We start from the raw sequence: 57,671 nt of genomic DNA on the forward strand, positions 1-57,671 counted from the left end.
AGTCTGACGGTGCCGCCCCGTGGGGCGGCACCGCGGCTTTAAGGCCTGATTGCGTGTCTCAGTCGCGCTCGTAGAACGCCTGGTTCTCGCTGAGCCAGTTCTCGTCGCGGGTCCAGGCATAGTCGCCGCGATCAAAGGTCGGCGCGTTCTCGAGCTGCTCCTCCGTCAGGTCGACGAAGACGACGTCGCGGTCCGTCGAGATGCGCGCCTGGTCGAGCGGGATGGCCGAAGCGTTCTCGCCGATGCCCAGGAAGCCGCCATAGGACACGACGAGGAACGACTGTCCGCCCGACGTATCGAGAACGACATCGTCCACCTCGCCGATCGAGTCGCCGGCGGCGCCGCGGACGTCCGTGCCAATCAGTTCGTCCATGCGGAGCTGACCCTCGAGCTCGCTCACGCGGACCGCGGCCTCACGCTGCTGCTGAAGGCGCTCGTCATAGCCGAGAGCGGTCGCGCCGCCGGCCGTGCCCGTCACTCCGGTGCCGACGGCACCCGGCTGCGCCGTGCCCATCGTGCCGGTGGTCGTCGCGGCCATGTCCCGGTAGCTCTCGGGATCATTCACGATCTCCTGCATTGCCTCCGCGACCCGCTGGCACGCCTCCGTCTGGCCGTACTGCTCGAGGCGCCACGCGGTGTCGCGCATCATGCGCAGGTCGCGCATCATCGAGCCCGTGTAGCCGGCGCGTGCCTCCGGGTCCTCGAGGACCTGCCGTTCGAAGTCCTGCTGGATCACCTGGCAATCCCCGGTCTGCCCCTGCTGGACCGTCGCCTGCTGCTGCCCGGCTGCGCTTCCGGAGGTCTGACCCTGCTGGGCCATCGCCGGTGCCGAGAGGCCAAGCGCCACGAGCCCGAGTGCGGTCGTCTTCAGAAGCGTGTTCATGTCGTTCCTCCTGCAGTCTATGCCGGCGCTCCGTGTCGCGCCGTGTGATGTCTGAAAAATAAATTGAAAGTCGATTTGTTCCGACGCCGGGATGCGTGCTTATCGTCTTCTTCTTCGGGCGCTGGTAAAGTCGGGAGGCTTATGAAGAATATCTGTATATATCGGGCATGAAACCGAATGTACGCGATATGACGGGAACATAACCATCCACTCCGGCCGCTTTCCGTGCCGGGGGCAGGGGGATTAGGGCCTGGACAACGGATCTGCGGCGAGGGCGCGGTCGCGACCGAGACGAATCCTCGGCGGTCCGCCCCCTGGATCTCAGTCCTCGTTTGAGGCCGCGCAATGTTCGGCGCCCCCGAGCATCTGGCCCCGGCGCCAGGCGGCTGGCGGCAGCCCGAAGGCGCGCTTGAAGGCGCGGTTGAAGGCGGCTTCCGACTCGTAGCCTGCGCCGAAGGCGACCTGGGCGACGGTGTCGTGGGAACTCTCCAGTTGCTGCGCCGCCATCCGTAGTCGCCAGCCCGTCAGGTAGTGCATCGGGCCCTCGCCAAGCACCCGTGTGAAGCGGTCGACGAAGGCGGAGCGCGAGAGGGCGACTTCGCGGGCGAGCTCCTCCGACGTCCAGCGCCTGGTCGGCTGCGCGTGCATGATCATGAGGGCGCGGCCGACCACCGGGTCGCGCAAGCCGGCGAGCCAGCCGCGGTCGCTCCGTGGCAGCGCTGCGAGATAGTTGCGCACCGCCTCGACGAAGAGGAGCTCCGCCAGGCGGGCGAGCCGGGCCGGATCTGCATGGCCGGAGGCGAGCTGTTGCGTCGCGAAGCGCAGCGAACTCTCGATCCACCCGCCGAGCGCTGCCTCGACGTTCAGGACGAGCACGTCTGGAAGCATGTCGCAGATTGGCAGTCGCGGCGCGTTCGTCCCGAGGAACCCGCAGAGGATGAGTGTCTGTGCGCCGCCGCCGCCATGCACGATGCGGGCGAGGCCCCCGCTCTCGTCGGGCTGGACGAGCGGGTCGGCGCTGACGGGTTTCACGCCCTCGCCGCTGCCCAGGACATGCGGCGTGTTGCGTGGAAGGATGATGATCTCTCCGGCTGCGGCCGGCAGGGTCTGCTCTCCCGCCGTCACGAGCAGCCGCCCGTCGATCACGTAGTGGTACGCGATCATGTTCGCCGGCTGCGGCATGAACGGCCTGCAGTCCTCCGGCGTCACGTGGGAGAGGATGCACCAGGGCGAGGTGAACTCCGCCTCGAGGAAGATCCCGCCCCTCAGCTCCATCGCGCGGAAGAGATCGATCAGCGGATCCACGCCTGTCCCCTCAACTGGCGGATCGGTCAAGTGATCCGGTCTCGCGGTCATTACGGCCCGAAGAACGATGCGGCATACGTCGCGGCCTCGACACACATGCCGCTGCGTCAGCATCCTACCACCTTTCCCCGGTGCAGGCGCGGCTTGACGAACCCCTGGAACCTGAAGGGAAACGAGATGACCAGCTTTCGACATGCACTGCCGCAACTGCGCGGCGAGCCTTTCCTCACCGACGGCGGGATCGAGACGAGCCTCATCTTCCACCACGGCCTCGATCTGCCGCTCTTCGCCTCCTACGTCCTTCTCGACGCCGAAGAGGGGCGGGCGGCGCTGAAGGCTTACTACCGGGACTACCTGAAGCTCTCCACGGCCCGCGGCGTCGGCTTCCTACTCGAGAGCCCGACCTGGCGCTGCTCGACCGGCTGGGGCGCCCGGCTCGGCCATGACGGGGAGGCCGTCGCGGCCTTCAATCGCGACGCCGTGCGCCTGATGGAGGAACTGCGGGACGAGACGGCGTCCCCCGCGCCCATCGTCATCTCCGGCAATATCGGGCCGCGCGGCGACGGCTACGCGGTCGAGCAGCGGCTCACCGAGGACGAGGCGGAGCGCTACCACAGCCACCAGATCCGCACCTTCGCCGACACGGCCGCGGACATGGTCACGGCGGTGACGATGACGCATACGGAGGAGGCGATCGGCATCGTCCGTGCCGCGGGCGCAGTGGACATGCCGGTGGCGATCGCCTTCACCACCGAGACCGACGGGCGGCTTCCATCCGGCGAGACGCTGGCCGAGGCGATCGAGGCGGTCGACCATGCGACCGGCTCGGCGGCCGCCTACTACATGATCAACTGCGCGCACCCCGACCACTTCGCCGACGCGTTGGAAGGGGGCGACTGGCGCGCACGCATCCGCGGCGTCCGTGCGAACGCGTCCCGCAAGAGCCATGCCGAGCTCGACGAGTCCGACACGCTCGATCCCGGCGATCCCGAGGAGCTGGCGCGGGACTACGTGCGGCTGAGGCGCATGCTTCCCAACCTCTCGATCTTCGGCGGCTGCTGCGGCACCGACCACCGGCATATCGAGCGGATCGGCGACGCCTGCCTCGCGGCGGCCTGACGAGTACGGTGGGCACGAGGGAGCCGGCAGGGGCCTGCGGCGCGGGCAGCGTTCGCTCGATGCCCGTGCCGGCCGTCGCGGCGGAATCGGGGCGCCGACTGATCCTCATCGAGACGTTCCTGAGGGCGGGCCCGCGAGGATGCCCGCCCTCAGCGTGCAGGCGGTGGGGAGCCTGTCCAGGAGAGGGATTGACATCCCCTTTAATTCGCATATTCTCGAAATATGGAAAGAACGGTGTCCTCTCGCCTCGCCACGCTTGGCCATCCCCAGCGGCTGGCGATCTTTCGGCTGCTCATGCGGCGTTATCCCGACCGGGTGCCGGCGGGTGAGCTCGCCGAGGCGCTCGAGCTCAAGGCCAGCACGCTGTCGGCCTATCTGTCGGCGCTGATGCAGGCGAACCTGGTGACCCAGGAGAGGGTGGGGACCTCTCTGCGCTACTCCGTCGACATGGCGGAGACGCGACAAACCTTCGACTACCTGCTGCTCGATTGCTGCCGGGGGCGGCCCGAGGTGTGCCTGCCCGTCTCGCTTCCATCCTCGCCGGGAACCGCCGCCATGTCAGACCGCAAGTACAAGGTGCTCTTCATCTGCACCGGCAATTCCGCCCGCTCGATCTTCGCGGAGGCGATCCTCCGCAAGGAGGGGGGCGACCGGTTCGAGGCGTTCTCCGCCGGCACCAGGCCAAACTCCGAGCTGAACCCGTTCGCGCTCGAGGTGCTCGCGCAGAACGGCCACGACATCTCGCTGCTGCGGTCGAAGAACGTGGCGGAGTTCCAGGGGCCGGATGGGCCGGTGTTCGACTTCGTCTTCACCGTCTGCAATCAGGCCGCCAACGAGGACTGCCCCGCCTGGGGCGGACAGCCCGTCAGCGCCCATTGGGGCATGCCCGACCCGGTGAAGGCCGAGGGCACCGACGCGGAGAAGAGCCTCGCCTTCCAGCAAACCTACGGAGCGCTCAGGAACCGCATCAGGGCGTTCGCGGCGCTCCCCATCGCCTCGCTCGACCGAATCGCGCTCCAGAAGCAGGTCGACGCGATCGGCAGCGCGGACGCCGGAGCGCCGGCATGACCGTCTACGCGCTGAACGGTCTCGGCCGGATGGGCAAGCTCGCGCTGAAACCGCTTCTGGCGCGCGGCGCGGAGCTCGCCTGGATCAACGACGCGGTGGGGGATCCGGCGATGCACGCGCATCTCCTGGAGTTCGACACCGTGCACGGCAGGTGGGCCGCGGATTTCCGGCACGACGAGCGGAGCCTGACGGTCGACGGCACGAGGCTGCCCTTCGTCGGCGCGAAGGAGATCTCCGCCCTGCCGCTCGACGGCGTCGACGTGGTGATCGACTGCACCGGCGTCTTCAAGTCGGAGGCGAAGCTCGCCCCCTATTTCGAGGCGGGCGTGAAGAAGGTCGTCGTCTCCGCGCCGGTGAAGGACGGGGGCGCGGCGAACATCGTCTACGGCGTGAATGACGGCATCTACGACCCGGCGCGGCATCGCATCGTCACCGCCGCGTCCTGCACGACGAACTGCCTCGCGCCGGTGGTGAAGGTGCTGCACGAGGCGATCGGCATACGCCACGGCTCGATCACCACGATCCACGACGTCACGAACACCCAGACGATCGTCGATCGGCCCTCGAAGGACCTGCGGCGCGCCCGGTCGGCGCTCAACTCGCTCATCCCGACGACGACGGGAAGCGCCACCGCGATCTCGCTGATCTACCCTGAGCTGAAGGGCCGGCTGAACGGGCACGCGGTCCGCGTGCCGCTGCTCAACGCCTCGCTCACCGACTGCGTCTTCGAGGTCGAGCGCGCGACGACGGTGGAAGAGGTGAACGCCCTCTTCAAGGCCGCTGCCGAAGGCCCGCTGCGGGGCATCCTCGGCTACGAGGAGCGGCCGCTCGTTTCCGCCGACTACACCGACGACACCCGATCGGCGATCGTCGACGCGCCGTCGACCATGGTGGTCGACGGCACGCAGGTGAAGGTCTATGCCTGGTACGACAACGAGGTGGGCTACGCCCATCGCCTGGTCGACGTGGCCATGATGGTTGGAGGCTCGCTGTGAGCGCGACGACCCGCCCGCAGGGCCTCTCGGCCTATGTCGCCGTCACCGCCGCCTACTGGGCCTTCATGCTGACGGACGGGGCGCTGCGGATGCTGGTGCTCCTGCATTTCCACACGCTCGGCTTCACGCCGATTCAGCTCGCCTATCTCTTCGTGCTCTACGAGATCGCCGGCATGGTCACGAACCTGTCGGCGGGGTGGATCGCCGCGCGCTTCGGCCTCACCTCGACGCTCTATGCCGGTCTCGGTCTCCAGGTTGCAGCGCTGATCGCCCTGTCCCAACTCGATCCGGCCTGGGGGCTCGGCCTGTCCGTCGCCTTCGTGATGGCCGTGCAGGGGGCGAGCGGCGTCGCGAAGGACCTCGCGAAGATGTCCTCGAAGTCGGCGGTGAAGCTCCTCGCGCCGAAGGAGAGCGGCGGGCTCTTCCGCTGGGTCGCGCTCCTGACCGGCTCCAAGAACGCCGTGAAGGGGCTCGGTTTCCTCCTCGGCGCGGCGCTTCTCGCCACCGCCGGCTTCGTGTGGGCGGTCCTGGCGATGGCGGCGGTGCTGGCCGCCATTCTCGTGGCCGTCCTTGTCGCGATGCCGGCCGGCCTCCCCAAGGGTCGCAAGGGCGCGAAATTCTCCGAGGTCTTCTCGAAGTCGGCGAACGTCAACTGGCTCTCGGCCGCGCGCGTCTTCCTGTTCGGCGCGCGCGACGTGTGGTTCGTGGTCGGCATCCCGATCTACTTCTACGCCGTGCTGTCGGACGGCACGGAGGAGGGCAACCGTGCGGCCTTCTTCCTGATCGGCACCTTCATGGCCGTGTGGATCATTCTCTACGGGGCGGTGCAGGCCGCCGCGCCGCGGCTCCTCGACGCGCCCGCCAGATCGGAGGGCCAGCTCGTCGGCGCGGCCCGTGGCTGGGCGGTGTGGCTCTTCCTCGTGCCGGCGGTCCTGACCGCCGCCGCCCTCGCTTCGCCCGAGCCGCAGCCCTGGCTGACGGCGACGCTCGTCGCGGGGCTCCTCGTCTTCGGCGCCGTCTTCGCCATCAACTCCTCCCTCCATTCCTACCTGATCCTCGCCTTCACGAAGGCCGAGCGGGTGACGATGGATGTCGGCTTCTACTACATGGCGAATGCGGGCGGCCGCCTGATCGGCACCGTCCTCTCGGGCGTGACCTACCAGGTGGGCGGGCTCGCGCTGACGCTCGGAACCGCAGCCGCGATGGTCGCGCTCAGTGCGGTTGCGGCGGGCAGGCTTCGCGCGGACAATCCGGGCGTGACGCCCGCCTGAGCAGTGACGTGGAGATCCCGCCGCGCCGAGGCTCGAGGGGCGCCGGAGCTCCAGCGGAACGCGGGGCCGCCGGCCCCGTTCTGAGAGGATCGTCAACGACCCTCGAGGAGAGGCACCTTGCAGCCCTGGGCGAAGATCGCGCTTTCGGCGCTCCTGACGGGAACGGTCGCAAGCCTCGTCACCACCGCGGCGCTCGCGGGGCTCGCCCGGCGCGAGGGCAGGTCGGCCGTGCAGCCGACCCACGCGACGAGCCACTGGCTGCACGGCGAGGGGGCCGGTCATGTGGAGGAGATCGATCTCGCCCACACCGGGCTCGGCTTCGCGACCCACCATGCTTCCGCGGGCTTCTGGGCGCTGCCGTTCGAGGCGTGGCTCGCGACGCGGCCGCCGCGCTCCACGGCGGAACTCCTGCGCGACGCGACGGTCATGGCCGGCATCGCCGCAGTGGTCGACTATCGCCTCGTTCCGAAACGCCTCACGCCGGGCTGGGAGGAGGTCCTGTCGCCGCGTTCGATCGCGGCGGTCTACGGCACCCTGGCGCTCGCCCTGGCGGCAGGCGCCACGATCAACCAGCGCCTCGCGGAAGATCGCCCGCCCGGCACGCGCCGATAGCCCTCCCGGGCGCGTCGGTCCGTTCCGTGGGGCCGGACTCTAATCACTTCTGGAGGAAAAACTCAGTGGCTGCCGCAGATCGACAGGCGGAAATACGTTCGCGTCTCACAGGACCTCAGAGGATCGACCCATGACCGTCGTGCTCGCCACCGTGTGCCAAGATGGAGTCGTTCTCGGGTCGGACTCGCAGATCACAGACAAGGGGCGCGGTATGACATATCCCGCCGAGAAGCTGCACCCTTTGGGCGAATTGGCGGCCTGGGGCGGCAGTGGCGCGCGGTCGGTGCTGTTCGACGTCGAACGGTGCTTTGGCGAGAACAGCGCGGCCATTCTGGAGGCCCCCGACATCGGACGCGCGTTGCAGGAACAGATCCTCCCAATCCTGCGTCATCACTACGACACGTTCATCTCCGACGTGCCGGGCGACGAAGGCGGCGGGACGCCGTCGGCCTACGTGATGGCCGCCGGATGGCGAGACGGCGAGCCGTGGATCGTAGAGATAACGCCTTCTGGAATGATCGGGCACTACGCCGATATCGGTTTCCATGCGATCGGCAGCGGCGCCGCCATGGCTCAGCAGGCCGGCTCGCTGCTGTCCCACTTTCACTTGACCGCGCGGTCGCTGCGCTTCGGTTGCGCGGCCGTCCTGCGGGTCCTGGAAGCGCTCGACCTCACCTCTGCCAGCGTCGGTCGGCCATTCAGCCTGTGTCGTATTGACAAGGATGGTGCGCACCACCTCAGCGAGAAAGAGATTGAGCAGGTGAGCAAGGACGTGCGTCGATGGGAGGCGGCCGAACAGGCCGCCATTGCTGACATATTCGATTGAGAAGATTTGCGAGCGCTAGCTAGCCCTGGTTGCGGTATCCGAGGTGGGGCCGCTCGGTGTTGTAGCGGACGAGCCAGCGGCCAAGGTCCTTCTCGAGATGGAACAGAGGAATGGCACTGACGCAGAGCCTGATTGGCGCCGCGTCAGTGCAGACGGCTTCACACCGTCATTTCTCTTTCCGGACGCCCTTGAACGGTTTCCCGTCCTTCTTGCCGTCCATTAAGCGCCCCGAGCCGGAATCGCGCTTCGTCCAGGCCTTGGTCGTCGGATTGAACGTCTGAGGACCGGTTCTTCACGGCACAATTTCGGTGGCCGTCACCGGCAGGCGGATTGGTTGCCGTCTTTTGGCTCCCTTGGTTGGTGCCAAGGCTTCCGCTCGACTCCCGAATCCTGGAAAGGCCGTGACGCGACTCGTGGACAAGGCTTCGGTCTTGTTCGCCGCCCGCCAGTACCTTGGCTGGTGCTTCGCGGGTGAAGGCCGGGGCTCTGCTCCGGCCTTTTTCGCTTGCCCCTTCGACTCAGGCGAGTTGCCAGTTCGTTCTCCTAAACCTTCCCGGACGCCGAAGTCGGCGCCCGGGAGACGTGTGACTGATGCGGGAGCCTCAAAACGACCCTCGCATCAAGTCGGCATAACTAGCTGCACCCGGACGTCGCGCCGCAGGTGTCGCATTTCAGGCAGGTGCCGTTGCGCACCATCGTGAAGTTGCCGCACTCGCCGCAGCTTTCGCCCTCGTAGCCCTTCATCCGGGCCATCGCCCGCTGGGCGTCCTTGGAGTGGCCGGCAGAGACGGTGGCCGTCTGCTCGTAGGAGACCTCGACCTCCTCCTCGATCTCCGCCTCGCGCTCGATCTCCGGCACCGTCTTCAGCGCCGTCGCGCCGGAGGAGGCGTAGTCCTGCGCGCGGGCCTGCAGCTTCGTCACCGAGCCGCCGTCGGCGCGCTTGCCGCCCTGGTCCTTGGAACTGAGGACGACGAGCTTCTCCGCCACGCGGCCGCGCACGAGGCCGGATGAGACGAACTGCACCGCCGGCGCCTTGCCCTCGTGCTCGCCGGCACCCATCGCCGTCGCGCCGGTGTCGCCCGGATCGACATGGCCGAGGTCGTGGCGTGCGAGGTAGGAGACGGCGAGCTCGCGGAAGATGTAGTCGAGGATCGAGGTCGCGTTCTTGATGGAGTCGTTGCCCTGCACGAAGCCCGCCGGCTCGAAGCGGGTGAAGGTGAAGGCGTCGACGAACTCCTCGAGCGGCACGCCGTACTGCAGGCCGAGCGACACCGCGATGGCGAAGTTGTTCATCAGCGACCGGAAGGCGGCGCCCTCCTTGTGCATGTCGATGAAGATCTCGCCGAGCCGGCCGTCCTGGTACTCGCCGGTCTTGAGGTAGACCTTGTGGCCGCCGACGATGGCCTTCTGCGTGTAGCCCTTGCGGCGGTTCGGCAGCTTCTCGCGGTCGCGGATCGCCTTCTCGACGATGCGCTCGACGATCCGCTCGGCGCGCGCCTGCGCCGGCTGCGTCATCGCGAGCTCCGCGGCGACCTCCTCCTCGTCCTCCTCCTCGTCGGCAATCAGCGAGGAGGCGAGGGGCTGCGACAGCTTGGAGCCGTCGCGGTAGAGCGCGTTCGCCTTGAGGCCGAGCTTCCATGACAGGAGGTAGGCGTCCTTGCAGTCCTCCACCGTGGCGGAGTTCGGCATGTTGACGGTCTTCGAGATCGCCCCGGAGATGAAGGGCTGCGCCGCCGCCATCATGCGGATGTGGCTCTCGACGGAGAGGTAGCGCTTGCCGAGGCGGCCGCAGGCATTGGCGCAGTCGAAGACCGGGAGATGCTCGTCCCTCAGGCCCGGCGCGCCCTCGAGCGTCATGGCGCCGCAGCAGAACGTGTTCGCGGCTTCGATCTCGCGCCGGCTGAACCCGAGCTCCGACAGAAGATCGAAGCTCGGGTCCGCCATTGCGTCCGCCGCGACCCCCAGGGTCCCCTGGACAAAGTCCTCGCCGAGCGTCCACTTGTTGAAGGCGAACTTGATGTCGAACGCGGTCTTCAGCGCCGACTCGACGGCCTGGATCTTCTCGACCGTAAAGCCCTTCGCCTTCAATGTCTCGTGGTTGATCGAAGGCGCGTCCTTCAGCGTGCCGTTACCCACAGCATAATTCACGATCTCGAGGATCTGCTCCTCGCCGTAGCCGAGCACCCGCAGCGCCTCCGGCACGGCGCGGTTGATGATGCGGAAATAGCCGCCGCCGGCGAGCTTCTTGAATTTCACGAGCGCGAAGTCCGGCTCGATGCCGGTCGTGTCGCAGTCCATCACGAGGCCGATCGTGCCGGTCGGCGCGATCACCGAGACCTGCGCGTTGCGATAGCCGTGCTTTTCGCCCGCCTCGAGCGCCCGGTCCCAGGCGCGCATGGCCGCTTCCGTCAGCGGCGCGTCCGGGCAGGAATCGTGGACCAGCGGCACGGGCGGCGTGTTCAGCCCCTCGTAGCCCTCGGCCAGCCCGTGCGCGGCGCGTCGATGGTTGCGGATCACCCGCAGCATGTGCTCGCGGTTCTCCTGGAAGCGCGGGAACGCGCCGAGCGAGGCCGCCATCTCCGCGGACGTGGCGTAGGAGACGCCGGTCATCACCGCGGTGATCGCGCCGGCGATCGCGCGGCCGGCCTCGGAGTCGTAGGGGATGCCCGACGACATGAGCAGGCCGCCGATATTCGCGTAGCCGAGGCCGAGCGTGCGGAACTCGTAGGAGAGCTTCGCGATCTCGGCCGAAGGGAACTGCGCCATCAGCACGGAGATCTCGAGCACCACCGTCCACAGCCGGACCGAATGCTCGAAGGCGGCCACGTCGAACGTGCCGTCGCTCCGGCGGAACTGCAGGAGGTTCAGCGAGGCGAGGTTGCAGGCCGTGTCGTCGAGGAACATGTACTCCGAGCATGGATTGGAGGCCCGGATCTCGCCCGACGCGGGGCAGGTGTGCCAGTCGTTGATCGTCGTGTGGTACTGGATGCCCGGGTCCGCGCAGGCCCAGGCGGCGAAGCCGACCCGGTCCCACAGGTCGCGCGCGTCGAGCGTCTTCGCCGTCTCGCCCGTCGTCCGCCAGGTCAGCCGCCACTCGCCGCCGTCCTCGACCGCGCGCAGGAACTCGTCCGTCACGCGGACGGAGTTGTTCGAGTTCTGGCCGGAGACGGTCAGGTAGGCCTCGTCGTCCCAGTCGGTGTTGAAGATCGGGAAGTCGATGTCGGTGAAGCCCTGCCGCGCGAACTGGATCACGCGCTTCACGTAGTTCTCGGGCACCTGCGCCTTCTTCGCCGCCCTCACCTCGCGCTTCAGCGCGGGGTTGCGGGCCGGCTCGAAGCAGTCGTCGCCCGAGCCCTGGCAGTTGACGCAGGCCTTCATGACGGCCTTCAGGTGCCTCGCGACGAGCCGCGAGCCGGCGACGAGGGCCGCGACCTTCTGCTCCTCGCGCACCTTCCAGTCGATGTAGTTCTCGATGTCGGGATGGTCGATGTCGACGACGACCATCTTCGCCGCGCGCCTCGTCGTGCCGCCCGACTTGATCGCGCCCGCCGCGCGGTCGCCGATCTTCAGGAACGACATGAGCCCCGACGACTTGCCGCCGCCGGAGAGCTTCTCGCCCTCGCCGCGCAGGCGCGAGAAGTTCGAGCCGGTGCCCGAGCCGTACTTGAACAGCCGCGCCTCGCGCACCCAGAGATCCATGATGCCGCCCTCGTTGACGAGGTCGTCGCCGATCGACTGGATGAAGCAGGCGTGCGGCTGCGGGTGCTCGTAGGCGCTCTCGGAGCGCTTCAGCTCGCCCGTCAGGTGGTCGACGTAGAAATGCCCCTGGCTCGGCCCGTCGATCCCGTAGGCCCAGTGCAGGCCGGTGTTGAACCATTGCGGGCTGTTCGGCGCGCATTTCTGCGTGGCGAGCATGTGGGCGAGCTCGTCGCGGAAGGCGCGCGCGTCCTCCTCGGTGTCGAAATAGCCGCCCTTCCAGCCCCAGTAGGTCCAGGCGCCGGCCAGCCGGTCGAACACCTGGCGGGAATCGGTCTCCGGCCCGTAGCGCTCGTCCTTCGGAAGCTCCGCCAGCGCCGCTTCGTCGGGCGCCGACCGCCAGAGCCACGAGGGGACGGTCGGCTCCTCGACGCGCTTCAGCCGCGCCGCGACGCCGGCCTTGCGGAAGTACTTCTGGGCGAGCACGTCGGCTGCGACCTGCGACCACGACGCGGGAACGAGGATGTCCGCCAGCCGGAAGACGACGGAGCCGTCCGGGTTGCGGATCTCGCTCGTCGTCCTGCGGAACTCGAGCCCCTCGTAGGGAGACTGGCGCTCGGAAGTGAATTGACGTTCGATCTGCATCGTTCAGAAGGCCCCTGATCAAGCCGTGTCGCCGCGACGTCCGGACCGCCGCGGCCGGAGTCGGATCATCGAAAAAAATCCCGGGCGAGCCCGCCGACATGCCGTTGTCCCGCCGGACACGCGCCGCCGTCCCGCTGCCCCTTGAACCGCCCGCCGCCCTGAAGGCCATCGAACGGCGGTTCCAGCCCCCGGTTCGCTCCCCTTGATTGCATCAACGGTAGGGGAGACTCGGCGAAACCGTCAAGCACTTGTGTGAGGGTTGTGTCTCGCACCCAATATATAGGGTAACTGTGTCGTTAATTCCGGGGATAAGCCGATTCCTGCTGCCGTGTCAGAGGGTTCGATGAACGTGTTCCGATCAATTGTCCGGATCGGCGAAAACGGGGGGTAAGCCGGATTCGCTAGTCTCCTCCACCAGGTAGACGACCACCCTGGAGCCGGTCCTCATGTCGATGAACACGTTCTCTGCCGATCGTGCGGACTTCAGTCAGCTCGATGTCGTGGTCGTCCAGGAGAGCCGGCACGGGCAGATGTTCGTCCGAAGCCTGCTCGCAGCGCTGAAGGTCGGTCGAATCAGGGGCTACGACACGGCCGACGGGGCCCTGCGCGAGATGCGGCTCGATCCGCCGACGCTCGTCATCACCGACTGGGAGATGCGGGCGCGCAGCGGCTACTGGCTCCTGCGGCACATGCGGAGGGCCGATATGGAGCCGCTGTGTTTCGTGCCGGCGCTCGTGCTGACGCCCGAGATCAGCTGGTCGATGCTCGACGTGGCCCTCGAGACAGGGGTCAACTCCGTGCTCCTGAAGCCGATCTCCGCGACCGTCCTTCGCACGCGCCTGCACATGCTGTCCTCGAAGAGCCACCGCTTCGTCCAGCGCGACGGCGCCTACGTGCCGGAAGCCTCGCAGCACGTCCTCGAGGAGCGCATGCGGGCCCACGAGTCGGCCGATACGCGCGCCTATCGCCAGAAGCTGCGGGCGTTCCTGGAAAGCGCCGTACGGGACGACGATCTGGTGCTCGATCAGCTGGCGCGCCGGGGGCAGCCGGAGGTATTGGACGACGGGGTCGCGTGGAAAGGCTGGCACGTCGCCTGAGCGGACTGGACAGCCCGGGGGCGAGCGGCCATATTCGCCGCCGAAAAGAACGGGCTGCAGATGCGCGACCTCCTACTTCAGATCTTCACCTGGTGGAACGGCCAGACGCTCGGCACGCGTTTCCACACCTGGCGTATGGGCGAATTCGTCGGCGAGGACGAAAACGGCAACCGCTACTACCGCCAGCGCAACGGAAAGCCGGATCCGGCTCTCGGGATAGAGCGGCGCTGGGTCATCTATAACGGCCTCGCCGAGGCCAGCAAGATTCCGCCCGGATGGTATGGCTGGATGCACCACACCACCGACGTGCCCCCGACCGAGGCGAAGGTGCCGGCGCGCGACTGGTATCAGCCGCACCGCCCGAACTACACCGGCACGCCGGTAGCCTATCGCCCGAAGGGCAGCACCCTGACGCCGGAATCGCGTCCGCGCGTGACGGGTGACTACGACGCCTGGTCTCCCGGCGACTGAAGCGGCTCGACCGCAGCGGAAGAGGCCCGGCCGCTGCGACATCACGAGGTCGACGCATTCCTGCGCCACGGAAGAAGCCGTCAGACGATTTTCGACGAGGATGCGCGTGAAGAGATCCCTGGTCCTCGCTGCCGGCGCGGCGCTGCTTCTGTCCGCGGGCTCCGCGGCTGCCAACAAGATCCAGAATCCGGTCGCCGAGTTCACCGGCCTCGACAAGATCACCGGCCGCATCATCACCTTCGACGTGCTGATCGACGAGACGGTGCAGTTCGGCGCGCTGCAGGTCACGCCTCGCGTCTGCTACTCCCGTCCCCAGTCCGAGGCGCCGCGGACCGACGCTTTCGTCGAGGTGGACGAGGTGACGCTCGACAGCAAGATCCAGCGCATCTTCACGGGGTGGATGTTCGCCGACAGCCCCGGCCTCAACGCCGTCGAGCACCCCGTCTACGACGTCTGGCTGACCAACTGTAAGAGCGAGTCCGACGAGGTCGACGTCGGCAGCCGGTAGAAGTCGGCCGGCGTGGCCACGGCCTTGTCGAGCAGCCGCTGATAGGCGCCGCGGGAGATCTCGACGGCACCCAGGCTCTGAAGGTGCTCGGTAACGAACTGCGTGTCGAGGAGCGTGAAGCCGCCGAAGCGGAGGCGCGCGACGAGGTGGACGAGGGCGATCTTGCTCGCGTCCGTCACCCGGTGGAACATGCTCTCGCCGAAGAACGCGCCTCCGAGCCGCACGCCGTAGAGGCCGCCGACAAGCGCGTCGCCCTCCCACACTTCCACGCTGTGCGCGTGTCCCATCTCGTGAAGGGCGGTGTAGAGGCGGCGGATCTCCGCATTGATCCACGTTTTCCGGCGGCCGGGAGCCGGCTCGGCGCAGCCTTCCATGACACCGGCGAAGTCGGTGTCGATGCGGACCTGAAGTGGCGTGCGCCTGATCGTGCGGGCGAGCCTGCGGGACAGGTGCAGGCGGTCGAGCGGCAGGATGCCGCGCTCCCGTGGCTCGATCCAGTGCAGGTACGGATCGTCGGCGCTCTCCGCCATCGGGAAGATCCCGCAGGCATACGCCTTGAGCAGGACCTCGGGTGTGACGGCGAAGAGCTGGTCGTCTGGCGTGGTCATCTCGTGAAACGCGGGGGTCAGCCGCGCTCCGCTCCGCTCAGGAACTCCTCGAGCCAGTGGATGTCGTAGTCGCCGTTGATGATGTCGGCCTGGTCGAGCAGGCGCGAGAAGAGGGGAATCGTGGTGTCGATTCCATCGACGACGAACTCGCCCAGGGCCCGCCGCAGGCGCATCAGGCATTCCGTGCGCGTCTTGCCGTGGACGATCAGCTTCCCGATCAGGCTGTCGTAATAGGGAGGGATCCTGTAGCCCTGAAAAACGGCCGAATCGACCCTGACACCGAGGCCGCCGGGAGAGTGGTAATGCTGGATGACGCCGGGTGACGGTCGGAATGTCTCGGGATGCTCGGCGTTGATGCGGCACTCGATGGCGTGGCCGTCGAACGTGATCTCGTCCTGCGTCACCGAGAGTCCCGAGCCCGACGCGACGCGGATCTGCTCGTTCACGAGGTCGATGCCCGTCACCATCTCCGTGACCGGGTGCTCGACCTGCAGGCGGGTGTTCATCTCGATGAAGAAGAACTCGTTGTTCTCGTAGAGGAACTCGATCGTGCCCGCGCCGGCATAACCGAGCTCCGCGATCGCGGCGGATGCTCGTTCGCCTATCGCCTTCCGTTCGGACGCGTTGAGCGCGGGGGAGAGGGCCTCTTCCCAGACCTTCTGGTGACGGCGCTGCAGCGAGCAGTCGCGCTCGCCCAGATGAACCGCCTTGCCCTTGCCGTCGCCCATCACCTGGATCTCGATGTGGCGAGGGCGGTCGAGATACTTCTCGATGTAGAGCGCGTCGTCGCCGAAGGCCGCCTTCGCCTCCGCGCGCGCGGTGGACAGTGCCGATTCGAGGTCGTCGGGCGTGCGCGCGACCTTCATGCCGCGGCCGCCCCCGCCTGCCGCCGCCTTGACGAGGACGGGATAGCCGATGTCCCCGGCGATCCTCCTGGCTTCCTCGTCACCGCGCACCGCTCCCTCGGAGCCGGGCACGACGGGCAGGCCGAGCCGTGCGGCCGTCCGCTTCGCCTCGATCTTGTCGCCCATCGTCCGGATGTGCTCGGGCGTCGGGCCGATGAAGGTGATGTTGTGCGCGCGGAGGATCTCCGCGAAGCGGGCGTTCTCGGAGAGGAAGCCGTAGCCGGGATGGACGGCGTCGGCGCCGGTGATCTCGCACGCCGAGAGCAGCGAGGGAATGTTGAGGTAGCTGTCGCGGGCCGGGGGCGGGCCCACGCACACGCTCTCGTCCGCGAGGCGCACATGCATGGCATCCGCGTCGGCGGTCGAGTGAACCGCGACGGTGGAGATGCCGAGCTCCTTGCAGGCGCGCAGCACCCGCAGCGCGATCTCGCCCCGGTTGGCGATGAGGATTTTCTCGAACATCGCGCTACTCGATCACGAGGAGCGGCTCGCCGAACTCCACTGGCTGCCCGTCCTGGACCATGATCTGGGTGACCGTGCCCGCCCGCGGGGCGGCGATGTGGTTCATCGTCTTCATCGCCTCGACGATGAGGATGGACTGGCCCTCGCGCACGACGCTGCCGACCTCGACGAAGGCTCTCGCCCCGGGTTCTGGCGCGCGATAGGCGGTGCCGACCATCGGCGACGTGACGGTGCCTGCCGGGAGCCCGCCTTCCGCGCTCGCCGCCGGTGGCGGTGCACTCGGCTGGGGTGCGGGCTGCGGCGCTGGGCTCGCAACGCCGTGATGCATCGTCCCGGTGATCTGCCGCGCCACGCGCACCCGCAGTCCGTCCTGCTCGATCTCGATTTCCGAGAGTTCGGTCTCCGAGAGCAGCTCCGCGAGTTCCCTGATCAGGCTCTTGTCGATGTCGCGATTCGGCTTTGCCATTATTCTTCCCTGGAGACGGCGAGGGGGCCGGCGCTCATTGCCGTCGGGGCCTCAGACCCTGCCCTGCATCGATCGGCGGATCAGCCTCGCGAGGCGCTCCGCCAGCCGGTCGTCTTCCGCTGACGAACGTCCGGCTGCTGCCCAAAACGTCCGCCTGCGGCGAATGTTCGAGCCGAGGGAGCGGATTGTCGCTTGCCCGCGTACTCTTGCTCCGATGCAGAGCAGTGGCGTCCTGCCTACAGACAGCAGCCGCAATGTTCAACCCAATTGCGGCGGCGTGGGCGCTGAAGCGGTCGTTCGGAGGGGAGGAGCCGGGCCTCAGCCTCCGCCGCGCAGTTGGTCGATCTCCTCGGCCAGTTCCTCGCGTGGCACCGCACCCATGAAGACCCGGTCGCCGACGACGTAGGAGGGCGTGCCGCGCAAGCCCAGCGCATCGCCGAGCCGGAAGTTCTCCTGCAACGCCGCGGTCACCTCGTCGGCGCCCATACGCGCCTCTATCTCGTCTGCATCTATCCCGAGCCCCTCGGCGACTTCCAGTGCCTCGCCTTTGCCGACACGCCCCCGGTGCGCGAGCAGCGTGCGGTGGAACTCGAAGTACTTGTCGGGTGCCACCTGTCGGACGGAGAGGGCCACACGCGCGGCGTCGGCCGAGTCCTCGCCCAGCACGGGCCATTCCTTGAACACCACGCGCAGCTGATCGTCCTTCTCGATGAGGTCGACCACTTCCGGCAGCATGCGCTTGCAATAGCCGCAGTTGTAGTCGAAGAACTCGACGAGCGTGGCGTCGCCGTCGGGGTTGCCGGCCACCACGTCGAAGGTCGCACTCGTCAACGCCTCGCGATTGGCGTCGACAGCCTGGCTCTGAGCGTCGGCCTGGGCCGCTTCCCGCTTCGCCTCGAGTGCTGTGATCACCTCCTCGAGAACCTCCGGATTGTCGAGAAGGTACTGGCGGACGGCAGGCCCGATGACGTCCGGGTTCTCGCCGAGATACCGCTCGATCGCCGGCCCGATCTCCTGAGCGGTCTGCGCTTCGGCGCTCGGTCCGGGAAGCATCAGGAGAGCGCCGGTCAGCGCGATGGCGGGGGCGAGAGGTCGGAACATCGGGTGACTCCGGAAGGACAGGGCGGCCGTTCGTTCGGCTGGGCCTGCGTTTATCACGATCAGCGCTCCTTCATGGTCAAAATGTCGCCAGCCCTCAGCCAGCCGGGCGAGCCGGACGGGAGGCCCTGCCGGGCGCGCTGGGCGAACCGCTTCGCGAGCTCCGCGTTGCCGGACGCCGCGTGCGCCTGCGCCGTCGCGAGGTCCGCGTGCGGGATGTCCCCCTTCCGGCCGTAGGCCAGGGCGAGCTGCCTGAAGCCTTCCGCATAGTGAGGTTCCTCGCGTGTGCCCTCTCGCAGCAGCGCGATGGCCTCGTCAAGCCGTCCCGGCTGGGCGGTGGCGACGAGCGCGCGGCCGAGCTGGATCCTGATGAGCTGGGCCGCTGGGGCCAGGGAGAGGGCACGGCGCAGCGGCTCGATCGCCTCGGCGGGACGGCCGGCCTGCAGCAGCATGTCCCCCTTCGTTTCCCAGAAATAGGGGTAGTCGGGCGCCGCCCGGATGAGCGCGTCCGCCCCCTGGATGGCGCGGCTGAGATTGCCGCTGCGCATGTCCGCGATCGCGCGGGCATAGGCGGCCGGCACGCTGTTGTCGCTGCGCGGGTAGCGGCGCTCGACGGAGGAGGGGTGCGTTATGTAGCCGAAGAGCTTCGCCCGCGCGAGGTCGTGGCGCTGCTGGAGGCCGGCTGGTGCCTCCTTGTCGAAATGCGGGCTCCTTCGGGCGATGTTCTCGAGCGCCGCGACGCGCTCGCGCGGCATTGGATGGCTGACGGCGTAGGGGTCCGCATAGCGCAGCGAGACGGATTGGTCGGAGAGACGCTGGAAGGTCCGCAGCATGCCCTTCGCCGATTGGCTGGTCGCCTCGAGATAGCGCAGCGCCGCCTGGTCGGCCGCGGCTTCCTCGCTGCGCTGGTATCTGAGGAGCACACGCTGCGCCACCTGGTTGCCGCCCATCATGACCGCCTGGCCGGCCTGGCCGCCGCCCACCGATCCCGTGCTCGCGCCGGCCGCCATCGCACCGGCCCCCAGTGCCGTCGCGATCGCCGCGAGGACGGAAGCGTTCGACAGTTCGAGCTGCAGGCGCGCCAGATGCCCGCCGGCGATATGGCCCGTCTCGTGAGCGATCACCCCGATCACCTCGCCGGGCGTGTCGGCCTGCATCAGCACGCCCGCATTGATGAAGATGCGGCGCCCGTCGGCGACGAACGCGTTGAAGCTCTGCGAGCTTACCAGATAGATGTTGACGGCCGACTGGCCGACGCCGGCGGCCCGGATGATCGGGCCGGAGTAGTCCGCGAGCAGCCCCTCGATCTCCGCGTCGCGGATGAAGCCGATGCTCTGGGCCGCGGCGGAGGAGATCTGCGCCGCGATCAGCGCTGAGGTGGCGATCGCTGCCAGGGCGAGGCGACGAAAACGCCTGCCGGGAACAGGTACCGGTGTCGTGAAGGCGGGCATGGCCAATATTCGCGATCCTGATGCGTTCGATGGCGGTAGATCCGCAGAAAACGAGGGCATTCCAGAGACCGTTGCGATAGAAACCGCCTGCCGGGACACCCCCGAACCAGGAGCACCATAGCCTATGCAGAGGGATTTCGACGAGAAGGTGACGCCGGCGCAGATGTCGACGGGCGCGGCCCGTGTTTCGCCCGGTCGAGGTCCGTCGCGGCGTTCGGACGTCGCGCCCTTCATCGCCATGGATGTCCTGGCGGAGGCTGCGCGCCTCGAGGCGCAAGGCCGCGACATCGTCCACCTCGAGGTGGGGCAGCCGGGCTTTCCCGCGCCACTGGCGGCGCGCGAGGCGGCGATCGAGGCGGCGCGGCAGGGGCGGGTCGGCTACACGGAGGCCCTGGGCCTGCCGCGCCTTCGCGCCCGGATCGCCAGGCACTATGCGGACTGGTACGGCCTGGACGTCCCGGCAGAACGGATCGCGGTGACGACCGGCTCGTCCGCCGGCTTCGTCCTCACCTTCCTCGCCGCCCTCGACGGGGGCGCGCGCGTCGCGCTGCCGCAGCCCGGCTACCCCGCCTATCGCGGCATCCTGCACGGCCTCGGCATCGAGCCCGTCGCCATGGTGACGAGCGAGGAGCAGCGCTGGACGCCGACGCCGGAGGACCTTCAGGCGGCGTTCCGCACGGGGCGGCTCGACGGCTTCCTGGTCGCGAGCCCCAACAACCCCACCGGCACCGTCGTCGAGCCGGGGACGCTACGCGATCTCGTCGCGATGTGCCGGGACGAGAACGCCCTCTTCGTCTCCGACGAGATCTATCACGGCCTGACCTTCGATCGTCCGGCCCAGACGGCGCTCAGCTTCTCCGACGAGGTCGTCGTCGTGAACAGCTTCTCGAAATATTTCTGCATGACCGGCTGGCGCATCGGCTGGCTCGTCCTGCCGGAATGGCTCGTGCGACCGGTGGAGCGTCTGGCCCAGAGCCTGTTCATCTCGCCCCCGGCCCTTTCGCAGCACGCCGCGCTCGCGGTCATGGACTGCGGCTCGGAGCTCGAGGCGAACAAGGCGGTCTACGGGCGCAACCGCGAGATCCTCACAAAACGCCTTCCGCAGATGGGGCTGCCGCGCTTCGCGCCGATGGACGGCGCCTTCTACGCCTATGTGGACATCTCCGCCCACAGCCACGATTCCTTCGACTTCACGCAGCGCATGCTGCGGGAGATCGGGGTCGCGGCGACGCCGGGCCTCGATTTCGATCCCGATCTGGGCGGCCGGTTCATGAGGTTGTCGATCGCGGGCTCGAGCGCGGACGTCGAGGAGGCGATGGACCGCGTGTCCCGGTGGCTGGAGCGCTGAAAGCGCCCCGCGAACGCAAGAGGCCCGGGCGTTGCCGCCCGGGCCTGTGTCGATCACACGGCGAACGGAGCTCTAGTCGCCGCCGCCGAAGAGCCGCCGACGCTGCCACCAGCCGCGGCGCGGCTCGCGTGGCGCGTTGTCCTGCTGGGGGTGGCTTTCCGAAGCGGCCCCCTCGCGAGCACGGTCCTCGCCGGCCGTCTCGCCCTCGGGCGCGGCGGCGGCCTCGAGCTCAGGCTCGGCCCCGGACAGGCGAACCTCCTCGGCCCTCGCGGCATCCGCGTCGACCTCGGCCTCTGCTGCGACGGTCTCGCGCGCGCTCACGGGCTCCGTGGCCGGAAGCGGAACGTCCTGTTCCCCGGCGGTCGGCTCCGCCGACTCAGCGGCCTGCGGCGCGGCGTCGGGTGGTGCGACACCCTCGGCCGCGCGCTCGCTCACATCCTGGGCCGCCTCCACGGCGTCCGTCGCGACCGTCGGCTCCCCGGAAGGCTCCGTCTCCGCGACGGGCTCCTGCGCGGCGGCGTCCTCGGCTGCTGCCGCCTCCGCCTTCTTCGAGCGCCGCGGTGCCCGCCGACGCTTCGGCTTCTCGGCGGGGCTCTCTTCTGCGGGTGCTGCCGCCTCGGCATCGGGCGCCGCGGCCTGGGCCCCGGTCTCGCCGGCCTCTGCCGCCGCGCCTTCGGCGCTCTCGGCATGAGCCTCCCGGGCGGCCTCGGCCTGTGCCACCTGGGCGGCCTCGGCCGGCATCTCGCTCGCAGTGGCGTCCGCTGCCTGTTCGGACGCCTCGCCGGCGGTCGCCGCCGGCGACGGGCTCTCGACAGCGCCCTCGGGCGCCTCCTGCCCCTCGGTCACCGGTGCGCCGTCCTCGCCGACGCCATCCTCGCGGCGGTGCCGCCGTCCGCCGCGACGACCCCGCCGACGCCGGCGGCCGCCGGCCTGCTGCTCGCCCTCGGCGTCGCCATCGCCCTGCGCTTGCAGGTCCTCGGCCTCGCGAGCCTGCTCCTCGTCGTCGGCGTCCTGATCGCCGCTCTCGTCGGAGGATTGTCCCTCGGCCTGGGCGTGGTCGCTGCCACGGCCGCGCCGGCGCCTCCGCCTGCGTCGCCGTCCGCCGCCGGACTCGCCGTCATGCTCGTCCTCGGAGTCCCTCGAGTCCTTCGATCCGGCCTCGGCGGTTTCCACCGCCTCTTCCTCTTCCATCTCCTCGATGACGACGCTGACGGGATCGACCGTCTCGCGCACGGGAAGGCGCGCCGGTTCGCCCTTCTCGAGCTCGTAGAGGACGCCCCCCGCCGGTTCCGCCGCCTCGAGGGCGATCCGGATCCCGAAGCGCTGCTCGATGTCGCGCAGGTGGTCGCGCTTCTGGTTGAGGATGTAGAGCGCCGCGGCCGCCGAGGTGCGCACGACCAGGTCCGTCGGCTTCGACTTCAGTAGCTCGTGCTCGATCGAGCGCAGCACGTGGAGCGCCACGGATTCCACGGAGCGCACGTGCCCGGTGCCGTGACAGTGGGGGCAGGGCATGACGCTCGATTCGAGCACGCCCGTCCGGATGCGCTGGCGCGACATCTCCATCAGGCCGAAATGGCTGATGCGGCCGACCTGGATCCGGGCCCGATCGTGGCGAAGCGCGTCCTTCAGTCGCTTCTCGACAGCGCGGTTGTTGCGCTTCTCGTCCATGTCGATGAAGTCGATGACGACGAGCCCGGCGAGGTCCCGGAGCCGCAACTGCCGCGCCACCTCGTCGGCCGCCTCGAGATTCGTCTTGAGCGCCGTCTCCTCGATCGAGTGCTCCTTCGTGGAGCGGCCGGAGTTGACGTCGATGGAGACGAGCGCCTCCGTCTGGTTCAGCACGATGTAGCCGCCCGACCTCAGCGTCACGACGGGGCTGAACATCGCGTCGAGCTGCGTCTCGACCCCGTTCTTGGTGAAGATCGGGTCCTGCTCGCGGTATTGCTGCACGTTCTTCGCGTGGCTCGGCATCAGCATCCGCATGAAGTCCTTGGCTTCGCGGTATGCCTGCTCGCCGGCGACGAGAACCTGCTCGATGTCCTTGGTGTAGAGGTCGCGGATAGCGCGCTTGACGAGGCTGCCTTCCTCGTAGACCAGCGTCGGCGCGATCGACTTCAGCGTCAGCTCGCGCACGTTCTCCCACAGGCGCAGGAGGTACTCGAAGTCGCGCTTGATCTCGGCCTTCGTCCGCGAGGCGCCTGCGGTGCGCAGGATCACGCCCATGCCCTGCGGCACGTCGAGGTCGCTCGCGATCTCCTTCAGCTTCTTCCGGTCGGTCGCGCTCGTGATCTTCCTCGAGATGCCGCCGCCGCGCGCCGTGTTGGGCATGAGCACCGAGTATCGCCCGGCGAGCGACAGATAGGTGGTCAGCGCGGCGCCCTTGTTGCCGCGCTCCTCCTTCACGACCTGGACGAGGAGGATCTGCCGCTTCTTGATGACCTCTTGAATCTTGTAGTTGCGCCGGGGGCGGGCCGACTTGCGCCTTCCGGCCTCCTCGAGCGCGTCGTCACCGCCGACCGATTCGACCGACTGGTCGCCCTTGACCTCGACGAGGGCGCCGTTGCCGCTCTCGCCATCCGTCTCGTGCTCGTCGCCGTTGTCGTCGCCGGCGATCTCCGGGCTCTCGACTTCGTCCGCCTCGGAGGCGCTCTCGGCCTCCTCCTGCTCGATGAGCGCCTGACGGTCGGCCTGCGGGATCTGGTAGTAGTCCGGGTGAATTTCGCTGAAGGCGAGGAAGCCGTGCCGGTTGCCGCCGTACTCTACGAAGGCGGCCTGGAGGGATGGTTCGACGCGGGTGACCTTGGCGAGGTAGATGTTGCCGCGCAGCTGCCTGCGGTTGGCGGCTTCGAAGTCAAACTCCTCGACCTTCCCGTCGCGCACCACGACGACCCGGGTCTCCTCGGGATGCGCCGCGTCTATGAGCATTCTTGTCGTCATTATCTCGACTCTGGAATAGGCGGTCGGCGCGCGCGTACTCCCCCCGTTGCAAGGCAGCGGGAGGGCGCGGCGGGGCACCGAACCGGTTGGATGTCAACGTGGTGGGAGCGCAGGCTTCAGGCGACGACTGGCGGAACAGGTGTTCCGCCGCGCAATGCCACGGAGCCGCGTGCGGCTCTGCAGTGTGCTGGCTGTCGCGCCACGCGCTCATCCCGACACTCTCACTGGCCGGCACGCGGCCGGCGACCATGTTTGGGGGGCGAACGTCGCGCGTCGGCCATTTCTTGACCGGCCGCACGAACACCCCTTTCGGCAGGCGCGTCTTTGGGCGCGCCATTCGTGGCTCCTTCGCGGTGATCGCAATAGCAAGACGTCTCCGGCAAACCCTCGGCGGGTTGCCGAAGCCAGGCTCGCGCGATAGCTCTGCGCTGCTTGGCCGGCTCGATACTGCGCCCACGATCAGGAGACGCGAATTCTGTTCTCAATTCCGTGTTTAATGCGGGAGGGCTCGGCTTGGCAAGGCCCTGTGTCCGCCATGCCACACGGGCGCGGAGAGGAGGATGGTCGTCAACCCGGGATTAACCGTGTTCTTCTAAGCCTCGGGACCTGACCGTGGCGACGACAGGCACGGGCGACATCCGGAGATAGAGGAGACCTGGCTTCGTGTTCGCGGGCACCACGCGCATCCGCCAGCTCTTGGCTGCGGTGATTCTCGGCTCCGCCCTCTTCGGCATCGGCCAAGCCGAGGCAGAGGGGGACGCAGGCCCGGTCGTGGCCACCGCCTCGCGCCTGGCGGGGGACGAGGCGCGCACGCGCTTCGTTCTCGACCTCGACCGGCAGATCGAGTTCGACGTCTTCACGCTCGCCGACCCCGCTCGCATCGTCGTCGACCTGCCGGAGACGGTCTTCCAGCTCGACGACACCGCCGGACGTGAGGGCAGGGGGCTCGTCTCCGCCTATCGTTACGGCCTGTTCGCGCCGGGCAAGTCGCGTGTCGTGCTGGATGCGACCGGCCCGGTGGATGTCGAGAAGTCGTTCGTGGTCGAGGCCGAGGGCGGCGAACCCGCGCGCCTCGTGCTCGACATCGTCGGCACGGACCGGGACGCGTTCCTCGCCGAGATCGCGCTGCAGGACCGCAAGCGCGCGAAGCCGTCACCGTCCCCGACGCCGGAGGCGAAGCCGGCCGGGCGGGAGAATGGCCGCCACGTCATCGTGCTCGATCCCGGCCATGGCGGCATCGATCCCGGTGCCATCAGCCCGAAGGGCACGCGCGAGAAGGACGTGGTCCTGGCGGTGGCGAAGAAGCTGAAGGGCGATCTCGAGCGCACCGGCCGGTTCAGGGTCCTGATGACCCGGGACGACGACATCTTCGTGCCCCTGGGCGACCGCGTGGGGTTCGCCCGGAAGAACGAGGCCGCGCTCTTCATCTCGATCCACGCCGATTCGGTGCGGCGTGGACAGGTGAGCGGCGCCACCGTCTACACGCTGTCCGACCGCGCGTCGGACGCGATGGCGGCGGAACTGGCCGAGCAGGAGAACAAGGCCGATGCGATCGCGGGTGTCGAGCTTCCTTCCGAGGCGACGGCCGTCGCCGACATTCTCCTCGATCTCGTCAGGCGCGAGACGAAGACCCTGTCGATCCACTTCGCGCGCACGCTCGTCGACGGGCTGGGGCGCACCGTGGACATGGTGAACAACCCGCATCGCCACGCCGGCTTCCGCGTCCTCAGAGCCCACGACGTGCCGTCCATCCTGCTCGAGCTCGGCTACCTCTCGAGCAGCAACGACGAGAAGCGGCTTCTGGACGGGGAATGGCAGGAGAAGGTCTCTTCCACCGTCACGCGGGTGATAGAGCGTTTTTTCGGTGATCGACAGGCCCGGTCGCCATTCTGACCCCCTGACCGGCCACATTTTGGTCAACCGCCTGAGGTTGATGGCGTAAGATGATTGCGGCGGCACCTTCGGCGCGTTAAGGAGCGGCTTTCCTCGGGAATGGGCGCCGCCCAGAGTTCTCTAGCAGAGCGGCCTGACGGCCGACGGGATGGTGACGCTATTCGCATGCTCGTGCGTTTCATCGGCTTCCTCTTCACCATCGGCGTGATCGTCTTCGTCGTCGGTGCAGCCGGGGCCGGGTACATCCTCTGGCGCGTCAATCAGGACCTTCCCGACTACGCCAAGCTTCGCGACTACGAGCCGCCGGTGATGACGCGCATCCACGCGTCGGACGGGCAGCTCGTCGCGGAGTACGCCACCCAGCGGCGCCTGTACCTGCCGATCCAGGCGGTCCCCGCCGATGTGGTGAACGCCTTCCTGTCCGCAGAGGACAAGAACTTCTACAGCCATATCGGTCTCGACTTCTTCGGCATCTCCCGCGCGGTGCTCGAGAACGTGCGCGACTACGGGACGAACAGGCGACCGGTCGGTGCGTCGACGATCACTCAGCAGGTCGCGAAGAACTTCCTGCTGACGAACGAGGTGTCGATCGAGCGCAAGCTGAAGGAGGCGCTGCTCGCCCTGCGAATCGAATCCGCCTTCACGAAGGAGGAGATCCTCGAGCTCTATCTGAACGAGATTTATCTCGGTCTCGGCTCCTACGGGATCGCGGCGGCCGCGCTCAACTACTTCGACAAGTCCGTCCACGAGCTGACGGTGCCCGAGGCCGCCTATCTCGCGGCGCTGCCGAAGGGGCCTGAGAACTATCATCCCTTCCGGTTTCCGGACCGCGCGATCGAGCGCCGCAACTGGGTCATCGACCGGATGCAGGAGAACGGCTACCTGTCGTCGGAGCAAGCGGCCAAGGCGAGGGACACAGAGCTCCGCGTGACGCCGCGCCCGCGCGGCACCCGTATTGCGTCGGCCGAGTATTTCGCCGAGGAGGTCCGCCGTATGCTCTACGAGCGTTACGGCACGGAAGGCCTCTACGAGGGCGGGCTCTCGGTCCGCACCACCCTCGATCCGGAGCTCCAGCAGCTGGCGCGGCGGGTCCTCGTGCAGGGTCTCGTGCGCTACGACCGCCAGCGCAGCGGATGGACCGGCCCCGTCGATCAGGTCGAGATCGGGGGCGACTGGGGACAGGCCGTCGGCGCGGTGGAGGCGCTCAGCGATGTCGCGCCGTGGCGGTTGGCGGTCGTGCTGCGCGCGGATGAGCGCGAGGCGACGATCGGGCTGCAGCCCGAGCGCCTGCCGTCCGGCAGCCTGTCGAACCAGCGCACCGTCGCGCGGCTGCCTTACGAGCACATGAAGTGGGCCGGCGGGTCCGTGTCGGCCGTTCTCAAGCCCGGCGACGTCGTCTGGGTGTCGCCGGTCGACACGCCTGCCGACGAGGAGACGGAGCCTGACGCGGATTCCTCCGAGGACAGCGCGGCAGCCGACGTCTACCGCCTGCAGCAGAAGCCGAAGGTGTCCGGCGCCATCGTCGTGATGGATCCTCACACCGGCCGCGTCCTCGCGATGACCGGTGGCTTCAGCTTCGCGGAGTCCGAGTTCAATCGCGCCACTCAGGCGATGCGGCAGCCAGGCTCGTCCTTCAAGCCCTTCATCTACGCGGCGGCGCTGGACAACGGCTACACGCCGTCGAGCGTCGTGATGGACGCGCCGATCGAGATCCGGTCGGGCCGCGAGCTGTGGCGGCCGCAGAACTACGGCGGCTCCTTCGCGGGCCCCTCGACCCTGCGCCGCGGCATCGAGAAGTCGCGCAACGTCATGACCGTCCGCCTCGCGCAGGACATGGGCATGCCGCTGATCCGCGAATACGCGAAGCGCTTCGGCATCTACGACAACCTCGGCCCCTACCTCCCGAACGCGCTCGGCGCGAGCGAGACGACGGTGCTCCGCATGACGGCTGCCTACGCAATGCTGGCGAACGGCGGCGTGCAGATCCAGCCGACCCTCGTCGATCGCATCCAGGACCGTTACGGGCGCACGATCTACAGGCACGACGAGCGCCAGTGCGTCGGCTGCAACGTGCAGGAATGGCAGGGGCAGGACGAGCCGGAACTGGTCGACAACCGACAGGTCATTCTCGACCCCTACACCGCCTACCAGATCACCTCGATGCTCGAAGGCGTCGTGCAGCGCGGCACCGCCACCACCGTCTCGTCCGTCGGCAAGCCGCTCGCCGGGAAGACCGGCACGACGAACGACGAGAAGGACGCGTGGTTCGTCGGCTACTCCCCGGACCTGACCGTCGGAGTCTTCATCGGCTTCGACCAGCCCAAGCCCATGGGGCAGGGCTCCACGGGCGGCGGCATCGCCGCGCCGGTCTTCCGCGACTTCATGCAGGTGGCGCTGAAGGACAAGCCGGCCGTGCCGTTCCGCGTGCCGCCGGGCATCCAGCTCGTCAGGATCAATCCGAACACCGGCCTCCGGGCCGAGGGGCAGGGGACGATCCTCGAGGCGTTCAAGCCCGGCCAGGAGCCGCCGTCGAGCTACTCCGTCATCGGCTACCGCGACACCCAGGGCCAGGAGGTCACGGTCAGTCCCGAGGTCGACCGGGCCGTCCAGTCGGGCTCCGGCGGGCTGTACTGAGCGCCCGCCGACACCATCTCTCGGAAGCGACGCGACCAGAAACGAAGCGAGGAACAATCATGCGCGCCGAAGACCAGGCACTCGTCGACGAGATCCGCCAGGCCGTCACCCTGCTCCGGAGGCATCTTTGACTGGGACGTCGCGACCAGACGGCTCGAGGAGCTGAACGCCCGCGTCGAAGATCCCTCGCTCTGGGACAATCCGGAGCAGGCGCAGGCGATCATGCGCGAGCGCCAGCATCTGGAGGATCAGCTTCAGGCGGTCGGCGGCCTCGAGAACGAGCTCGACAGCACGATCGAGCTGATCGAGCTCGCCGAGGCCGAGGACGACGAGACCGTTCTCAAGGACGCCCTCGAGGCGCTGGTCTCCCTCTCCAGGGAGGCGCAGAAGCGCCAGATCGAGGCGCTTCTGTCGGGCGAGGCCGACAAGAACGACACCTATCTCGAGGTCCATGCCGGGGCGGGCGGCACGGAGAGCCAGGACTGGGCGGAGATGCTCCTGCGCATGTATTCGCGCTGGGCGTCCGCACATGGCTACAAGGTCGAGGAGATCGGCTTCAACGCCGGCGAGGAGGCCGGCATCAAGTCGGCGACGCTCCTCGTCAAGGGGCCGAACGCTTACGGCTGGCTCAAGACGGAGTCGGGCGTCCACCGCCTCGTCCGCATCTCGCCCTACGATTCGGCCGCCCGCCGGCACACGAGTTTCGCGTCGGTCTGGGTCTACCCGGTCGTGGACGAGTCCATCGAGGTCGAGGTGAACGAGTCCGACGTCCGCGTCGACACCTACCGTTCCTCAGGCGCCGGTGGCCAGCACGTCAACACGACGGATTCGGCCGTGCGTCTGACGCACATACCGACGGGCATCGTCGTGGCGTGCCAGAACGAGCGCTCGCAGCACAAGAACCGCGCCACGGCGTGGGCGATGCTGAAGGCCAGGCTGTACGAGCTCGAGCTTCAGAGGCGCGAGGAGGAGGCGATGGCCGAGGCTGCGTCGAAGACGGACATCGGCTGGGGCCACCAGATCCGATCCTACGTCCTGCAGCCCTATCAGATGGTGAAGGACACGCGGACCGGCGTCGAGCGCAGCGATCCCTCGAACGTGCTCGACGGCGATCTCGACGAGTTCCTCGAGGCCTCTCTCGCCCAGCGCGTGGGCGCGAAGGAGGAGGCCGGGACGGCGCAGGCGAGCTGACCCGCGGCGATCGGCCGGGAGACCGGGCGAGGCGGCCGAGTGGCCGCTTCGTCCGCCGGCGTCAGATGCGTCCGGCGAAGGCCCGCGCCACCTTCACATAGGCTGAGGGGTCGCGTCGGCGTCCGTCCCGCATCAGCTCGTAGTGAAGGTGCGGCCCGGTGCTGCGGCCGGATGTGCCGACCGCCCCGATAATGTCGCCGGCGCCGATCTTGTCGCCCTTCGTCACGTTGATGCTGGAGAGGTGCGCGTAGCGGGTGCGATGCCCGTTGCCGTGGTCGATCTCGACCATGCGGCCATATCCGCCGTTCCAGGCGGCGAAACGCACCGTGCCGGAGCCCGCCGCATGGACGGCCGTGCCCGACGGCGCGGCGAAGTCGATTCCGGTGTGCATGGCGGGACGGCCGAGGAAGGGGTCCACGCGTTTGCCGTAGGCGCTCGTCTGCGCGAAGCGGCCCTTCAGCGGCAGGCGAACGGGAAGCGCCGCCACGATCTCCTCGAGCTCGTCGATCTGTCCGAGCCCCGCTTCGACGATCTCGAAGCGGTCTTCCGTCGTCATGCCGCCCTCGACGCCGCGAAGGTCGATGAAGGGGCCACCGAGGCTGATGTCGGGAGCTCTCAGGCCGAGCTCCTCGGGAATGCTCGCCAGCGTCTCCAGCCGGTCCTCGGTCGTTTGCTCGAGGGCCGAAAGGAGGGCGTCCTGCGTCTGGGCGAGAACCTGTAGGGCCAGGTCGAGCTCGTCCGCTCGGGCGGAGGCGGGCGTGCGCGCCGGTGCCTGCAGGGAGAGCGCCTCGCCTTTCGCGAGGATCGGCCGGGGTGCCGCAACCGGTCTGGAGGAGAGTCGCGCCGACAGGGCCTGGCGCAGATCGTCGGCCAGCGGAGCAGGGTCGATCCCGCGGGCCTTCGCCTCGGTGAGAACGGCGTTGAGCCGGGCCTGGCGGGTCGTCAGCTCCTCCTGCTGCCGCCGAAGCTCGTCGAGTCGCCTCTCGATTGCCTGCCTCGCCGGCGCCTCCGGCATCGTGGGAGTGGCCGGCTGGAGTCCGCGGAGCGTCGCGAAGGCGATCGGTTCACCGAGCTGCGTCGAGGCGGGTGAGTCGCCCTCGCCACCGGTCAGCCAGGCGCCGGAGACGCAGACCGCGGTCAGCAGGAGCGTTCCGAAGGCGGCGGTGACGGCGTGGCGCCTTCGAGGCTTTCGGGGCGCCACCGCCGGCGGCGCAACGAAATGGGTCAGCGCTTCGCCACGCTTCGCACCGGTCTGCCGCACTGCTGCCCCCACTCGTCGCACTATCCAGCGACAGCAGTCATCGCACGTTAGGGTTAACGTCCTCTCAAAGGCCTAGGCTTAGAGGGCCCGCGCAGCTTCGAGCACCTCTTCGGCGTGGCCCGGCACTTTCACCTTTCGCCAGATCCGCGCGATGCGGCCATCGGCGCCGATCAGCATCGTCGTCCGCTCGACGCCCATGTAGGTGCGGCCGTACATGCTCTTCTCTCCCCAGACGCCATAGCGCTGCAGGACCGACGTCTCGGGGTCGGAGAGCAGGCGTACCGCCAGGCCGTGCTTCGTGAGGAACATCTCGTGTTTCTCCACCGGGTCGGGGGAGATGCCGATGACCTCCGTGCCTGCCTCGCGGAACTGGGGCGCCAGTTCCGTGAACCCGATCGCCTCCTTCGTGCAGCCCGGCGTGTCGTCCTTTGGATAGAAGTAGACGACCACTTTCCGGCCACGAAGCGAGGTCAAGGTAACTTCGTCTCCACCCGTGCCGGCGAGCGTGAAGTCCGGGGCTTCGGCGCCTTCGTGTATGTCAGCTGACATCTCTTCTCCTTCCGTGGACAGGCTTGTGCGCCGAGAGGCGGGACACAGCCTCCTCCTGCGCGATCTCGGCTATACGTGGCGGGGCGGAGAGCAGATTGCGCGTGCTCCCGCCCGGCCTCCGCTAGGATGGCAGGCACGGTGCGATTCGCCTGCCGCGAACGCCAGAAGTGAAGAAGGAACCCTCGCTCCCGATGGAGCCGGCCTCTGACCCACCCTTGGACGGCGATGCCACGGCAGCCCCGCGTCGCCGCCGGCGCGTCGCCGCGATCGGCGCGACGCTGGTGCTCGGGCTGGCGGTTGGGCTCGTTGCGGCTCTGGCCTTCCTGTCCCTGCCGTTGTCGTCGCTGACGCCACGGCTCGAGGCGGCGATCGAGGCGCGCCTCCCGCCGGGCTATCGTGTCGAGATCGGTGCCGCCTCGCTGCGCCGATCGGACGGGCTGAGCAGGGCGAGCGTGCGTCTCGAGGATCTCTCTCTTCTCGATGCGGACGGGGAAGTCTTGTTCGCGGTTCCGGCGTCGAGCGTCGAGCTGGCGACCTGGCCGCTCCTGAAGGGCCGGCTTTCCCCGCTGGCGATCCATGTCCTCGAGCCCGAGCTCACGCTCGCGCGGGGTGAGTCGGGGCTGGGGCTGCTCCCTCCCGCGGTCGCCTCGCAGGGCGGCGGAGCCGGGGAGGGCGGGCCCGCGACCTCGATCTTCGACGCTGCTGCGCTGGCGCTGGCCATGCTCGACGGTGGCAGCGAGTTGGGTGCACTGGAGGAGATCAGCATCGAGGACGCTCAGCTCCGTGTGCGCCGGCGCTCCGGCGAGACGACTGCCGTTGCGCCCATGACCCTCCACCTCGGCCGGGAGGCGGAAGCGCGTACCATCGGCTTTCGCGCGAGCCTCGGAGAGGAGGGCTCGGTCGCCCGGCTTGCCGGCAACCTCCGCCTGACCGCCGGCAACACCCTCGCCGCCGACCTCGAGGTCGAGGATCTCGCGCTTGAGGATTTCGAGCCACTTCTTCCTCCGTCTCTGCCCTTCGAGGCGACGAACGCGCTGAACGGCCGGGCGTCGGGCGAGATGGCTGCGTCCGGCGAGCTCCTGGCGCTTTCGGTGGACCTCGACATCGGAGGTGGCCGTCTCGGCCCTGCCGGCGGGCGCCAGCTCGAGATCGATGACCTCGTGCTCGCCGGGGAGTGGAGCCGGCGCGACGGTGTGCTGCGCGTGCACCCATCCACCCTCGTGGCGGGCGACAACCGCGGCACGCTGAGCGGCATGGTCAGGATGCCGCCCCCAGGGGACTTCGGTTCGGGCACGTGGCCCGTGCAGCTTCAGCTCACGAACGTGCGCCTGGCGGATCCGGAGACGGACTGGCCGGCGAACTTCCCGCTCGTGACGGTGGAGGGCTACTACCGTCCCGACGAGGGCCAGTTCGTCGCCAGTCGGCTCGACATCGCCTCTCCCGAGGCCGCGGCCTCGCTCGTCGGCACGGTCGGGGGTGGAAGGGAGACGCCCGGCATCCAGCTGGCCGGCAGCAGCGCGCCCATCCCCGTCCGCGCCCTCAAGAGCCTGTGGCCGCCCTTTCTCGGCAAGGGCGCCCGCAGGTGGGTCGTCAACAACCTCCAGGAGGGGCTCGTCTCCTCCGCCCGGCTGACGGTTGACGTCAGGCCCGACGAGATCGCGTCGGCCCTCCGGGGCGAGCCGTTGCCGCGGAGGGCCTATCGCATCGACTTCGACATGGCCGACGTGGATTTCAGCTATCTCGGAGACATGCCACCAATTTCAGGTGCGCAGGCGACGGCGAGTCTCGATCCCGTCGAGTTCGACCTCAGGCTGACGGATCAGGCGGAGGTGCATCTGGGTCGCGGCAAGATCCTCGTGACGGGGGGGCGGTTCTTCGTCGACGATCTGCGGCCGAACCCATCCACCGGGCACGTCGGCCTGTCGCTCCAGGGGGGCGCGGACGCGATCGCGGAGCTCCTGAACTACGAGCCGCTCGTCCTGGCCGCGAGACGCAACCTCAACCCCGCCGACATAGCCGGCACGGCCGACGTGAACCTCGATCTCGAGATGCCCCTGTCCAAGGACGTGCGCTTCGCCGACGTCAGGGTGACGGCGCGAGGGGAGATCAAGGAATTCCGGGCGCACGGCGTGGTGGGCGACCGGGAGGTCACGGACGGCGACATCACGATCGCCGTCGCCGACGGCTGGATGGAGGTCGGCGGCAAGGCGAAGATCGACGGCATGCCGGCCGACATATCGCTGAGGCAGCCGCTGTCGGACGAGGAGGGGGGCGGCGCCCAGAGCGTCACGATGACGCTAGACGAGGCGGCCCGAAAGCACCTCGGGCTGTCCCTCGAGGGGCTCCTGTCGGGGCCCGTCGAGGCGACGGTGCGGGACGGTCCCGCGATGCCGGACGGTGGCGCGCAGAAGATCGAGCTCGACCTGACCAAGGCACGGCTTCACGTGGCGGAGATCGGTCTCGACAAGCCGGAGGGACAGGCTGCGAAGGCCGAGTTCCTCCTCCTGAAGTCGTCCGGCCGGACCGAGGTCGAGGATCTCGTCGTCACGGCGGAGGGTTTGCGTCTCGAAGGCGGGGCGACGATCGGGGAGGGGGGTGGCCTTGAGCGGCTCTCACTGCCGGTCGTGCGCCTGCAGAACGGAACCGACGTCTCCGTCACCGGCGGATCCGAGGGCGGGATGCACGTCTTCCGCGTCAAGGGGAATGCCATCGATCTCAGGCCCGCGCTTCAGGGCACGAAGCGGATGGCCGGCTCGGACTCGTCCGGTGCGCAGAGCACCACCCGCCCGACGCGGCTCGAGATCGACGTGAAGCGGGCGATCGGCAGCAACCGGGTGCGGCTCACCGACCTGATCGGCTCGGTGACGGTGGCCGAAGGCGGGCTGCGCAAGGTCGACCTCTCGGGCGTGGTCGGCGGCGGCGCACCCGCCACCGTCTTCTACGACCCCTCCTCCAGCCCGGCGCTCCGGGTGCGGAGCGGCGACGCGGGAGCTCTGGTCAGCTTCGCCGGCATCTATGAGAACATGAGCGGAGGAGCCCTCGATCTCGTGGCCGAGCGGGCCGGTCCCGGAGAGGTAATGCGGGGCCGCCTCGTCATCGACAACTCCGTCATCACCGACGATCCCGCGGTCGACCGCCTGATCGCCAGCGGCGAGAAGGAGCGCGGCGCCTCCGGCCGTAGCCCCGCGACCGTCATGCGGAATGGTGACATCCGGCTCGACCGCATGGAGGCGCAGTTCGCCGCGGTCGGCGGACGGATCGAGGTGCGCAACGGGCTCGCCCGCAACGCGGCGATAGGGGCGACGGTGGAGGGCACAGTCGGCCTCGACGCCGGGCGTCTCGACCTCCACGGGACCTATATTCCGCTCTATGCGATCAACAACCTGTTCCAGCAGCTGCCGCTCTTCGGCACGCTGCTCGGCGGCAAGCGGAACGAGGGGCTCTTCGGCATCACCTACTCGTTGAGCGGCAGCCTCGACGACCCCGACATGACCATCAATCCACTGTCGGCGGTCACGCCGGGGGTCTTCCGATACATCTTCGGCATGGACAACCCGCGGGCGGCCGGCGCGGGAGGCGCGCCGGTGCCCGGCAACTGAGGCGGGGCTGCCTCAGCGGGGCTTCAGGAGAGCGTGCTTCTTGCGCCCGAAGGAGAGCTTGATCACGCCCTCCGACGTCACGTCGGTGATGCCCAGGACGAGGTGCGGATCGCTCACGCTGCGGTCGTTGACCTTGACAGCGCCGTTGGTCACGGCCCTGCGGGCCTCGCCGTTCGAGGCGCACAGGCCGGCGCGGACGAAGGCGGCGAGCACCCCCATCCCTTCCTCGAGCTCCTGGGCGGGCACCTCGACCGTCGGCAGTGCACTCGCGAAGGCATGTTCCTCGAAGGTGCGCCTGGCGGTCTCGGCCGCCTCCTCCGCCGCCTTGCGCCCGTGCAGGATGGCCGTGGCCTCGGTGGCGAGCACCTTCTTCGCCTCGTTGATCTCCGAGCCCTTCAGCGCTTCGAGGCGGGCGATCTCCTCCATCGGCAGGTCGGTGAAGAGCTTCAGGAAGCGCCCGACGTCGGCGTCCTCGGTGTTGCGCCAGAACTGCCAGTAATCCCAGCTCGACAGCATGTCCTCGTTCAGCCAGACGGCACCCGCCGCCGTCTTGCCCATCTTCGCGCCGGAAGCCGTGGTGATCAGCGGGCACGTCAGCCCGAAGAGCTCGATGCCCGCCATGCGGCGGCCGAGCTCTATGCCGTTGATGATGTTGCCCCATTGGTCGGAGCCGCCCATCTGCAGCCGCACGCCGAGCCGCTTCGAAAGCTCCACGAAGTCGTAGGCTTGGAGGATCATGTAGTTGAACTCGAGAAAGCTCAGCGGCTGCTCGCGTTCGAGCCGCAAACGGACCGAATCGAAGCTCAACATGCGGTTGACGGAGAAGTGGCGCCCGACATCGCGCAGGAGCGGGATGTATCTCAGCTCGTCGAGCCAGTCGGCGTTGTTCACCATCACGGCGTCGGCCGGGCCGTCGCCGAAAGCGAGGTACCGCTCGAACGACGACCTGATCGAGGCCATGTTCGCCGCGATGTCCTCGTCGGTGAGAAGCTGGCGCTGCTCGTCTTTCCCTGAGGGGTCGCCGATCCTGGAGGTGCCGCCGCCGATCAGCACGACCGGCTTGTGGCCCGCCTGCTGCAGGCGCTTGAGCATCATGATCCCCATCATGTGCCCCACATGCAAACTCTTCCCCGTCGGATCGAAGCCGATATAGGCGGTCACCGTCTCCTTCGACAGAAGCTCGTCGAGCCCCTGAAGGTCGGAGGCCTGGTGGATGTATCCTCGCTCGTCCAGGAGCTTGAGGAACTCAGACTTGAAGCCGCTCATCTCGGTTAATCCGTGGGAGATATGGTGTTAGGATCGTCGCGGCCCATCTAGCAGGTTCGCGGAGACATTGCATCACGTGACCGGGGACAGCATCTGGACCGCCATCGGACTGATGAGTGGCACGTCGATGGACGGCGTGGACGTCGCGATGATCACGACCGACGGGCACGGGCTCGTCCTGACCGGAGGCGGGGCCGCACGAACCCGCAGCGCCGCCGGCGCCGAGATCCGTGCCGGCTTCGAGAAGCCTCGGGTCCTGAGCCGCCCGTACTCGGCCGGCGAGAGGGCGGTCCTCCGGCGCGCGGTGGATGAGGCGAAGCCTCTGCGCGACCGCGACGCCCGGCCTCGCGCCCTGGCCGAGGCGGAGGCGGTGGTGACCGCGGCTCACGCGGAGGCGGTCGAGGCGCTCCTCGCAGAACATGGTCTCACGGCCTCGGATATCGACGTGGTGGGATTCCACGGACAGACGGTGCTGCATCGGCCGGAGGAGCGGCTGACCGTCCAGATCGGCGACGGAGCCGCACTGGCGGAACGGCTGGGCATCGATGTCGTGCACGATTTCCGGGCCGCCGACGTGGCGGCAGGCGGCCAGGGAGCACCTCTTGCCCCGGCCTATCATCGCGCCCTGGTGATGTCGCAGCGCATGGACCTGCCCGTCGTCGTGCTCAACCTCGGTGGTGTGGCGAACGTGACGTGGATCGGCCGCGACGAGGACCCGATCGCCTTCGACACCGGCCCCGCCAATGCCCTCATCGATGACTGGATCCGCGAACACACCGGCGCCGATCACGACGAGGGTGGCGCCATCGCGGCAAGGGGCCACGTACAGGCCGACGTGCTGGCCGACCTGCTCGACAATCCCTATTTCAGCGCCCCCGCCCCGAAGTCCCTCGACCGCAACGCGTTCGATCCGGCCCCGCTCGCCGGGCTGTCGATCGAGGACGGCGCGGCAACTTTGGTCGCCTTCACGGCCGCGACGGTGGCGATGGCCGAACTGCATTTCCCTGCGCCGGCAAGGCGCTGGATCGTCGCCGGGGGAGGGGCCAAGAACCCGACCATCATGGAGGAGCTGCAGAAGCGGCTCGACGCGCCTGTCATGACGGCGGAGCGGGTGGGGTGGAGCGGGGAGTATCTGGAGGCGCAGGCCTTCGCCTATCTCGCTGTCCGTTCGTTGACCGGGCTGCCGCTGAGCTTTCCGACAACGACGGGCGTGAAACAGCCCATGACCGGCGGTGTTCTGGCGTCGGCGCGCCGCTCGGCCGCCTGAGCTGGCGGCCGGGGCCGAAGCCCCGACGCACATCATTCGCTCGAGACCCGGGGCGTGATGCCCGAGTACAGGCTCAGACCTCGGCCTTCGCCTCGGCCTCGGCGAGCCGCCGGTCGACATACCCGCCGACCACGTCCATCAGCGGGTCGACCTGCTTGTCGAAAAAGTGGTTCGCCCCCTCGAGCACGTTCTGCTCGACCACGATGCCCTTCTGCGTCTTGAGCTTTTCGACGAGCGTCTGCACGTCGTTGGGGGTCGCCACCCTGTCGGCCGATCCGTTGACGATGAGCCCCGACGAGGGGCAGGGCGCGAGGAACGAGAAATCGTAGAGGTTCGGCTGCGGCGCGATCGAGATGAAGCCCTCCACCTCCGGTCGGCGCATCAGAAGCTGCATGCCGATCCACGATCCAAAGGAGAATCCCGCGATCCAGCACGCGCGCGAATCCGGGTTGAAGCTCTGCACCCAGTCGAGCGCTGCGGCGGCGTCCGACAGTTCCCCCTGGCCGTGGTCGAACTCGCCCTGACTGCGGCCGACCCCCCGGAAGTTGAAGCGCAGGACCGCGAAGCCGCGCTCCGCGAAGAGATAGAACAGCCGATACACGATCTGGTTGTTCATCGTGCCCCCGAACTGGGGGTGCGGGTGCAGGATGACCGCAATCCGTGCATTGCGCTTCTTCGGAGGCTGATATCGCCCCTCGATACGTCCTGCAGGACCGGTGAAAATAACTTCCGGCATTGACCGAACTAGCTCCGTTACATCAGCCCGAGGGCGTGGCGACCACCTGCGCGTGGCGGCGCTACTCCGGCCGTGCTTTCTTGACACCGTCCGGAGCGACCCTTAGAAACTTAGAAACATTCGAAACTGCCCGTGCGGCGTCGATCCCCGGGCGGGCAGGCGTGGCGTTCGCGCCACTCTCATCATATATGGGCGTCGCGGCGCAAGCACGCATATCGTCGCCGCGCGCAAAGGAGGCCGGGTGTCCGGGTTCGTCTACCTCGACTGCAACGCGACATCGCCACTGCGCCCGCAGGCGCGGGCGGCAATGCTCGCCGCGATCGAGGATGGGGGCAACCCGTCGTCGGTGCACATGGTGGGCCGGCGGGCGCGCCGGCATCTCGAGGACGCGCGCGTCCGGCTCGCGGCCGTGGTCGGCGCAGAGCCCGCAGATGTGGTGATGACGAGCGGCGGAACCGAGGCGAACGCCCTTGCGCTTGCCCAGGCGCGCGGCGCGCCGGTGCTGGTTTCCGCGGTGGAGCATCCTTCCGTTCTCGCGGCGGTGCCGGATGCCGAGATCGTCCCGGTTGACGGTCAGGGCGTCGTAGATCTGAGGTGGCTCGCTCTCCGCTTGGGACAAGACCCGAAGCCCGGCCTCGTCTCGATCATGGCGGCGAACAACGAGACGGGCGTGCTTCAACCGCTCGACGAGATCCGGCGCCTGTGCGGTAACGCCGATGTGCCGCTTCACAGCGACGCGGTGCAGGTGGCGGGGCGGATGCGGGCCGACGATCTGCCCGCTGATCTCGTGACGCTGTCGTCCCACAAGATGGGAGGGCCCCTGGGAGCCGGTGCGCTCGTGCGCAAGGGCGGGCCCGCGATCGTCTCCCTCGTCAGGGGAGGCGGGCAGGAGCGCGGATTGCGGGGGGGCACCGAGAACGTGCCTGCCATTGCCGGGTTCGGCGCCGCGGCCGCGGCAGCGATGCAGCAGTTGGAGGACCGCAGGTCCGAATTGGAGCGGTTGCGCGACTGGTTTGAGCGCGAAATAAGCACTATCTGTGCGGGGACGAGGATTCTCGGCGCCCAGGCGCCGCGCCTGCCCAACACGAGTTGCTTCGCGGTCCCGGGCGTGGCGGCCGAGACGGCCCTGATCGCGCTCGATCTCGAGGGCATCGCCGTCTCCTCGGGCTCGGCCTGCTCGTCGGGGAAGGTGGGCGTGTCGCATGTCCTCGCGGCGATGAACGTCGCGCCCGAGCTTGCGGCGGGCGCCATCCGCGTGAGCCTTGGGTGGTCGACGACCGGACAGGATTTGGAGAATTTCGTGAGCGTGTGGCGCCGCGTCGGGCCGAGACTGGCCGGACGGAAGCGACAACCGCGAGCGGCATAAGGCGAAACCGCGGTCCTTGAAACCGTGAGCGAAGGAGCAATCGATGCCAGCTGTGCGTGAGACGGTCGAGCAGGTCCGCTCGATCGACGTCGACAAGTACAAGTACGGCTTCTTCACCGACATCGAGTCGGAGAAGGCCCCGAAGGGGCTCAACGAGGATATCGTACGCTTCATTTCGGCCAAGAAGGGCGAGCCGGAATGGATGCTGGAGTGGCGCCTCGACGCGCTGAAGCGCTGGCGGACGATGAGCGAGCCGACCTGGGCGCGCGTGAGCTACCCGAAGATCGACTTCCAGGATCTCTACTACTACGCCGCGCCGAAGCAGTCCGCCGGACCGCAGACGCTCGACGACGTGGATCCCGAGCTCCTGCGCACCTACGAGAAGCTCGGCATCCCCCTGCGCGAGCAGGAGATCCTGGCCGGCGTCGAGAACAGCCGCGTCGCCGTCGACGCCGTGTTCGACTCCGTGTCCGTCGTGACGACGTTCAAGAAGGAGCTCGCCAAGCACGGGGTCATCTTCTGCTCGATGTCGGAGGCGCTTCGGGAGCACCCGGAGCTCGTGCGCAAGTATCTCGGTTCGGTCGTTCCCGTCTCGGACAACTATTACGCGACGCTCAATTCCGCGGTGTTCTCCGACGGCTCGTTCGTCTACGTGCCGAAGGGCGTGCGCTGCCCGATGGAGCTGTCGACCTACTTCCGCATCAACGAGAAGCAGACGGGCCAGTTCGAGCGCACGCTGATCATCGCCGACGAAGGATCCTACGTCTCCTACCTCGAGGGCTGCACGGCGCCGTCGCGCGACGAGAACCAGCTGCATGCGGCGGTGGTCGAGCTGATCGCCCTCGACGACGCCGAGATCAAGTACTCGACGGTGCAGAACTGGTATCCCGGTGATGCCGACGGCAAGGGCGGCGTCTACAACTTCGTGACGAAGCGCGGCGACTGTCGCGGCAGGAACTCGAAGATCTCGTGGACGCAGGTCGAGACCGGCTCGGCGATCACCTGGAAATACCCGAGCTGCATCCTGCGGGGCGACAACAGCCGCGGCGAGTTCTACTCGATCGCCATCTCGAATGGCCATCAGCAGATCGATTCCGGCACGAAGATGGTGCACCTCGGCAAGAACACGTCGAGCCGCATCATCTCGAAGGGCATCGCAGCAGGCTTCTCGGAGAACACCTACCGGGGCCTCGTCTCGGCGCACAAGAAGGCGACGAACGCGCGCAACTTCACGCAGTGCGACTCGCTCCTGATCGGCGACAGGTGCGGTGCTCACACCGTCCCTTACATCGAGGCGAAGAACGCCTCCGCCGTCTTCGAGCACGAGGCGACGACGTCGAAGATCTCGGACGACCAGATGTTCTACTGCATGTCGCGGGGCCTCGGCGAGGAGGAGGCCGTGGCGTTGATCGTCAACGGCTTCGTCCGCGACGTCATTCAGCAGCTGCCGATGGAGTTCATGGTCGAGACCCAGAAGCTGATCGGCATCAGCCTCGAGGGCTCGGTCGGCTGATCGGCGCGCGCGACTATTGAGACAAGCCGCGCGAAGGCTCCGGCCGCCGCGCGGCACCCCAGGATGAAGATTACCGGAAAAGATACGATGACCGCATTGCTAGAAATCAAGGACCTGCACGCACAGGTGGAGGAGCAGGAGATCCTCAAGGGCCTGTCCCTGACGGTGAACCCGGGTGAGGTCCACGCCATCATGGGCCCGAACGGTTCGGGCAAGTCGACCTTGTCCTACGTCCTCGCCGGCAAGGATGACTACGAGGTCACCGGTGGCGAGGTCGCGCTCCAGGGCGAGGACCTCTTGGAGATGGAGCCCGACGAGCGGGCCGCGGCCGGCGTGTTCCTCGCCTTCCAGTATCCGGTCGAGATCCCAGGCGTCGCGACGATGACCTTCCTGCGCACCGCGCTCAATGCCCAGCGCAAGGCGCGCGGCGAGGCGGAGCTCTCGACGCCCGAGTTCATGCGCCTCGTGCGCGAGAAGGCGGACAAGCTCGGCGTCAGCCAGGAGATGCTGAAGCGGCCCGTGAACACCGGCTTCTCCGGCGGCGAGAAGAAGCGTGCCGAGATCCTGCAGATGTCGGTTCTCGAGCCCAGGCTCTGCATCCTCGACGAGACGGACTCCGGCCTCGACATCGACGCGCTTCGGATCGTCGCGGACGGCGTGAACGCGCTGCGTTCGCCGGATCGGGGCATGGTCGTGATCACCCACTACCAGCGCCTGCTCGACTACATCGTGCCGGACATCGTCCACGTGATGTCCCGCGGCCGCATCGTGCGCACCGGCGGGCCGGAGCTCGCCAAGGAGCTCGAGGCATCCGGCTACGCCGCCTACACCGAGGCCGCCTGAGGACCGAGGAGAGCCGAACATGAATGTCGAACTGAAGAAGGTCGCCACGGCGGCCGAGCGCGCCGCGGCCGAGCAGTTCGAGCGGCTTGCGGGCGATCTTCCCGGCGGCGAGCGCGCCCGGGCGGCGCGCCGGGCGGCGGCCGAACGCTTCGCCGTGACCGGGCTTCCGCACCGTCGCATCGAGGAGTGGAAGTACACCGACCTGCGCACGATGCTGCGCGAGCTGCCGCCGCCGGCGGCCAGGACGGCCGGCGGCGAGCTCGAGGTGGAGACGCTTGCGGAGCTCGATGCCTACCGCATCGTGATGCGCGACGGCGGCGAGGCCGAGATCGCGGCTGACCTCGCCCAGGTCGCGGGGCTCGAAGTGACGCCGCTTTCCGCAGGTCTCGACAACGGCGAGATCGCGCCGGCCCTGCTGGACGGCTGGCCCGATGCCGCGGCGAGCGCGGTCTTCGACCTCAACACCGCCTTCATGCGCGGCGGCGTCGTGATCCGCGTGACGGCGGGGACGAAGCTCGACAAGCCGATCATGCTGTCGCACATCGTCTCGCATCTCGAGCCGTCGGCCAACTACCTGCGCAACCTCGTCGTGCTCGAGGCCGGGACCGAGGCGACGGTCGTGGAGACCTTCGAGGGACCGGCCGGTTCGGCCTATCTCGTCAACTCCGTGACTCGCTTCGCGGTGGCGGAGGGGGGCAAGCTCGATTGGCTGAAGGTGCAGGCCGACGGCGCGGGCTCGACCCACCTCTCGACGCTCGCGGGCGACGTGGCGAACGGGGCGGAGATCCTCTGCCTGCCGTTCTCAACGGGCTCTGCGGTCTCGCGCAACAACATCGTCCTGACGCTGGCGGGGCCTGATACGACGGCCAACATCGCCGGGGTCCAGCTGCTCGCCGGGCAGCAGCATGGCGACATCACCATGTTCGTCGATCATGCCGTTCCCGACTGCGCGAGCCGCGAACTGTTCAAGGCCGTGCTCGACGACCGGGCGCGCGGCGTCTTCCAGGGCAAGATCCTCGTGCGGCAGAAGGCCCAGAAGACCGACGGCAAGATGATGACGCAGGCGCTCATGCTGTCCGACGACGCCGAGATGGACAACAAGCCGGAGCTCGAGATCTTCGCCGACGACGTCCAGTGCGGCCATGGCGCCACCACGGGTCAGATCGACGAGGATCTGCTGTTCTATCTCCGCTCGCGCGGCATCCCCGAGACGCAGGCGAAGGCGCTGTTGATCGAGGCCTTCATCGGCGAGGCGCTCGATCTCGTGAAGAACGAAGCCGTTCGCGAGGTCCTGTCCGGCTACGCCCATGTGTGGGTCGCCGAGAGGAAGGACGAGGGGCACCTATGAACGCCCCCGTGCAGGCCGCCGAGGCGCCATACGATGTCCAGGCGATCCGCCGCGACTTTCCCATCCTGTCGCGGCAGGTCTACGGGCGTCCGCTCGTCTATCTCGACAACGGAGCGTCGGCCCAGAAGCCGCGCGCCGTGATCGAGGCCATGACCTATGCGATGGAGAACGAGTACGCCAACGTCCATCGCGGCCTGCACTTCCTGTCGAACACGGCGACCGAGAACTTCGAGGCCGCGCGCGAGCGCGTGCGGAGCTTCCTGAACGCGGAATCGACGGACCAGATCGTCTTCACCCGCAACGCGACCGAGGCGATCAACCTCGTCGCCCATGGCATCGGCATGGGCATCGGTGAGGGCGACGAGATCGTGCTCTCGATCATGGAGCACCACTCCAACATCGTGCCCTGGCACTTCCTGCGCGAGCGCAAGGGCGCGGTGATCAGATGGGCGCCGGTCGACGAGGACGGCAACTTCCTTCTCGAGGAGTTCGAGAAGCTCCTGACCCCCAGGACGAAGGTCGTCGCGATCACCCACATGTCGAACATGCTGGGCACGATCGTGCCGGTGAAGGAGGTCGTCCGGCTCGCCCACGCGCGCGGGATCAAGGTCCTGATCGACGGCAGCCAGGGGGCCGTCCACCTCCCGGTCGACGTGCAGGATATCGGTGCCGACTTCTACTGCTTCACCGGACACAAGGTCTACGGCCCGACGGGCATCGGCGTTCTCTACGGTCGTGCGGAGGCTCTAGATGCCCTGCCGCCCTTCAACGGGGGCGGCGAGATGATCGACGAGGTGACGGAAGAGGGCGTCACCTACCAGAAGCCGCCGCACCGCTTCGAGGCGGGAACGCCGCCGATCATCGAGGCTACCGGCCTCGCTGCGGCGCTCGACTACATGGAAACCGTGGGGCGCGAAAACATCCGGGCTCATGAAGACGCACTCACACGCTACGCGCTTCAGCGCCTGCGGGCGAGCAACAGCGTCCGGGTCTTCGGGGACGCGCAGGACCGTGGCGCGATCATCTCGTTCGAGGTTGCGGGAGCGCACGCTCACGACGTGTCCATGGTGATAGACCGTTACGGCGTCGCCGTGCGGGCCGGAACGCATTGCGTGCAGCCGCTGCTGGCGAGGTTCGGCGTCACGTCGACGTGCCGCGCCTCGTTCGGCATGTACAATACCTTCGAGGAAGTCGACCGCCTGGTGGAGGCGATCGAGAAGGCTCAGGAGATGTTCGCATGAGTGACGCGAACGATAGCGCTGTCGAGCAGTCCGCCATTCCGCCCGAGGAACTGGCGCGGCTGACGGACGACATCATCGGGGCGCTGAAGTCGGTCTACGACCCCGAGATCCCCGCCGACATCTACGAGCTCGGCTTGATCTACCGCATAGACGTCGACGATGATCGCAACGTAACGGTCGACATGACGCTGACGGCGCCGGGCTGCCCGGTGGCCGGCGAGATGCCGGGCTGGGTCGAGGATGCCGTGTCGTCGGTCGACGGGGTCGGTCAGGTGCACGTGAACATGGTGTTCGATCCGCCGTGGGATCCGAGCCGCATGTCGGAAGAGGCCAGGGTGGCGCTCGACTTCTTCTGACCCCATCTAGGGACAGTCCGCCGCGATTGGCGGCGGAAGAGGCATGAGAGCGGAGCAGGTGTTGGCATGAACGTGGCAGTGCGTCCCAAGCCGAAGGTCATGACCCTGACGGATGCCGCCGCCGCGCGGATAAGGGCGATCATGGAGAGCTCCGAGCGCGAGATTCTCGGGCTCCGTGTCGGCGTGAAGAACGGCGGCTGCGCCGGCATGTCGTATACGATGGAATATGCCGAGGAGAAGGCGCCGTTTGACGAGGTCGTCGAGGACCGCGGCGTGACGATCCTGATCGACCCCAAGGCGGTGCTGTTTCTGCTGGGCACGGAGATGGACTACCGGACCGAGAAGCTCGCGTCGCAGTTCGTCTTCAACAACCCGAACCAGACCTCGGCCTGCGGTTGCGGCGAGTCCGTCGCGCTGACGCCGGCGCGGCTCGAGGAGTAGGGTCCCCGTCGGCGGACACGGACGGCTGGCCGGCCTTACGCGACGGCCGGGGCGTCCGTGAGGTCCGGCTCGGCCGGACCCGACAGGACCCGGTTCCGGCCCGACCGCTTGGCCTCGTAGAGCAACTGGTCGGCTCGCTCGATCAGGCTCTCGGTCGAGTCACTCTCAACGTACTGCGTCACCCCGCCCGACATCGTGACCCGCCCGAGGCTCTCTCCCGTCGAGCGCTTCACGAGCTCCTTCTCGATCACCGACCGCCTGATCTGATCGATCATCCGGGTCGCGTCTGACAGGGTCTTCCCCTCCATGATGATGGCGAATTCCTCGCCGCCATAGCGCGCAGCGAGGTCCTGACGGTCGACATGGGCCCTGATGGCGGTGCCGACCAGACGCAGCACCTGGTCACCGGTCTGGTGACCGTAGGTGTCGTTGAACAGCTTGAAGTGATCGATGTCGCAAAGGCCGAGGCAAAGGGGCCGGTCCTCGGCCCGCGCGACGGCGACCGCGCTCTCCAGGCTCTCGTCGAAGTGCTTGCGGTTGGCGAGACCGGTCAACTGGTCGGTCATCGATTCGAACCGGATGGCTTCCAGGCTGTCGTGAAGCGCCTCGATCCGGGTCAGCGACTCCCCGAGTTGACGTTCGAGGTCCGCGTTCTTGGACTCCACCTCGACGGTCGCGGCGATAACCCGCTCGATGATCTCTCGCGCCTGCAGGTGGGACGTCGCGCTGACAAGGCCGTCTGACGCCGCCCGCAGCGCCTTCCCGTAGCCGCCGACGCTCTTCTCGGAGACGTCGAGCAGCGAGAGCACCTCGTTGATCCTGTCGGCGACGCTCGAGGAGACCTCTCCGACGCGCTCGCGAAGTCGAGCGGGGGAGAGATGCCTGTCGTAGAACTGGGCGGTCTGGATCGGGTCGAGCCTTCCCTGGGCCGCCAGTGCCTCGTTGATCTCGGTGTTCAGCTGCGGATTGAAGCCTGCCGCGTAGGTGTACCAGAGCTCGTAATTCTGCGGGTACGCCGGCGTGTCGTTGGATTTCAGATAGCTCAGTGCGAGCTCGCCATGCACCACCGAACGCTGGAAATCGTTGCCGCGCATGCCAGTCGCCCCCGCGCACGAGTCAAGTCTGGTTAGGCTGATAAATTGAGTAATCCGGCGACATTATCCCCGGAGGTTTAATGTCCGGTGAACCACGATCGTCCGGTGGCGCGCAATGGGTCCTCTCCGCAGCACTCGTGCGACAGGATGAAAGGCCTGAGGCTCGGCTTGCGCCGCGGCCTGCTACGTCAGGGGACGGCGGACCGGCCTCAACAGGAAGGGCGGAACGTGCTCGCCGAACCCGACCACCTGTTCGTCCGGCTCGCGGTCGTGGTCCCGGCGGCCCCTGCGGCGGCCGGCTTCACGGGGCTTTTCGTCGCGAGACTTGTCACCGCGAGGCTTCTCGTCGCGCGGCTTCTCGTCCTGGCGGCGAGGCGAACGCGCCGTCGCTTCGCTCGACTCGACGTCGGCCTCTGCCGCCTCGACCGCTGCCTCCGTCTCCTTCGCCTTGGCGCCTTTCCGGCGGCGCGGAGGCTTCTGGGCCTTGCGCTCTTCCGGCGCGGCAGCGGAGTCCGTCGGCTCCTCTTCGATCTCGGCGCGAGGGATCGGCTTTCCCAGCATCTCTTCGATTCGCGCGAGGTACTTCGTGTCCGCCGGGGTGGTGATCGTCACCGCCGCGCCGGAACGTCCGGCGCGCCCGGTGCGGCCGATGCGGTGGACATAGTCTTCCGGATGGGTCGGAACATCGAAGTTCACGACGTGACTGACGGCCGGGATGTCGAGGCCGCGCGCGGCGACGTCGCTCGCGACGAGAATGGCGATCGTGCCGGCTCGGAAGGCCGCCAGCGTGGCCATGCGCTCGCGCTGGTCGAGATCGCCGTGAAGCGCACCGACATTGAAGCCGTGACGTTGCAGCGAGCGATGAATCGTCGCCACGTCGCGTTTGCGGTTGCAGAACACGATCGCGTTCGCGTTCTCGCCGGCGTCGCGCAGTTCCCGTCGGAGGATCGCCCGCTTGTCCTTCGGGTTTTGCGGAGACGAAACGAGGCGCTGAGCCACCGTGTCCGCAGTCGACGAGCGCTTGGCCACCTCGACCGACACCGGGTTCTGCAGGAACTGCCCCGTCAGCTTCTGGATCTCCGGCGGCATCGTGGCGGAGAAGAAGAGGGTCTGGCGCGTGAAGGGCACGAGCTTGCAGATGCGCTCGATGTCCGGAATGAAGCCCATGTCGAGCATGCGGTCTGCCTCGTCGATGACGAGGATCTCGACCCCGGTGAGGAGCAGCTTGCCGCGTTCGAAATGGTCGAGCAGGCGCCCCGGCGTCGCTATCAGCACGTCGGCACCGCGGTCGAGCTTGCGCTCCTGGTCGGCGAAGGAGACGCCCCCGATCAGCAACGCGACCGTGAGGTTGTGCTTGGTGCCGTACCTGACGAAATTCTCTTCGACCTGCGCGGCGAGCTCGCGCGTCGGCTCGAGGATCAGCGTGCGGGGCATGCGCGCGCGCGCGCGTCCGCGCTCGAGCAGGCTCAGCATCGGCAAGACGAAGCTAGCAGTCTTCCCCGTCCCGGTCTGGGCGATGCCGATCACGTCCCGACGCTCCAGCACATGCGGGATCGACTGCGTCTGGATCGGGGTCGGCTCTTTGTAACCGGCGGCGTCGACTGCGGCGAGTACCTTCTCGCTCAGTCCCAGTTCGTTAAAGGGCATGTACCATCGTTTCGTGAGAGCTCCGTGCCGAGAACGGCCGCGCGCACAGATGACGCGCCCCCGGACAGCGGCAGCCGGCAACATAAGGTGCTGAGATATCGTGTCAATGTCGGAAGAAAGCGAAAGGGAGACACGGTTGACCGAGTTGGGCGGAAACTTGTCCGAAACCGCCCTCTCCTCGGTGAAGCTAATGGGATCCGATCCGGCAGCGAACTCCCGCCTCAGATGTCCAGTTCCTCCGCGAATTCGGCATTTTCCTGGATGAAGGCGAACCTGGCCTCCGGCTGGTTGCCCATCAGGCGCTTCACTGCGTCGGCCGTCTCTTCGGCCTGCTCGACCGTCACCTGAAGCAGTGTCCGTCGGCGCGGATCCATCGTCGTTTCGCGGAGCTGTGCCGGCAGCATTTCGCCGAGGCCCTTGAAGCGGCCTACCTCCACCTTCCCTCTGCCGTTGAACTCGCTGGCCAACAGGCCGTCCTTGTGCCGGTCGTCTCGCGCGTAGAGCGTCTTGCCGCCCTGGCTGATGCGGTAGAGCGGCGGAACGGCGAGGTAGAGGTGGCCCTGGGCGATCAACTCCGGCATCTGGCGGTAGAAGAACGTCATCAGCAGCGCCGCGATGTGGGCGCCGTCGACGTCGGCGTCGCACATGATGATGATCTTCTCGTAGCGCAGGTCCTGTTCGCGATAGTGAGAGCCTGTGCCGCAGCCGAGAGCCTGCACGAGGTCGGAGAGAAGCTGGTTCTGCGCGAGCTTTCCGGCGGCCGCGCTCTCCACGTTCAGGATCTTGCCGCGCAGGGGCAGCACGGCCTGCGTCTGTCTGTCGCGGGCCTGTTTCGCCGATCCCCCGGCCGAGTCGCCCTCGACGATGAAGATCTCCGAGCCCTGCATCTCGTTACGGCTGCAGTCGGCGAGCTTGCCCGGCAGGCGAAGCTTGCGGACGGCGCTCTTGCGGCCGACCTCCTTCTCCTGCCGGCGCTTCAGCCGCTCCTCGGCCCGGTCGATCACCCAGTCGAGGAGCTTCGTGCCCGTCTGCGGGCTTTGCGCGAGCCAGTGGTCGAACTGGTCGCGCACCGCCTGCTCGACAATTCGCGTCGCCTCGCCCGAGGCGAGCCGGTCCTTCGTCTGCCCCTGGAACTCGGGTTCGCGGATGAAGACCGAGAGCATCGCGCCGGTCGACGCCATGACGTCGTCGGCGGTGAAGATCTGTGCCCGCTTGCGGCCCGTCAGCTCCGCGTAGGCCCTCAGGCCCTTCAGAAGCGCCGTGCGCAGGCCAGTCTCGTGCGTGCCGCCGTCGGGTGTCGGCACGGTGTTGCAGTAGGACGAGACGAAGCCGTCCCGGCTGCCGAACCACGCGACCGCCCACTCGACGCGGCCGTGGCCGGTGCCCTTGTCGACGCGGCCCGTGAAGATGTCGGGCACGACCAGCGTTTCGCCTTCGATCTCGGCGGTGAGAAAATCGCTCAGGCCGCCCGGGAACTTGAAGACCTCCTTCGGCGGCACCGACCCGTCCTCGGGCAGGAGCTCGGGCGCGCACGTCCAGCGGATCTCGATGCCGCGGAAGAGATAGGCCTTCGACCTCGCCATCCGGAACAGCCGCGCGGGCCTGAACCGGGCGCCCTTGAAGATCTCGGCATCGGGCCGGAAGCGGATCCTCGTGCCGCGCCGGTTCATGACCTCGCCGGCGTCCTCGATCCCAGCCACCGGCTTGCCGCGCTCGTAGGCCTGCCGATAGAGGCGGCGGTTTCGTGCCACCTCGACCTCTAGCCGTTCGGAGAGCGCGTTCACCACGGAGACGCCGACGCCGTGCAGGCCGCCCGAGGTCTCGTAGACCTTGGAGTCGAACTTGCCGCCCGCGTGCAGCGTGGTGAGGATGACCTCGAGCGCCGACTTGTCCTTGAATTTCGGGTGCGGGTCGACGGGAATGCCGCGACCGTTGTCGGAGACCATGAGGAAGCCGTCAGGCTCGAGCGCGACCTCGATGACCGTCGCGTGACCGGCCACGGCCTCGTCCATCGAGTTGTCGATCACCTCGGCGAAGAGGTGATGCAGGGCCTTCTCGTCGGTGCCGCCGACATACATGCCCGGCCGCCGGCGGACGGGCTCGAGCCCTTCCAGCACCTCGATGTCGGCTGCGCTGTAGCCGACCTCCTGCACGGCCTCGTCGACCGGCTGGCGACGCTCGCGGCGCGCGGGCTTCCTGGCCGCGGGCGCATCGCTGACGCCCCGGAAGAGGTCGTCGGACGAATCCATGCTCACTCTCGTTTCAGCGAATCAGTTTCCGGAATTCTGCCACCTGAGGACCCCGGTGACGAATCGGCCCTCCGGTTCCGCGCCGCAGTCCCTGGTCACGCGGGCGGACGGATGCCTCTACCGGACCGCCGTCCTATGTACGGGCGCGCTTTCCGCGAAACAAGAAGAGCCGCCGGACGGGTCCGGCGGCTCCATTCGTGTCGTACCGATAACGGGGGCGATCAGACGCTGTAGTAGAGGTCGTACTCGACCGGGTGCGGCGCCATCTCGAAGCGCTCCACCTCGTCCATCTTCAGCTCGATGTAGGACTCGATCTGGTCGTCGGTGAACACGCCGCCGGCCTTCAGGAACTCGCGGTCCGCGTCGAGCGATTCGAGCGCCATGCGCAGGCTCGTCGAGACGGTCGGGATCTCCTTCAGCTCCGCCGGCGGCAGGTCGTAGAGGTTCTTGTCCATCGGGTCGCCCGGGTGGATCTTGTTCATGATGCCGTCGAGGCCGGCCATCACGAGCGCGGAGTAGCAGAGATAGGGGTTCGCCGCCGGATCGGGGAAGCGGACCTCGACGCGCTTGGCCTTCGGAGAGGAGGCCAGCGGGATGCGGCAGGAGGCCGAGCGGTTGCGCGCGGAGTAGGCGAGCAGCACCGGCGCCTCGTAGCCCGGGACGAGACGCTTGTAGGAATTCGTCGTCGGGTTCGTGAAGGCGTTGATCGCGCGGGCGTGCTTCAGGATGCCGCCGATGAAGAACAGGCACTCCTCGGAGAGATCGGCATACTGCGAGCCGGCAAAGAGGGGGTTGTTGTCCTTCCAGATCGACAGGTGGCAGTGCATGCCCGAGCCGTTGTCGCCGAAGATCGGCTTTGGCATGAAGGTCGCCGTCTTGCCGTAGGCGTTCGCGACCTGGTGCACGACGTACTTGTAGATCTGCATCTTGTCGGCGTTGAAGGTCAGCTTGTCGAACTTCATGCCGAGTTCGTGCTGAGCCGCGCCCACCTCGTGGTGGTGCTTCTCGACGATCACGCCCATGCCGGCCATGACCGAGAGCATCTCCGAGCGCATGTCCTGGGCGCTGTCGACCGGCGGGACCGGGAAGTAGCCGCCCTTGACGCGCGGACGGTGGCCGAGATTGCCGGCCTCGTACTCCGTGCCGTTGTTCGACGGCAGCTCGCTTGAGTCGATCGCGAAGCCGGTGTTGTAGGGCTCGGCGGTGAAGCGGACGTCGTCGAACACGAAAAACTCGGCCTCGGGGCCGACCATGATCGTGTCGCCGATACCGGTCTGGCGGAGATAGGCCTCGACCTTCTTGGCGGTCGTGCGCGGGTCGCGGTCATAGGCCTCGCCGGTCGTCGGCTCCAGCACGTCGCAGAAGACGGCGAGGGTGGTCTGGGCGAAGAAGGGGTCGATATGGGCTGTCTCGGGGTCCGGCATCAGGTTCATGTCGGACTCGTTGATCGCCTTCCAGCCGGCGATGGAAGAGCCGTCGAACATGACGCCTTCCGCGAACATGTCCTCGTCGCAGACGCTGACATCCATGGTGACGTGCTGCAGCTTGCCGCGCGGATCGGTGAAGCGCAGGTCGACGTACTTGACGTCCTCGTCCTTGATCTTCTTCAGAATTGTGCTGGCGTCAGCCATGTTCTCTCGCCCCTTCCTGATGGGTGGTGTCGTCCCGCCGCGGCCTCGGCGTGCGGGTCTGTCTCGTGAAACGTTCAGATGGCTTCGGTGCCGCGCTCGCCGGTCCGGATCCGGATCGCGTCGTCAACGTTGGAGATGAATATCTTGCCGTCGCCGATGCGGCCAGTCTGGGCGGCCTTCTGGATGGCCTCGATGGCCTTCTCGAGCTGGTCCTCCGACAGGACGACCTCGACCTTCACCTTCGGCAGGAAGTCGACCACGTACTCGGCGCCCCTATAAAGCTCCGTATGACCCTTCTGCCGACCGAAGCCCTTCGCCTCAGTGACGGTGATGCCTTGCAGGCCGACCTCTTGCAGCGCCTCCTTCACCTCGTCCAGCTTGAACGGTTTGATGATGGCCTCGATCTTTTTCATTCTGCCTCAGGGCTCCTCGGAACTGTCGGGCGCATCACCCGGGTGGCTCAATTGCAGGTCGCGTGCCACCGACTCCGCAGACACGAAAATACCGGTTGCACGTGGGATTTCGAGATGTGCCTGCACGAAAAACCAGCAAAGCACGCGGCGGGTTGGTGATCAAACATTGAGCAAATGGTCACGTTCTATGCAGATGTGGGTGAGGCCGCGATGATCGAACTGCTGACGACGCAGGAGATGGGGCAGGCCGACCGCCTGGCAATCGAGGGAGGCACGAGCGGCCTTCAGCTGATGGAAGCGGCGGGAGGCGCCGTCGCCGAGCGTGCGATGCGCCGGACGGCGCCCGGCGACCGCGTGGCGATCCTCTGCGGGCCCGGCAACAATGGCGGCGACGGGTTCGTCGCGGCGCGCCGTCTCGTTGAGGCGGGCAGGCAGGTGCGGCTCGCCCTCCTTGGGAGCCGAGAGGGGCTGCGCGGGGATGCCGCGACGGTGGCGGGTCTCTGGGAGGGCCCGGTCGAGCGGTTCTCCGTGGACATGCTCGATGGGGTCGGACTGGTGGTCGACGCGCTGTTCGGCGCCGGGCTCGCGCGTCCCCTGGACGGCGAGGCCGCGTCGATCGTGGCAGCCGTCAACGAGGCCGGGCGGCCCGTTCTCGCCGTCGACGTGCCCTCGGGCCTCGACGGGACCACGGGGCGGGCCCAGGGGCCCGTGGTCCGCGCCACCGAAACAATCACCTTCTTTCGACGCAAGCCCGGCCATCTGCTGCTGCCCGGACGCTCGCTCTGCGGAGAGGTTTCGGTCGCAGAGATCGGCATATCTCAGGGCGTGCTCGGCGCGATCCTGCCGCAAGCCTTCGTCAACGAGCCCGCCCTCTGGCGCAGCGCGCTCGCCTGGCCGCAGCCGGACGGGCACAAATATTCGCGCGGTCACGCGCTGGTTGTCGGCGGGGAAGGGTGGAAGTCCGGCGCGCCGCGCCTCGCCGCCGGGGCCGCCCTCAGGGCGGGGGCGGGCCTCGTGACGATCGCCGCCCCGTTCCGGGCGCTGCCGATCTACGCGTCTCAGCTGACGGCCGTGATGCTGGCCGAGGCGAACAACCCGGACGGGCTCGGCGACGTGCTCGCCGACGAGCGCAAGAACGCGGTGCTGCTCGGCCCGGGTCTCGGCGTGGGAGCCGGCACGGCGGCGATGGTGAAGGTGGCTCTCTGCGGGAGGCGCGCCATCGTGCTCGACGCCGACGCTCTGACGAGCTTCGAGGCGCGCCGCGAAGACCTCTTCGCCATGATCGCCGCGGAGGCGGGGCGCGATGTCGTCCTGACGCCGCACGAGGGAGAGTTCGCGCGGCTCTTCGGTAAGGAGACGCTCACGGAGGCGCCGAGCAAGCTCGAGGCCGCGCGTGCCGCGGCCCGGGCGAGCGGCGCGATCGTCGTCCTGAAGGGCAGCGACACGGTGGTCGCCGGGCCCGACGGCCGTGCCGCGGTCAACGAGATGTCTTCGCCCTTCCTCGCCACAGCGGGAACGGGCGATGTCCTGGCCGGGATCATCGTGGGACAGCTCGCGCAGGGCGTGGCCGGATTCGAGGCGGCCGCATCCGCCGTCTGGATCCACGGGGCTGCGGCCGCCCGTCGCGGGCCGGGGCTGATCTCCGAGGATCTGCAGGCTCTCATGCCTGGGGTTCTCGCGGGCCTCGCGGCCGGGGTGTGAGCGCGGCACGGCGCTTGCGACAGGTGCTGGGCGGCGGGCGACTGGTCCCGCCCTGGCACAGGAGGCTCGTCATGAAGCTCGTCGTCGCGCTGGCCGCGCTCGCAGGGGCGGTCGTCTATTCCCAGTCCGGTGGTGACGAGACCGCGTCCGTCGTGCTCCTGAGCGCGATCGCGTTCTACGTGGCCGTCCACTTCGCCGTGATGCGCGACTGACGGCTACGTCAGATAGGCGTCCGTAACCTCTGGCGTCCTGGAAAAGCCGTGTGCTATAGACCCGCGCACCGCGTGTCGGGTCGGCGGCGCCGGCCTGCGCGGGCGTGGTGGAATTGGTAGACACGCCAGATTTAGGTTCTGGTGGCGAAAGCCGTGGGGGTTCAAGTCCCTCCGCCCGCACCAGCGTCCGCTCATTATGATCCAAGCGCGCCCCGCGGCGGGGCAGCACGAACAGCCAGAACACGGAACGTCATGCAGGTTACCGAGACCGTCAATCAGGGGCTCAAGCGGGAACTGAAGATCCAGATCCCGGCGCAGGAGCTCGACCAGCGCCTCAACACTCGCCTCAACGAGCTGAAAGGCCAGGTTCGGCTACGTGGCTTCCGTCCGGGCAAGGTGCCGGTGAACCACCTCCGCCGCGTCTACGGCAAGTCCATCATGGCCGAGATTCTCGAGCAGACGGTCAGCGAGACGAGCCAGAAGGCCCTGACCGACCGCAACGAGAAGCCGGCCTACCAGCCGAAGATCGAGCTGCCGGACAATCAGGACGAGATCGAGCAGGTTCTCGCGGGCGAGGGTGATCTCGCCTTCACGATGGAGTTCGAGGTTCTGCCCCCCGTGGAGGTCGGCGACCTCACGAAGATCGAGGTCGAGCGCGAAGTCTCCCCGGTCGAGGACAAGGACGTCGACGAGACGCTTCAGCGGATCGCCGACCAGAACAAGGGCTTCGAGGCTCGGGCCGAGGGCGAGGCGGCGCAGGATGGCGACCGCGTCACGATGGACTTCGTCGGCAAGATCGACGGCGAGGCCTTCGAGGGCGGTTCGGCCGAGGGCGCAACGATCGTCCTGGGCTCCGGCACGTTCATCCCGGGCTTCGAGGAGCAGCTCGTCGGCGTGAAGGCGGGCGACGAGAAGACCGTCGAGGTGACGTTCCCCGAGCAGTATCAGGCGGCTCATCTCGCCGGGAAGCCCGCGACGTTCGAGATCAAGGTCACCGAGGTGGCCGCGCCCGTCGACCGCACGATCGACGACGAGTTCGCGACCTCTCTCGGCTTCGAGTCGCTCGACAAGCTGAAGGAAGCGATTCGTGACCAGATCACGAAGGATCTCGAGGGCCGGTCGCGCGAGAAGCTGAAGCGCCAGGTCCTCGACGCACTCGACGAGATGCACTCGTTCGACCTGCCCGAGCAGCTCGTCGAGCAGGAGTTCCAGTCGATCTGGCAGCAGGTCACCGCCGATCTCGAGCGGTCCGGCCGCAGCTTCGCCGACGAGGGCACGACCGAGGAGGAGCAGCAGGGCGAGTATCGCAAGATCGCCGAGCGCCGCGTCCGCCTGGGCCTCGTCCTCGCCGAGATCGGCGAGAAGAACGAGGTGAAGGTCGCTGACGAAGAAGTGAACCGCGCCCTCATCGAGCAGGTTCGCCGCTATCCCGGTCAGGAGCAGCAGGTCTGGGAGGCCTACCAGAAGAACCCGGGTATGCTCGCGCAGCTCCGCGCGCCCATTTTCGAGGACAAGGTCATCGACTATATCGTCGAGCTGGCGACGGTGACCGAGAAGCGCGTTTCGCGGGAGGAGCTGTTCAGCGACCCCGACGACGAGCATCACCACGATCATGACCACGACCACCACCATGATCACGATCATGGCGACCACGGTCATGACCATGAGCATGATCATGGAGCCGAGGCGGCAGGCGAGGGCGGCGACGAGAAGCCGGCCAAGAAGAAGCGCGCGCCCCGGGCCAAGAAGGCGGACTGACGGCGGGCCCGCGGCGGAGCCCGGCAGACAAAGGTAGAAGATGATGCGCGACCCGGTAGATACCTACATGAACATGCTCGTCCCCATGGTGGTCGAGCAAACCAATCGGGGTGAGCGCGCCTACGACATCTATTCGCTGCTCCTGAAGCAGCGGATCGTGTTCGTGACGGGCATGGTCGAGGACAACATGGCCTCGCTCGTCACGGCGCAGCTTCTCTATCTCGAGGCGGAGAACCCGAAGAAGGAGATCTCGATGTACATCAACTCCCCCGGGGGAGTGGTGACGTCGGGCCTCGCCATCTACGACACGATGCAGTTCATCCGGCCGGCCGTCTCGACGCTGTGCATCGGGCAGGCGGCCTCGATGGGCTCGCTCCTGCTCTGCGCCGGCGCGAAGGACATGCGCTTCGCCCTGCCGAATGCACGCATCATGGTCCACCAGCCCTCCGGCGGCTTCCAGGGCCAGGCCTCCGACATCGAGCGCCACGCCGAGGACATCCTGAAGATCAAGCGGCGCCTGAACGAGATCTATGTCCGTCACACGGGCCAGGACTACGACCGCATTGAACGCACGCTCGACCGTGACCATTTCATGACGGCGCAGGAGGCGAACGAGTTCGGCATCGTCGACAAGGTCATCGACAAGCGGACCGACGACGTGCCGGGCGGCGAGCCCGCGAAGGGCTGAACGGCGCGAGAGGCATACGAGAAGCACGGGGGCCGGAGGAGCATTCCAGGCCCCCGCAGCGTTAATGAACTGTTGATCTCCCTATTCCTAGCATGCTGCCATTGGCCTAGGTTAGGCGCGGGGAACATGAATATGCCCTGGGGAATCGGCGTGGGGGCCGCTGGGTGTCGGGTCCTTGGACATGGCTGACCAGGCCCGGCGCGATTGCAGGACCACGGGGCAAACCGGAGTGACCGAATGAGCAAGGTCAGCGGAAGCGATTCCAAGAATACCCTCTACTGCTCCTTCTGCGGAAAGAGCCAGCACGAAGTGCGCAAACTCATCGCCGGTCCCACCGTGTTCATCTGCGACGAGTGCGTCGAGCTGTGCATGGACATCATCCGCGAGGAGAACAAGAACGCCTTCGTCAAATCGACGGACGGGGTCCCGAGCCCACACGAGATCTGCAAGGTCCTCGACGACTACGTCATCGGGCAGAGCCACGCCAAGAAGGTCCTCTCGGTCGCGGTCCACAACCACTACAAGCGCCTGAACCACGGGGCGAAGAACTCCGACGTCGAGCTCGCCAAGTCGAACATCCTGCTCGTCGGGCCGACCGGCTGCGGCAAGACGCTGCTCGCCCAGACGCTCGCCCGCATCCTCGACGTGCCGTTCACGATGGCCGACGCGACGACCCTCACCGAGGCCGGCTATGTCGGCGAGGACGTCGAGAACATCATCCTGAAGCTCCTGCAGGCGGCCGACTACAATGTCGAGCGCGCGCAGCGCGGCATCGTCTACATCGACGAGGTCGACAAGGTCAGCCGCAAGTCGGACAACCCCTCGATCACCCGCGACGTGTCGGGCGAGGGCGTGCAGCAGGCCCTCCTGAAGATCATGGAGGGCACGGTCGCCAGCGTGCCCCCGCAGGGCGGCCGCAAGCACCCGCAGCAGGAGTTCCTGCAGGTCGACACGACGAACATCCTGTTCATCTGCGGCGGCGCCTTCGCGGGCCTCGAGAAGA

The 57,671-nt window shown here is 67.8% G+C and carries 46 protein-coding genes and 1 tRNA gene (1 of these 47 running past the window's edge); 29 read left to right on the plus strand and 18 right to left on the minus strand.

Features of this window, described 5'->3' with window-relative positions; genetic code table 11:
- Positions 1-58 precede the first annotated feature (58 nt).
- Together N177_RS09410 and N177_RS09415 are read right to left on the minus strand one after the other, a co-directional pair.
- Positions 59-883, minus strand: a complete 825-nt coding sequence (locus N177_RS09410; protein WP_023432075.1) for a PRC-barrel domain-containing protein — start codon at positions 881-883, stop codon at positions 59-61.
- A 321-nt stretch (positions 884-1,204) separates the two neighbouring features.
- Positions 1,205-2,188, minus strand: coding sequence for an AraC family transcriptional regulator (locus tag N177_RS09415; protein ID WP_023432076.1), 984 nt, complete (start codon positions 2,186-2,188; stop codon positions 1,205-1,207).
- A 177-nt stretch (positions 2,189-2,365) separates the two neighbouring features.
- On the opposite strand from N177_RS09415, the gene N177_RS09420 reads away from it, so the two are divergent.
- The 7 genes from N177_RS09420 to N177_RS21650 all read left to right on the plus strand — a co-directional run bounded on the left by N177_RS09420 (position 2,366) and on the right by N177_RS21650 (position 8,360).
- Positions 2,366-3,307 carry a homocysteine S-methyltransferase family protein gene (locus N177_RS09420; RefSeq protein WP_040485520.1) on the plus strand — a complete coding sequence of 314 codons (942 nt, stop codon included), beginning with the start codon at positions 2,366-2,368 and terminating at the stop codon, positions 3,305-3,307.
- A 234-nt stretch (positions 3,308-3,541) separates the two neighbouring features.
- Positions 3,542-4,375 carry an arsenate reductase/protein-tyrosine-phosphatase family protein gene (locus tag N177_RS09425; RefSeq protein WP_023432078.1) on the plus strand — a complete coding sequence of 278 codons (834 nt, stop codon included), beginning with the start codon at positions 3,542-3,544 and terminating at the stop codon, positions 4,373-4,375.
- Entirely contained in the window at positions 4,372-5,370 is a 999-nt protein-coding gene (locus tag N177_RS09430) for an ArsJ-associated glyceraldehyde-3-phosphate dehydrogenase (protein WP_023432079.1), read from the plus strand. Before N177_RS09425 ends, N177_RS09430 begins: the two co-directional genes overlap by 4 nt.
- Positions 5,367-6,641: an organoarsenical effux MFS transporter ArsJ gene (gene arsJ, locus N177_RS09435; protein WP_023432080.1), complete on the plus strand. Its 1,275-nt coding sequence runs from the start codon at positions 5,367-5,369 to the stop codon at positions 6,639-6,641. The genes N177_RS09430 and arsJ overlap by 4 nt, the downstream gene beginning before the upstream one ends.
- A 117-nt stretch (positions 6,642-6,758) precedes the next feature.
- Positions 6,759-7,253: a hypothetical protein gene (locus tag N177_RS09440; RefSeq protein ID WP_023432081.1), complete on the plus strand. Its 495-nt coding sequence runs from the start codon at positions 6,759-6,761 to the stop codon at positions 7,251-7,253.
- 130 nt (positions 7,254-7,383) lie between these two features.
- A complete protein-coding gene (locus N177_RS09445) occupies positions 7,384-8,079 on the plus strand; it encodes an Ntn hydrolase family protein (protein ID WP_023432082.1) in 696 nt (231 codons plus the stop codon).
- A 110-nt stretch (positions 8,080-8,189) separates the two neighbouring features.
- Positions 8,190-8,360 carry a hypothetical protein gene (locus N177_RS21650; protein WP_160170924.1) on the plus strand — a complete coding sequence of 57 codons (171 nt, stop codon included), beginning with the start codon at positions 8,190-8,192 and terminating at the stop codon, positions 8,358-8,360.
- Positions 8,361-8,712: 352 nt separating this feature from the next.
- Here the strand turns inward: N177_RS21650 and N177_RS09450 are convergent, their stop codons facing one another.
- Positions 8,713-12,420 carry a vitamin B12-dependent ribonucleotide reductase gene (locus tag N177_RS09450; protein WP_023432083.1) on the minus strand — a complete coding sequence of 1,236 codons (3,708 nt, stop codon included), beginning with the start codon at positions 12,418-12,420 and terminating at the stop codon, positions 8,713-8,715.
- 446 nt (positions 12,421-12,866) lie between these two features.
- Between N177_RS09450 and N177_RS20580 the strand changes: the two genes are divergently transcribed.
- From N177_RS20580 to N177_RS09465, 3 genes are all read left to right on the plus strand, one after another.
- The gene (locus N177_RS20580; protein ID WP_023432084.1) at positions 12,867-13,517 is read left to right on the plus strand and encodes a response regulator; all 651 of its coding nucleotides are present in this window, start codon (positions 12,867-12,869) and stop codon (positions 13,515-13,517) included.
- A 60-nt stretch (positions 13,518-13,577) separates the two neighbouring features.
- On the plus strand, positions 13,578-13,988 hold the full coding sequence (locus N177_RS09460) for an NADH:ubiquinone oxidoreductase subunit NDUFA12 (RefSeq protein ID WP_023432085.1): 411 nt from the start codon (positions 13,578-13,580) through the stop codon (positions 13,986-13,988).
- 100 nt (positions 13,989-14,088) lie between these two features.
- Positions 14,089-14,496 (plus strand): DUF2155 domain-containing protein, encoded by a 408-nt coding sequence (locus N177_RS09465; RefSeq protein ID WP_040485522.1) that lies wholly within the window; start codon positions 14,089-14,091, stop codon positions 14,494-14,496.
- On the opposite strand, the gene aat is transcribed toward N177_RS09465, so the two are convergent.
- From aat to N177_RS09490, 5 genes are all read right to left on the minus strand, one after another.
- Positions 14,433-15,104 (minus strand): leucyl/phenylalanyl-tRNA--protein transferase, encoded by a 672-nt coding sequence (aat, locus tag N177_RS09470; RefSeq protein ID WP_023432086.1) that lies wholly within the window; start codon positions 15,102-15,104, stop codon positions 14,433-14,435. The two genes, N177_RS09465 and aat, sit on opposite strands and share 64 nt — an antisense overlap.
- A gap of 17 nt (positions 15,105-15,121) precedes the next feature.
- On the minus strand, positions 15,122-16,471 hold the full coding sequence (gene accC, locus N177_RS09475; RefSeq protein WP_023432087.1) for an acetyl-CoA carboxylase biotin carboxylase subunit: 1,350 nt from the start codon (positions 16,469-16,471) through the stop codon (positions 15,122-15,124).
- Between the two features lie 4 nt (positions 16,472-16,475).
- On the minus strand, positions 16,476-16,937 hold the full coding sequence (gene accB / locus N177_RS09480; RefSeq protein ID WP_023432088.1) for an acetyl-CoA carboxylase biotin carboxyl carrier protein: 462 nt from the start codon (positions 16,935-16,937) through the stop codon (positions 16,476-16,478).
- A 318-nt stretch (positions 16,938-17,255) separates the two neighbouring features.
- On the minus strand, positions 17,256-18,038 hold the full coding sequence (locus N177_RS09485; protein WP_023432089.1) for a DsbA family protein: 783 nt from the start codon (positions 18,036-18,038) through the stop codon (positions 17,256-17,258).
- 59 nt (positions 18,039-18,097) lie between these two features.
- The gene (locus tag N177_RS09490; RefSeq protein WP_081718461.1) at positions 18,098-19,486 is read right to left on the minus strand and encodes a M48 family metalloprotease; all 1,389 of its coding nucleotides are present in this window, start codon (positions 19,484-19,486) and stop codon (positions 18,098-18,100) included.
- A gap of 163 nt (positions 19,487-19,649) precedes the next feature.
- On the opposite strand from N177_RS09490, the gene N177_RS09495 reads away from it, so the two are divergent.
- On the plus strand, positions 19,650-20,834 hold the full coding sequence (locus tag N177_RS09495; protein WP_040485531.1) for a pyridoxal phosphate-dependent aminotransferase: 1,185 nt from the start codon (positions 19,650-19,652) through the stop codon (positions 20,832-20,834).
- 72 nt (positions 20,835-20,906) lie between these two features.
- Here N177_RS09495 and N177_RS09500 read toward each other — a convergent pair whose 3' ends face one another.
- The gene (locus N177_RS09500) at positions 20,907-23,771 is read right to left on the minus strand and encodes an Rne/Rng family ribonuclease (protein ID WP_040485523.1); all 2,865 of its coding nucleotides are present in this window, start codon (positions 23,769-23,771) and stop codon (positions 20,907-20,909) included.
- Between the two features lie 663 nt (positions 23,772-24,434).
- On the opposite strand from N177_RS09500, the gene N177_RS09505 reads away from it, so the two are divergent.
- The 3 genes from N177_RS09505 (at position 24,435) to prfB (ending at position 29,489) form a co-directional block, all read left to right on the plus strand.
- Positions 24,435-25,664, plus strand: coding sequence for an N-acetylmuramoyl-L-alanine amidase (locus tag N177_RS09505; protein ID WP_023432094.1), 1,230 nt, complete (start codon positions 24,435-24,437; stop codon positions 25,662-25,664).
- A 159-nt stretch (positions 25,665-25,823) separates the two neighbouring features.
- Positions 25,824-28,298 (plus strand): penicillin-binding protein 1A, encoded by a 2,475-nt coding sequence (locus N177_RS09510; RefSeq protein WP_040485533.1) that lies wholly within the window; start codon positions 25,824-25,826, stop codon positions 28,296-28,298.
- A gap of 59 nt (positions 28,299-28,357) precedes the next feature.
- Positions 28,358-29,489 (plus strand): peptide chain release factor 2 gene (gene prfB, locus N177_RS09515; RefSeq protein WP_152527888.1). Its coding sequence is split into 2 segments (ribosomal slippage): positions 28,358-28,426 and positions 28,428-29,489, totalling 1,131 coding nucleotides; the frame shifts between segments, so codons are not numbered across the junction.
- Positions 29,490-29,550: 61 nt separating this feature from the next.
- Here prfB and N177_RS20585 read toward each other — a convergent pair.
- Positions 29,551-30,762, minus strand: a complete 1,212-nt coding sequence (locus tag N177_RS20585; RefSeq protein ID WP_244444263.1) for a M23 family metallopeptidase — start codon at positions 30,760-30,762, stop codon at positions 29,551-29,553.
- Between the two features lie 66 nt (positions 30,763-30,828).
- A complete protein-coding gene (gene bcp, locus N177_RS09525; protein WP_023432098.1) occupies positions 30,829-31,299 on the minus strand; it encodes a thioredoxin-dependent thiol peroxidase in 471 nt (156 codons plus the stop codon).
- 191 nt (positions 31,300-31,490) lie between these two features.
- Here bcp and N177_RS09530 point away from each other — a divergent pair, with 191 nt between their 5' ends.
- The gene (locus tag N177_RS09530; RefSeq protein ID WP_023432100.1) at positions 31,491-34,898 is read left to right on the plus strand and encodes a YhdP family protein; all 3,408 of its coding nucleotides are present in this window, start codon (positions 31,491-31,493) and stop codon (positions 34,896-34,898) included.
- Positions 34,899-34,910: 12 nt separating this feature from the next.
- Here the strand turns inward: N177_RS09530 and tyrS are convergent, their stop codons facing one another.
- The gene (gene tyrS / locus N177_RS09535; RefSeq protein ID WP_023432101.1) at positions 34,911-36,164 is read right to left on the minus strand and encodes a tyrosine--tRNA ligase; all 1,254 of its coding nucleotides are present in this window, start codon (positions 36,162-36,164) and stop codon (positions 34,911-34,913) included.
- 76 nt (positions 36,165-36,240) lie between these two features.
- Between tyrS and N177_RS09540 the strand changes: the two genes are divergently transcribed.
- A complete protein-coding gene (locus N177_RS09540; protein WP_023432102.1) occupies positions 36,241-37,431 on the plus strand; it encodes an anhydro-N-acetylmuramic acid kinase in 1,191 nt (396 codons plus the stop codon).
- A 73-nt stretch (positions 37,432-37,504) separates the two neighbouring features.
- Here the strand turns inward: N177_RS09540 and N177_RS09545 are convergent, their stop codons facing one another.
- A complete protein-coding gene (locus tag N177_RS09545; RefSeq protein WP_023432103.1) occupies positions 37,505-38,167 on the minus strand; it encodes an alpha/beta hydrolase in 663 nt (220 codons plus the stop codon).
- A gap of 241 nt (positions 38,168-38,408) precedes the next feature.
- On the opposite strand from N177_RS09545, the gene N177_RS09550 reads away from it, so the two are divergent.
- From N177_RS09550 to sufA, 7 genes are all read left to right on the plus strand, one after another.
- Positions 38,409-39,533: a cysteine desulfurase family protein gene (locus N177_RS09550; RefSeq protein WP_023432105.1), complete on the plus strand. Its 1,125-nt coding sequence runs from the start codon at positions 38,409-38,411 to the stop codon at positions 39,531-39,533.
- Between the two features lie 43 nt (positions 39,534-39,576).
- Entirely contained in the window at positions 39,577-41,046 is a 1,470-nt protein-coding gene (gene sufB / locus N177_RS09555; RefSeq protein ID WP_023432106.1) for a Fe-S cluster assembly protein SufB, read from the plus strand.
- A gap of 87 nt (positions 41,047-41,133) precedes the next feature.
- Positions 41,134-41,889, plus strand: coding sequence for a Fe-S cluster assembly ATPase SufC (gene sufC, locus N177_RS09560; protein ID WP_023432107.1), 756 nt, complete (start codon positions 41,134-41,136; stop codon positions 41,887-41,889).
- A gap of 19 nt (positions 41,890-41,908) precedes the next feature.
- Positions 41,909-43,237: a Fe-S cluster assembly protein SufD gene (sufD, locus tag N177_RS09565; protein WP_023432108.1), complete on the plus strand. Its 1,329-nt coding sequence runs from the start codon at positions 41,909-41,911 to the stop codon at positions 43,235-43,237.
- Positions 43,234-44,478, plus strand: coding sequence for a cysteine desulfurase (locus N177_RS09570; protein WP_023432109.1), 1,245 nt, complete (start codon positions 43,234-43,236; stop codon positions 44,476-44,478). Before sufD ends, N177_RS09570 begins: the two co-directional genes overlap by 4 nt.
- Positions 44,475-44,834, plus strand: coding sequence for an SUF system Fe-S cluster assembly protein (locus N177_RS09575; protein ID WP_023432110.1), 360 nt, complete (start codon positions 44,475-44,477; stop codon positions 44,832-44,834). Before N177_RS09570 ends, N177_RS09575 begins: the two co-directional genes overlap by 4 nt.
- A gap of 66 nt (positions 44,835-44,900) precedes the next feature.
- The gene (sufA, locus tag N177_RS09580) at positions 44,901-45,275 is read left to right on the plus strand and encodes a Fe-S cluster assembly scaffold SufA (protein ID WP_023432111.1); all 375 of its coding nucleotides are present in this window, start codon (positions 44,901-44,903) and stop codon (positions 45,273-45,275) included.
- A gap of 35 nt (positions 45,276-45,310) precedes the next feature.
- Here the strand turns inward: sufA and N177_RS09585 are convergent, their stop codons facing one another.
- The 5 genes from N177_RS09585 to N177_RS09605 form a co-directional block, all read right to left on the minus strand.
- Positions 45,311-46,369, minus strand: a complete 1,059-nt coding sequence (locus tag N177_RS09585; RefSeq protein WP_023432112.1) for a GGDEF domain-containing protein — start codon at positions 46,367-46,369, stop codon at positions 45,311-45,313.
- Positions 46,370-46,552: 183 nt separating this feature from the next.
- Positions 46,553-48,016 (minus strand): DEAD/DEAH box helicase, encoded by a 1,464-nt coding sequence (locus N177_RS09590; RefSeq protein ID WP_023432113.1) that lies wholly within the window; start codon positions 48,014-48,016, stop codon positions 46,553-46,555.
- Between the two features lie 221 nt (positions 48,017-48,237).
- Positions 48,238-50,265, minus strand: a complete 2,028-nt coding sequence (gene parE / locus N177_RS09595) for a DNA topoisomerase IV subunit B (RefSeq protein WP_023432114.1) — start codon at positions 50,263-50,265, stop codon at positions 48,238-48,240.
- A gap of 221 nt (positions 50,266-50,486) precedes the next feature.
- On the minus strand, positions 50,487-51,896 hold the full coding sequence (glnA, locus tag N177_RS09600) for a type I glutamate--ammonia ligase (RefSeq protein ID WP_023432115.1): 1,410 nt from the start codon (positions 51,894-51,896) through the stop codon (positions 50,487-50,489).
- Positions 51,897-51,970: 74 nt separating this feature from the next.
- Complete coding sequence (locus tag N177_RS09605; protein ID WP_023432116.1) at positions 51,971-52,309, minus strand: P-II family nitrogen regulator; 339 nt, start codon at positions 52,307-52,309, stop codon at positions 51,971-51,973.
- A gap of 210 nt (positions 52,310-52,519) precedes the next feature.
- On the opposite strand from N177_RS09605, the gene N177_RS09610 reads away from it, so the two are divergent.
- The 6 genes from N177_RS09610 to clpX all read left to right on the plus strand — a co-directional run.
- Positions 52,520-54,010, plus strand: coding sequence for a bifunctional ADP-dependent NAD(P)H-hydrate dehydratase/NAD(P)H-hydrate epimerase (locus N177_RS09610; RefSeq protein WP_023432117.1), 1,491 nt, complete (start codon positions 52,520-52,522; stop codon positions 54,008-54,010).
- A gap of 71 nt (positions 54,011-54,081) precedes the next feature.
- The gene (locus tag N177_RS21655; protein ID WP_023432118.1) at positions 54,082-54,222 is read left to right on the plus strand and encodes a hypothetical protein; all 141 of its coding nucleotides are present in this window, start codon (positions 54,082-54,084) and stop codon (positions 54,220-54,222) included.
- Between the two features lie 98 nt (positions 54,223-54,320).
- Positions 54,321-54,405 (plus strand) — tRNA-Leu (locus N177_RS09615).
- Positions 54,406-54,474: 69 nt separating this feature from the next.
- On the plus strand, positions 54,475-55,980 hold the full coding sequence (gene tig / locus N177_RS09620; protein ID WP_023432119.1) for a trigger factor: 1,506 nt from the start codon (positions 54,475-54,477) through the stop codon (positions 55,978-55,980).
- Positions 55,981-56,023: 43 nt separating this feature from the next.
- Positions 56,024-56,668, plus strand: a complete 645-nt coding sequence (locus tag N177_RS09625; protein ID WP_040485537.1) for an ATP-dependent Clp protease proteolytic subunit — start codon at positions 56,024-56,026, stop codon at positions 56,666-56,668.
- Between the two features lie 237 nt (positions 56,669-56,905).
- On the plus strand, positions 56,906-57,671 hold the 5' portion of the coding sequence (gene clpX, locus N177_RS09630) for an ATP-dependent Clp protease ATP-binding subunit ClpX (RefSeq protein ID WP_023432121.1). The gene runs 500 nt beyond the window's last position; only the first 766 of its 1,266 coding nucleotides appear in the window; it begins with the start codon at positions 56,906-56,908; its stop codon lies beyond the right edge, outside the window.

Origin of the sequence: Lutibaculum baratangense AMV1, assembly GCF_000496075.1 — a bacterium.
Classification (GTDB): domain Bacteria; phylum Pseudomonadota; class Alphaproteobacteria; order Rhizobiales; family Tepidamorphaceae; genus Lutibaculum; species Lutibaculum baratangense.

Excerpts from the sequence above, each read along its gene's own strand:
- N177_RS09610 (WP_023432117.1), top strand. The coding sequence starts at position 52,520 with ATGATCGAACTGCTGACGACGCAGGAGATGGGGCAGGCCGACCGCCTG.
- N177_RS09445 (WP_023432082.1), top strand. The coding sequence starts at position 7,384 with ATGACCGTCGTGCTCGCCACCGTGTGCCAAGATGGAGTCGTTCTCGGG.
- N177_RS09625 (WP_040485537.1), top strand. The coding sequence starts at position 56,024 with ATGCGCGACCCGGTAGATACCTACATGAACATGCTCGTCCCCATGGTG.
- parE (WP_023432114.1), bottom strand. The coding sequence starts at position 50,265 with ATGGATTCGTCCGACGACCTCTTCCGGGGCGTCAGCGATGCGCCCGCG.
- tig (WP_023432119.1), top strand. The coding sequence starts at position 54,475 with ATGCAGGTTACCGAGACCGTCAATCAGGGGCTCAAGCGGGAACTGAAG.
- N177_RS09530 (WP_023432100.1), top strand. The coding sequence starts at position 31,491 with ATGGAGCCGGCCTCTGACCCACCCTTGGACGGCGATGCCACGGCAGCC.
- N177_RS09545 (WP_023432103.1), bottom strand. The coding sequence starts at position 38,167 with ATGCCGGAAGTTATTTTCACCGGTCCTGCAGGACGTATCGAGGGGCGA.
- N177_RS09495 (WP_040485531.1), top strand. The coding sequence starts at position 19,650 with ATGTCGACGGGCGCGGCCCGTGTTTCGCCCGGTCGAGGTCCGTCGCGG.
- aat (WP_023432086.1), bottom strand. The coding sequence starts at position 15,104 with ATGACCACGCCAGACGACCAGCTCTTCGCCGTCACACCCGAGGTCCTG.
- N177_RS09490 (WP_081718461.1), bottom strand. The coding sequence starts at position 19,486 with ATGCCCGCCTTCACGACACCGGTACCTGTTCCCGGCAGGCGTTTTCGT.
- N177_RS09420 (WP_040485520.1), top strand. The coding sequence starts at position 2,366 with ATGACCAGCTTTCGACATGCACTGCCGCAACTGCGCGGCGAGCCTTTC.
- N177_RS20580 (WP_023432084.1), top strand. The coding sequence starts at position 12,867 with ATGTCGATGAACACGTTCTCTGCCGATCGTGCGGACTTCAGTCAGCTC.
- N177_RS09605 (WP_023432116.1), bottom strand. The coding sequence starts at position 52,309 with ATGAAAAAGATCGAGGCCATCATCAAACCGTTCAAGCTGGACGAGGTG.
- accC (WP_023432087.1), bottom strand. The coding sequence starts at position 16,471 with ATGTTCGAGAAAATCCTCATCGCCAACCGGGGCGAGATCGCGCTGCGG.
- glnA (WP_023432115.1), bottom strand. The coding sequence starts at position 51,896 with ATGGCTGACGCCAGCACAATTCTGAAGAAGATCAAGGACGAGGACGTC.
- N177_RS09570 (WP_023432109.1), top strand. The coding sequence starts at position 43,234 with ATGAACGCCCCCGTGCAGGCCGCCGAGGCGCCATACGATGTCCAGGCG.
- N177_RS09575 (WP_023432110.1), top strand. The coding sequence starts at position 44,475 with ATGAGTGACGCGAACGATAGCGCTGTCGAGCAGTCCGCCATTCCGCCC.
- N177_RS21655 (WP_023432118.1), top strand. The coding sequence starts at position 54,082 with ATGAAGCTCGTCGTCGCGCTGGCCGCGCTCGCAGGGGCGGTCGTCTAT.
- N177_RS09585 (WP_023432112.1), bottom strand. The coding sequence starts at position 46,369 with ATGCGCGGCAACGATTTCCAGCGTTCGGTGGTGCATGGCGAGCTCGCA.
- tyrS (WP_023432101.1), bottom strand. The coding sequence starts at position 36,164 with ATGAGCGGCTTCAAGTCTGAGTTCCTCAAGCTCCTGGACGAGCGAGGA.
- bcp (WP_023432098.1), bottom strand. The coding sequence starts at position 31,299 with ATGTCAGCTGACATACACGAAGGCGCCGAAGCCCCGGACTTCACGCTC.
- sufA (WP_023432111.1), top strand. The coding sequence starts at position 44,901 with ATGAACGTGGCAGTGCGTCCCAAGCCGAAGGTCATGACCCTGACGGAT.
- N177_RS09485 (WP_023432089.1), bottom strand. The coding sequence starts at position 18,038 with ATGTTCCGACCTCTCGCCCCCGCCATCGCGCTGACCGGCGCTCTCCTG.
- sufD (WP_023432108.1), top strand. The coding sequence starts at position 41,909 with ATGAATGTCGAACTGAAGAAGGTCGCCACGGCGGCCGAGCGCGCCGCG.
- N177_RS09460 (WP_023432085.1), top strand. The coding sequence starts at position 13,578 with ATGCGCGACCTCCTACTTCAGATCTTCACCTGGTGGAACGGCCAGACG.
- N177_RS09450 (WP_023432083.1), bottom strand. The coding sequence starts at position 12,420 with ATGCAGATCGAACGTCAATTCACTTCCGAGCGCCAGTCTCCCTACGAG.
- sufB (WP_023432106.1), top strand. The coding sequence starts at position 39,577 with ATGCCAGCTGTGCGTGAGACGGTCGAGCAGGTCCGCTCGATCGACGTC.
- sufC (WP_023432107.1), top strand. The coding sequence starts at position 41,134 with ATGACCGCATTGCTAGAAATCAAGGACCTGCACGCACAGGTGGAGGAG.
- N177_RS09590 (WP_023432113.1), bottom strand. The coding sequence starts at position 48,016 with ATGCCCTTTAACGAACTGGGACTGAGCGAGAAGGTACTCGCCGCAGTC.
- accB (WP_023432088.1), bottom strand. The coding sequence starts at position 16,937 with ATGGCAAAGCCGAATCGCGACATCGACAAGAGCCTGATCAGGGAACTC.
- N177_RS09500 (WP_040485523.1), bottom strand. The coding sequence starts at position 23,771 with ATGACGACAAGAATGCTCATAGACGCGGCGCATCCCGAGGAGACCCGG.
- N177_RS21650 (WP_160170924.1), top strand. The coding sequence starts at position 8,190 with ATGGCACTGACGCAGAGCCTGATTGGCGCCGCGTCAGTGCAGACGGCT.
- N177_RS09465 (WP_040485522.1), top strand. The coding sequence starts at position 14,089 with ATGCGCGTGAAGAGATCCCTGGTCCTCGCTGCCGGCGCGGCGCTGCTT.
- N177_RS09410 (WP_023432075.1), bottom strand. The coding sequence starts at position 883 with ATGAACACGCTTCTGAAGACGACCGCACTCGGGCTCGTGGCGCTTGGC.
- N177_RS09430 (WP_023432079.1), top strand. The coding sequence starts at position 4,372 with ATGACCGTCTACGCGCTGAACGGTCTCGGCCGGATGGGCAAGCTCGCG.